Raw genomic sequence first — 57,058 nt, 5'->3', positions numbered from 1 at the left:
ACGATGCGCTGCAGTTCGACGTTCATCCGTTGCCGCGTCATGTCGTCGAGCGCCCCGAAGGGTTCGTCGAGCAGCATCACCGAGGGCTGCAGGGCCAGGCACCGCGCGATCGACACGCGCTGGCGCATACCGCCGGACAGGTGCGCGGGCTTGGCGGCCTCGAATCCACCCAACCCCACCAGATCGATCAGGCCGTCGATCAGCCCGGGCTCCGGAGTGATGCCCGCGACCTGCAGCGGCAGCCTGATGTTGCTGACCACCGACCGCCAGGGCATCAGCGCCGAATCCTGGAACGCCACCCCGAGCTGATGGCTGCCGCGCACCTCCGCCGGACTCTGACCGTTGATGATCACCGTGCCCGAGGTGGGGGCCTCGAGCCCGGCAAGGATCCGGAAGATGGTGGACTTGCCACATCCCGATGGACCGAGCAGCGACAGGAAACTGTCCTTCTTGGTGCCGAGATCGATGGGCGCGAGTGCATCGACGGCCTTGCGGCCGCCACCGAACCTCTTGGTCAGGTCGCGGAGGTGGATGCCGGTGGCGAGCTGCGGCGACGTGGTGGGGTCCAGGGTCGCCAGTGACGACGACGTGGTCTGTTGCGCTGTCATCTCAGGTCACCGGCAGTTGGACGATGAGTTCGGGCTTCTCGGCGAAGATCTCGCGAATGATGCTCATGTCGAAGACCTTCTGCGTGGTCAGCCCCGAAGTCCCCATCAATCCCAGCGAGTTGATGTTCGAGGCCATCAACGCGTCCGAGAGCCCCAGGAGTCCGTTCTTGTTGGTCTCCTCGGTGACGATCAGCGAGTTGTAGATGTGTGCCTCGTCGGTCATCACCGACAGGTCCAGCTTCTGATCCTTGCCGAAGGTGTCGACCGCATACTTCGCGGCCTGCACCGGATCACGGACCGCGTCGATCCAGCCGCGGACCTCGGCGGTGAGGAACGACTTGATCATGTCGCGCTTGGTGGCCAGGGTGTCCTTGGTGACGATGTAGGCCAGGTTGACGAACGGCAGGCCGTGATCGGCCAGACCGATGGTCACGGGCGTGAAGCCGGCGTGCCGGACGAGGACCGGCTGGTTCGGCTTGTAGCAGATGAGAGCGTCGAACTTGCCCTGCTCCAACGGCTCTGGCGAGAACTGGGTGCTCACCGTCTCGACGTCGGACTCGGCGATCCCGTTCGCCTTGAGGAATCCCTTCCACGTCGGCATGTCGCCGTTCTGCACTCCGACCCGCTTGCCCTTCAGTTCCGCGACGGTGTTGACCGGGGTCTTCTCCTTCAACGACAGCACGCAGTAGGGATTCTTCTGCAGGACCGCACCCAGGACGACCAGCGGAGCTCCCTTGGCGATCGCGGGCGCGGTGGACGCGATCGACGACAGACCGATCTGCGCCTTGCCCGACAGGAGTACTTCCTCCGGGGTGGTCGAGCCCGGGTTGGCGAGGAGGTTTGCCGCCGTCATTCCGGTCAGGCCGGCCTCCCGGTAGTAACCCTTCTCCACGGCGAAGTAGCTGCCGGCGAATTCGACGTCTTTGATCCAGGACAGCTGGAAATTCAGTGCCTTGGTGTCGCCGGCGCCGGCGCTGCTGTCGCCGCCGCTGCCGCACGCCGCGAGAAGCGATGCGCCGCCGATCGACACGGCGGCCGCGCCGCCGAGGCGAAACAGTCCACGGCGACTGATGGTCCATGGTGAGTTCGGTTCGGTCATAGGTGATCTCCAACAAACGGGGAGTGGATGGGTGGGTGGGGCCGAAATGGGTTGGGGGGCAGAAAGACGGGTTGGCCGGTCAGACCTGCCAGGGGAAATGCACGAACGGACGCTCGGCCTGTGTCTCCGGAGGATTCTCGGCGTACTCGAGCAGCTTCTGCCGTGCTTCCTCATAGCCGTACACATCCGGCTCGAGTTGCGGGCTCACCCGGGAACCGTCTTCGAGGAAGTCGATGATGTTCATGCCCGCGGCCTGACCGGACCGGGTGTGCTTGTCCTTGGCGTAGTCGGGCACGACCGGCTTGCGACCGGCGGCGAACTCCGTCATCAGGATGCTCTTGATGCAGTCACTGGAGCGCTCCTTGGTGCACCGGCACAGATACCGGATCGCCTGGACGAAGAAGATGGCCCGGTCACCGTCGCCGTAAGGGAAGTGCAGCCGGATCTGCGCATACGTGTGGACCAGTTGGGCCGCCTGCACGTCGCCGAATCCGATGTCCTCGACGCTGATCACCATCAGCCGTCGCCACAGCTTCTCCTCGAATTGCAAACTCGTGTGGTACATCTCGTACGCAGCGTCGAGCGCGTCGGATTCGATGCCGCGGCGGATCGACTTCTGGAGCATCGACACCAACTCGTCGCCGGGAATCCCGTTGCGCGACTTCACGTCGGACCATGTGTCGTAGTACTCGTCCTTCTTCACCACTTGACTCCCTATCTCGCCGCGGTGGCCCCGCGTCCGTGTCGGTAGTCATCGTGCGTGGTGTCCGCGCGGTTCGCACGTCGAGTTGCGCAAATATCGCACAACTTTTCACGCTCGTAACAAACCCGGTCGGTTCTGCCACCTCGCGGAGGCGCGCAACGGGCTACAGTGTGCCCAGTAGTCGGCCCCGCGGCGCAGGTCACCGCGCGGTGCTGAGAAAGAGTGCAGTGCAGAGAAAGGGAGTCCCGTGGATCGCCCCCGTCTACGCGATATTGCAGATCATGCCCAGGTGTCGGTGTCGACGGTGTCGCGATACCTGCGCGGACAGATCGTCCTGCGACCGGAGACCGAAGCCCGGATCAAGACCGCGGTCGCCGAACTCGGTCTCGCGCCGGCCGTGGTCGGCGCCCGTGCACCGATCGGTGTTGTCTTTCCGGCACTTTCGACGTTTCCGTGGGCCAACATCGCCGACGAGGTCACCCGGGTCTCGTTCAGCCGGGACGCCTCGACGCTGATCGCCACCGCCCTCGAGAGTCCGGAACGCCATGCGCAACTGCTGAGTTCGCTTGCCGACGGCCTGGTCAGCGGAATCATCACGACGAGCTACCACCTCTCGGCCAAGCTGTTGCGTGACATCTCGAACGCCGGAGTGCCCGTCGTCCTGGTCGATACCGACGCGGTGACGGGTCTCGATTCGGTTGTGGTGGACAACCATTCCGGCGCCTTCCAGGCAGTGTCGCTGTTGACCGCGCAAGGACATCGCAACATCGCCATGGTGGCCGGATACGGGGATCTGACGCCGACCGTCGAGCGGCGACACGGCTGGGCAGATGCGCTGTCGCTGGCCGGCATCGATCCCGACGATCAATTGACGTTCTTCGGGGACTTCACCGAGGAGTTCGGCATGGCCGTGTTGTCGCACCTGCGCATGGCGTCGACGCCGCCCACCGCGGTTTTCGCGGGCAGCGACGTGATCGCGACGGGACTGATGACCGCAGCCCGGCAGCAGGGCATGAGCCTGCCCGACGAGTTGTCGATCGCCAGCTTCGACGGTTCCCCCTTGTGCGACAAGCTCACTCCCCCACTCACCAGCATCCAGGTGCCGCATGCGGCCATCGCGGCGGCCGCCGTCCGGCTCGTCATGGCCCGCTGGGCAGAGCCGGACCGGCCCGCCGAGACCGTGGTCGTGCCGGTCGCGCTACGTCACGGCGCATCGGTGGCCCCGTGCCGTGCGCGCAGCGACGTCTCCTGAGCAATGCAACGTTTGCGTTAATTGCGCAACAGTTTCCTAGGATGTTCGCTAGGGTCGAGGGCAGTGCCGCAATTCTCGGCACCCGCGTTGTGCGCTGTCGACGTTCGTCACGGTTGTTCCCGCTGAGCCATGCCACCGTCTTCGGTTCGGGCAGTCAGCGTCTCGTGCAGTATCCGATTACCGGTCGACAGCACATCATTGCCCCGCGCAGAATTCGAGGAGTCCAACGGTGAGCGCACCAACCCAGAGCATCGACACTTTGATCACACACGCCGACGTCATCACCTTCGATGACGAGGGTTCCCTGTTCGACGACGGTGCGATCGCCATCGACAACGGTTCGATCGTCGAGATCGGGCCGACAGCCGCTCTCACAGCAAAGTTCTCGGCCATCGAGACCGTCGATGCCGCCGGGATGATCGCGATGCCCGGACTCATCGACGCCCACCTGCACACGGCACAGACCATGATGCGTGGGCTCTTCCCGGAGATCATCCATCACGGCAATCTCGAGCAGCCCATGTGGCGAAAGTACTTGATACCGTTCGAGTCCAACCTCACCGACGACGACATGGAACTGTCCGGCCGGCTCGCCTACTCTTCGCTGTTGCTCACCGGGACAACGACATTCTTCGACGCTGGGGGCCCGCACCCGGACGCCGCCGCGCGCGCCGCGGTCGACACCGGCATTCGGGGCATCATCACCCGCTCGACGGTCGACGACTCGTTCGACATCCCCGAATCGATGCGGCTGACCACCGATCAGGCGATCGAGGAGAACATCGGACTCGTCGAACGCTGGCCTGCCGGCGGACGCGTCACCGGGGCAATGGCGTTGCGCCAGATCATGAACTGCAGTCCGGAACTCATCACCGCGATCCACCGCGAGGCCACGGCGCGCGGGGTCAAGGTCCACACCCACCTGCTCGAGGGCAGCGACGAGATCGCCTTCTCCGTCGTCCGTTACGGGAAGCGCCCCGTCGAATTCCTCACCGAACTCGAGGTCTTCGACTCCACCCTGCACTGCGCGCATTCGGTGTTCGCCAGCCCGTGGGATGTGGCCGCCTATGCCCGGTCCGGCGCGAGCGTCGCCCACTGCGCCAACAACTACATGTTCGGAGTCCCTCGCGCACTGGAGTATTGGCGGTCGGGAGTGGCGATCGGCCTGGGCACAGATGGTGCGGCCACCTCGCCGGGCACCCTCGACATGTTCCGGATCACCGAGGCGGTCGGCCGCGGACAGCAACATATCTACGGTGTTCCGGTCCACGAACACTTCCTGCTCGAACCGGACGAACCGCTGCGGATGGCCACCCGTGGTGGCGCGCGAGCACTGAACATGTCGGAAAAGATCGGCCGACTCGAGGCCGGCCTGGCGGCCGATATCGTTCTGCTCCGCACCGATGGCCCGGACGGCGTCGCCGTCTCGCCGCTCGCATTCCTCGTCGACGGCGCGACCGGACGTGACGTCGACACCGTATTCGTCGACGGTCGACGGGTCGTCGAGGGCGGTGAACTCACCACCATCGATGTGGCGGAGACCCGCGCCCGCGGCGTCGCGCGTCAGAAGGATCTCGTCGCAGCGTTCCAGAACGTCTGACTTGGGCCCCCGACTTGGGGCCTTGGCGCCGACCGAGACTCGTTTAGGCCGCAGACGAAAAGGGTATGCGCGGCGAGTATCGGAGAACGTCGGTCGTCGAGTCAAGGAGGCTGCTGTGGGATTGTTCGGGCGAGAGCGTGATGAGCGGGTCGCCGGCCGGTGGGCCGATCCCGACCTGCCCAAGGTGGTGGTCGTGGGCGGCGGCTTCGGGGGTTTCTATGCGCTGCGACGACTCGAACGGTCGCTTCCGGCGGAACAGGCGAACCTGATGCTCGTCGCGCCCAACGACTATCTGCTGTACAGCCCACTGCTGCCGGAGGTGGCGACGGGCGTGCTCGATCCGCGCGACATCGCCGTCCCGCTGCGCCAGACCCTGCGCCGCACCCGGCCCGAGTTCGGCCACGTCACCGGCGTCGACTTCGACGCGCGCACCGTGACCGTCCTCGGCCGCGACGGGCAGGACACCGTCCGCGACTGGGACCGTCTCCTGCTGGCCCCCGGATCGATCACCCGCCAGTTCGGGATCCCGGGTCTCGCGGAGAACGCCCGCGGGATGAAGACTCTCGAAGAGGCGATCTTCCTGCGCAATCACCTACTGGCGCAACTCGATCTGGCCGACACCATCCCCGACACCCCCGAGGGTCACCTGGAGCGCAAGGAACGGTTGACCGTGGTGGCGGTGGGCGCCGGGTACACCGGTACCGAGTTCGTCGCGCAGATGCAGAAGTGGATCCACGACGTCGCCGACCGCTGGGACAGCTTCGGCCCCGGCGATATTCGCTGGCTGCTCCTCGACATGGCGCCGAACGTGCTGCCCGAGCTGGGACCGCGACTCGGCGCGGACGCGCTGACGGTGCTGAAGGACCGTGGTGTCGAAGTGCGCCTGAAGACCAGCGTCGCGTCGGCGACCCCGACGTCGGTGACCCTGACCGACGACGATGTCATCCCCACCCGCACGCTGGTGTGGAGCGCGGGTGTCGCCCCGAGCCCGCTGATCGCCTCGCTCGGGCTGCCGACCGCCAAGGGCCGCCTCGTCGTGAACGACGATCTGAGTGTTCCGGGACTCGAGAACGTGTGGGCGATCGGGGACGCGGCGGCCGTCCCGGACCTCACCAAACCCGCCGGCGACGACGGTGAGCGTCCTGTTGCCGCGCCGACCGCGCAGAACGCCCAACGCCAGGGCGTCGCGGCCGCACGCAACATCGCGGCGAGCTTCGGGGTGGGCCAGGCGAAACCGTACAGTCACCGGGACCTCGGTCTGGTCGCCGATCTGGGCGGTCCGGAGGCGGTGGCCAAGCCGCTCGGCGTCTCGCTGTCCGGGCGGCCCGCCAAGGCGGTGACCCGCGCCTATCACCTGTACGCCCTGCCGAGCGGGGCGGCCAAGCTCCGCGCCGCGACCGAGTGGTTCCTGGATGCGGTACTGCCCAGTCGCGTCGTCGAGCTCGACGACGTCAAGCCCGAGGATGCGCGGATGTCGGCGGCGCAGAAGACCGATATCTACAAGTCCGACAAGTGATCAGTCTGCATCACCGAGCACAGCACGGCCGAGCTGTTCGCAGGCACGGAGTGCGAGCTCGACGTTGAACCGATCGTCGTCGAGTGGGCGTCCGCGGAGTTCGGCGGCGCGATCGATCCGGTACTTGACCGTGTTCCGGTGCAGCCGGAGTCGGCGCCCGACCGCCTGATAGCTTCCCCCTTCATCGAGGAAGACCAGGAGCGTCTCGCGTAACCGCTGCGCCGGCTCGTCATCGGCGGCGAGCGGACCGAGCACCGACGACACCATCGCCCGTGCGGCCGGGATGTCCCCGGCCAGCAGTGCGGCGGTCCGGATACCGGGTTCGGCATAGGACGTGACCTGCGCGGCCCGGTCGGCGGCGACGGTGGCCACCGAGTGCGCCTTCACCGCTTCCTGATGGGAGGTGCGGAACCCGGTGATCGACGCCCCGACGGTACCGAGTGCGATGCGGACATCGCTCGACTCGGCGGCCGCGCGTCGTCGCACCGCTTCCAGGTCGACGTGGGTCTGGTTGCCGCCGAGCGGGATCCACGCCCAGCCCAGCGATCGGTCCTGGGGGATGAACAGCGGTTGACCGTTGCTGCCGACGGCGTCGCCGATCGCACCCGCCACCGATTCCAGCCGCCGTAACGTCGTCGTGGTGTCGCTCGTGGTCGCCGCCCACAGCACCACGCCGAGATGATGCCGGCGCAGTCGATACCCCAGCGCGTTCTCCGCCGTCGACACCTCCAGGTCGGTACCGGCCAGCAGCGAGGCAAGGGTGTTGGCGCGCAGGGTGTTCCGATTGGCCAGCCACCGTTCACGCTCGGACTCGTAGGCCACGACGACCAACTCCGAGACCCGGTCGACATACCGGAAACCGAGTTCGTGCATCAATCTCATTGCGGCGTAGGCGACCTCGGGATCACGCTCGGCACGCGAGATCTCGCGGAACGCATGATCGAGGATGCGGCGCTGGCCGACCCGATAGGCGCGGATCAGCGCCACCGATGACGTGCCGCGCTGCGCGAGACGCTGGGCATAGGCTGTGGCCGCCGCGGGCGCCGCGACGTCACCGATCGGCAGCGAATGCTGTGCGAGGTGGACGAAGGTCTCGATGTTGCTCTCGGCGCTGGCCCGCAGAAGCTCGAGCACCATCGGATCGCCGCGCAACTCGGGAATCGCCTCCACGAGCTCGAGGTGCAGCGCCGTCGCGGTCTCGGTGATGTGCGCCCCCAGGCTTCTCGCCACCTCGCTGACACGCCGCGCCGCGCTCTCGGCGACATCGCGCGGTATGTCGTCGAACTGCGTCATGACGAGCGCCTCCTGAGGTGATCGACGTGCCCGAGGCCGTGGGCAACCGGAGTCGATCATCGCACCGGGCCGGGCGCTCCCGCACCGACACCGCGTGATTGGCCAGCGAGGTGATGTGTCAGCGGGTGAACAACGTCCGACGTCATTTTCGTGCGCCCAGCACAGTGCCTTCGGGCACGTCGGTTCCTAGCGTGGTCAGTGACCCAGAGCACATATATCAGAAGGAACGTCATGCCGCACATTGTCAGGCCCACCGCGACCCCCGCCACTGCTCTCCGAGGATGACCACCACCATGCCGACCGGCTACCTTCCCTGGACGCGCCCCGCCGAATGGGGTCCTCGGATCTGTGTGCGCGACGACCGCGAGGAGCTCACCTACGACGGGTTCGCCGCGCGCGTCGACGCCGCGGCCGAGCAGTTCACCGACCTCGGCATCCGGCGCGGCAGCGTCGTGGCGGTGATGCTGCCCAACCGGATCGAGCTGCTCACCTCGATCGTCGCGGCATGGCGCCTCGGCGCCGTCGCGACACCGATCAACCCGGTGTTCACCGCGACCGAGGCCGCGTACCAGATCGGCGACTCCGGTGCCGACCTCGTGGTCGTCGCAGACCCGGAGGCTCCGACCGCCGGCCGCACCCGCCTGCTGGTCGAGGACCTCCGGACCGTCGCGCAGCGGCCGCTGCCCGCCCCGATCACCGACGAGGGCGCCCTCGCGCTGCTGATCTACACCAGTGGCTCGACGGGGAAACCCAAGGGTGTCATGCTCACCCACGGCAACGTCGCCGCGATGTCGTCGATGATGGACGAATCGCTGCAGCTGAGCGCGACCGACCACTGCCTGCTCGTGCTGCCGCTGTTCCACGTGAACGCCATCTGTGTCAGCTTTCTGGCGACGATGCGCAGCGGCGGTCGACTCTCGATCCTCGGCCGTTTCCACCCGCTCGAGTTCATGCGGGCGGTGGAGGAGCTGCGGCCGACGTACTTCTCCGCGGTCCCCACCATCTATACGCACCTGCTGGCGTTGCCGTCGGCGCTCGACTTCGACACGTCGTCGGTCCGCTTCGCGATCTGTGGTGCGGCACCCGCGTCCGAGGAACTGCTCCGTGGCGTCGAGGACCGGTACGGCTTCCCGCTCATCGAGGGCTACGGCCTCACCGAATGCACCTGTGCGGCAAGCGCCAACCCGATCGACGGGCCGCGCAAGCCGGGCACCGTCGGTGTCGCGCTGCCGGGACAGACCGTCGGCGTCATGGACGCCGACGGCTCTCTGCTGCCTGCCGGGGAACGCGGCGAGGTCGTGATCCGGGGTGCCAATGTGATGCGCGGCTATCTCAACCGGCCCGAGGCGACGGCCGACACGCTGACCGACGGCTGGCTGCACACCGGTGATATCGGAATCCTCGACGAGGACGGATACCTGCAGTTGGTCGACCGCATCAAGGACATGATCATCCGGGGCGGAGAGAACCTGTACCCCAAGGAGATCGAGACCGTCATCGCCCATGACCCGGCCGTCATCGAGGTCGCCGTCATCGGCCGGCCCGATCCCGTATACGGCGAGGTGCCGGTGGCGTTCGTCGCCGTTCACCCGGAGCGGACGACGACCGCGGCGGCCTTGCACGATCTGTGCACCGAGCACCTGACGAAGGTCAAGGTGCCGGTCGAGATCACGATCGTCGGTGCGCTGCCGAAGAATCCGGTCGGCAAACCCGACAAGCCGGCGCTGCGCACCCGAACCGCAACCACCACTGCCATCGGAGCCTGACATGGGTTTCTTCACCCCCGCTCCCGAGCCGATGCCCGCGGCCGAGCTGCTGGCGCTGCCGCTGCGCGACCGGCTCCGCGTCCTCACCACCACCTGGGTGACCGAGGGATTCAACACCCCGCGCATGCTGCACGTGGTCTACGTGCTCAAGATGTTCGGTCTGTATTTCGCTGTCGGCCTTGCGATCACGTCGTGGACGTCGTCGACCGTGGCGTTCACCGACCCGGCGACGTGGTTCACCCACATCATCACCTACCAGAAACTCGCCGTGTGGCTGATGCTCCTCGAGGTCATCGGTCTGGCGGGCGCGTTCGGCCCGCTCTGCGGGCATTTCGTCCCGATGCTCGGCAACATCCGCTACTGGATCCGCCCGGGAACCATCCGGATGGCGCCGTGGGCGCGGAAGGTTCCGCTCACCGGCGGCGACGAGCGCACCGTGTTCGACGTCGTGCTCTTCCTCGCGGTGCTCGCCGCCCTGGTGTTCCCGCTGGTGGTCGACGCCGCCCCGGTTCCGCATGTTCCGGTCGGCACCACCGCCCAGGAACTGATCCCGGCCTACGCGTTCATCCCGATCCTGGTCGTGATGCCGCTGATGGGGTTGCGCGACAAGGTGATCTTCCTGGCCGCCCGGTCCGAGCAATACCTGCCGATCATGCTGTGGTCGGCGATCCTGGGCGCCGTCGTCCTCCGTGGCGGTTCCACCGCGGCCGATTTCGTGGATCTGGTGATCGTCTTCAAGATCATCATCGTCGTGGTGTGGGTCGGGGCCGGGGTGTCGAAGCTCGGTGAGCACTTCATCAACGTGATCCCGCCGATGATCTCCAACAGCCCCGGACAACCGGATTTCCTCAAGAAGGCGCATTACCGGGACGCGCCGACCGATCTGCGTCCGAGTCGCCTGGCATGGTTCATGGCGCACGTCGCGGGCACGACCGTCGAGATCGTGATCCCGCTGGTGCTCCTCCTGGTCACAAACAGCACCGTGGCGATGATCGGCGCGGTGGTGATACTCGCCTTCCACATCTTCATCACCTCGACATTCCCGCTCGCGGTCCCGCTGGAATGGAATGTCTATTTCGGCTATATCGCGATCGTGCTCTGGGGCGGATTCGGGGACGGCTTCGATGCCTCGACGTACGGCATCTGGAATTTCCACCATGGGTGGATTCTGGTCCCGGTGTTCGCGCTCGCCCTGTTCGGTCCGATCCTGGGCAATCTCCGGCCCGATCTGGTCTCGTTCCTGCCGTCGATGCGCCAATACGCGGGCAACTGGGCGTCGGCGGTGTGGGCGATGCGCCCCGGCATCGAGGAGCGTCTCAACGAACTGCCCCTCGTCGAGAACCAGATCGACCAGCTGCAGCGCATGGCTCCCACGCCCTATTCGCGCGACGACGCCGAGATGATGCTGCAGAAGGCGGTCTGCTGGCGATCGATGCACAGCCAGGGCCGCGGGCTGCTCTCCGCGATGTACGAGCACCTCGACGACATCGAGAGCCGGACGATGCGCGAAGGTGAGTTCATGTGCAACACCATCCTCGGCTGGAACTTCGGCGATGGGCACATGCACGACGAACGGCTCATCGCCGCCATCCAGAACCGACTCGGTCTCGAACCGGGAGACCTCGTCGTCGCCTACTGTGAATCGCAGGCGACTCCGTGGAAGGTGAGCACTCCGCAGCGCTACCGGGTCATCGACGCGGCACTCGGCGTCGTCGAGCGCGGAACGTGGCAGGTGTCCGACTGCGTCGACGAGCAGCCGTGGCTGCCCAATGGACCTGTCCCGCTGGATGTTTCGTGGACCGCGCCCGGGTTCGTCCGCCAGCACACCCTCACCGGCCGCACGGCCGACGATCGGATGATGGAGAGATGACAACAGCTGTCGTGGTCGGGAGCGGACCCAACGGACTCGCCGCTGCCGTGCGCCTCGCGCAGTCCGGGATCGACGTCACCGTCGTCGAGGCCGGTTCTCGGCCCGGCGGCGGCACCCGGACCGGCGAACTCACCGTTCCGGGTCTGCTGCACGACGAATGTGCAGCCTTCCATCCGACAGGCGTGGCATCGCCGTATCTGGCGTCGCTGGATCTCGAGCGATACGGACTGCGCTGGCTCTGGCCCGAGATCGATCTCGCGCACCCGCTCGACGACGGGCGGGCCGGGCTCGCCGGCCGCGACCGGGCGCTCACGCCGGCATCCCTCGGTGCGGATGCGACGCGGTGGTCGCGGATGTTCGATGCGGCCGTCGATCGGTTCGACGACCTGATCGACGAGGTGTTCCGGCCGATCCTGCACGTCCCCCGACACCCGCTCACCCTCGGCAGGTTCGGTGTGCGCGCCGCGATGCCCGCGACGGTGGCGGTCCGGTACTTCCGCGACGAGCCCGCGAAGGCGCTGTTCATGGGTGTCGCGGCGCACGCCTTCCATCGGCTGGACGGTCCGCTGTCCAGTTCGGTCGGGATGATGCTTACCGCCGCGGCCCACGCGGTCGGCTGGCCGGTTGCCGAAGGCGGCAGCGAGGCGATCGCCCGCGCACTGCTGGCGAAGCTGTCCGAGTCGGGCGGCACGGTGATCACCGATGTCCGGGTGACCTCGCCGGCCATGCTCGCCGATCTGATCGGCTCGAAACCCGACCTCGTCCTGCTCGACACCGCGCCCGCCGGAGTACTGCAGATCGTCGGCGACGCACTACCAGCCCACGTACGGCGGTCGTTGACCCGCTACTCCTACGGCCCGGCGGCGTTCAAGGTCGATTTCGCGATCGACGGCGACATCCCCTGGACCAACGACGACTGCCGCCGTGCGGGCACTGTGCACCTCGGTGGCTCCGCGGAGCAGATCGCGCACACCGAACTCGGCACCGTGCGTGGCCGGATGGCCGAGCAACCGTTCGTGCTCCTCGGACAGCAGTATGTGATCGACCCGAGCCGTTCGAGCCCTACCGCCAATCCGATCTACGCGTACGCCCATGTGCCACATGGCTACTCGGGAGATGCGACGGAGGCGGTGACCCGGCAGATCGAACGGTTCGCCCCCGGATTCCGCGACCGGATCCTTGCGGTCTCGACGCGAGGGCCCGCAGCGCTCGAGGCGGACAACGCCAACTACGTCGGGGGTGACATCAGCGCCGGCGCGAACACCATGCGTCAGGTCGTCATGCGTCCCCGAATCGCCGTCGACCCGTATGCCCTGGGCGTCCCCGGTGTGTACCTGTGCTCGGCGGCAACGCCTCCCGGGGCCGGCGTGCACGGAATGGGCGGGTTCCACGCGGCGGAGTCCGCGCTGGCGGACCTGGAATCAGGGGCGCGCGACCGTCGACGCCCCGGCAACCGGTAGGCGCACCTCGAACCTGGCTCCCGATCCGGTATTGGATGCCGTGATCGTGCCTGCGTGGGCGTCGATCAGCCCGCGAGCGATCGCCAACCCCATGCCGGACCCGGCCGGAACGGTGTCCGTGCGGGCGGGAGAGCGCGCAGCGGTGCCGCGGTAGGCCATCTCGAAGATGCGGGGAAGGTCGTCGGAGTCGATCCCCGCACCCGAGTCGTCGACGCGACACCACGCCACCCGAGCCGAACCGCCCGCGATCTCATCGGCCCCGCCGCCCGCATCGATCCCCGTCGCGATCCGCACGGAACCGCCTGACGGGGTGTGTGCCACCGCGTTGACCAGCAGGTTGGTCATCACACGCGACATCGCATGCGCACTGCCGGTGATTCCGACGGCCGTATCGGGCGCATCGATGACGATGTCGATCTCGCCGCGACCGGCCGCCGAACGCACCGACCCGACCACCTCGTCGATCACCTCGCGGAGATCGATATCCTCCATGTCCAGATGCAACGCGCCCGCGTTGATCGTCGCCATCTCGAACAGGTCGGCGACCATCGCCGAGAGCCGGTCGACGTCGAGGCCGATCTGCCGGGCGAACGCGACGACCTCGTCCGGGTCGGTCACCACGGCATCCGACAACGATTCGGCGATGGCCTTGATATCGGTGAGCGGAGTACGCAGATCGTGGCTGACCCACGCGATCAGTTCGCGCCGCGACTGATCGGCGGCCCGCTCCTGCTCGCGCATCTGTCGTTCCCAGACCGTCCGACGTGCCTGGATGCGCCCGAGTACCAACGCCGCAGGCACGGTCACCACCGCCACCGCGGCCAGCACCGTCGCAGTGCGACGCAGGTCTCCGGTCACCATCAACCCACTCACCGCGAAGACCCCGACCAGGGTGGCGACCAGCGGGATCAACGTCATGATGACGAGGCTGACCAGTAGCGACAACCGCTGCTGCCACCACAGGAAGGCGGCTCCGATCGCGACGAGCGGCGCGGTCCACGCCAGTGCGACGGCAAGGATGCCGAGGGTGTCGGTCGTCATCGTGCTCACCGGATTCCCGGCGTCGAGTCGCGCGTCCAGCGATAGCCCCGGCCCCACACCGTGTCGATGTGGGCGGCCGCGCCGAGTTTGGTGCGGATCCGTTTGATGTGCACCGTCACCGTCGATTGGTCGCCGAACTTCCAGCCCCAGACCTGCTCGAGCAGTTCGTCGCGGCCGAACACCTCGTCGGGGTGGGCGATCAGGAAGGCGATCAGGTCGAACTCGCGTTTGGTGGTCGACAGCGGTCGGTCGTCCACCGTCACCACCTGGGCACGCAGGTCGACCCGCACCGCACCGTCGGTGAGTTCGCCGGACACGCCGGGTCCGGGATCGACGGAGACAGGAGGAGCGGGGTGCATGCGGCGCAGCACCGACTGGACCCTCAGCGTCAGCTCCCGCGGGCTGAACGGTTTGGTCACGTAGTCGTCGGCACCCGACTCGAGACCGAGTACCCGATCGTCGGCGGAGCCGAGCGCGGTGAGCAGGATCAGCGGCAGATCGCAGTGGTCGCCGGCACGCACCGAGCGACATACCTCGATCCCGTCGAGTTCCGGCATCATGACGTCGACGACAGCGAGATCGACTGCACCCCGGTCGATCTCGGCAAGGGCAGCGGCCCCGTCGACCACCCCGACCACCTCCATGCCCGCGTGGCGCAGGTACCGGCCGACCACGTCGACCACCACCGCGTCGTCGTCGGCGACCAGAATGCGCATCGGAGTCAGCCTTTCACCAGTAGGTGAGCACCAGATGATTGACCAGCAGCGCCACGACCACCTGCGCACCGAGCCACCAACGGGCGGCGCGGGGCGGCAGAACTGCGGTGACGGTGACCATCCACACTGTGAAGGGTAGCCAGATCCGTTCTGTCTCGGCCTTGCTGAGCGCGCTCAGATCGGCGACGACGATCGCGGCGAGCCCGGCGAATGCGGGCCACAGTTCGCGGCGACGCAGCGCCGGTAGACCTGCTGCGCGCCCGAGGGCGGCGACGGTGGCGGGGCCGACCGCGATCGCCGTTGCCGCGAGGTTCGCCCACCCCCAGTAGGCGAACGGACGCTGCGACGCGATCCCCTGGTAGTACCTCGCCACCACGAGGTGATAGCCGTCGAGCCACCAGAATCCGGCGAGCCAGAACGCGGCCACCATGGCCAGAGCGGCCGGGACGGCCCACGGCAGGGGCCGCCACGACCGTGCGGCGGCCGCCATCGTCAGTGCCATCACCCCGGCCAGGACGAGTCCGTAGTTCAGGAACACCGAGAACCCCAGGAGCAGACCCGCACCGACCCCGGCAGTCGCCGCACGTCGCCCGGCCGCGGTGGCCGAGACCGCGAGCAGGGCGAGTCCCCAGGCCACCACCCCCATGTAGTAGCCGTCGGCGGATACGCCGACCCAGATCAGACCGGGAAAGAAGGCCAGGAACGGCGCGCACCTTCGCGCGGCGTCCGGTGCGCCCAGACGATCGAGCGCCACGATCACCGCGGCCAGTCCCGACGTCCCGACGAGCACACACCACAGTCCCGCCCATGCCCCGCCGCCGAGTCCGATCCGGTCGAGCACCACGAAGGTGAGCAGCGAGCCGGGCGGGTGACCGGAGACGTGGGTGGTCCAGGAATCCGGTTGATGATCGACGATTCGCGCCGAGAAGCCGGACAGCATGGCCGGGATGCTGTGCACCCCGCCGACCTCGGATAGGTATTCGTCGGGTCTGGTGAGGCGACCGGCCACCCCCCGCTGCCAGCCGTCGACCAGTGCCAGGGACATCGTCCAGAGCAAGCCCAGCGCCCATGTGCTCCACGCCAACGCACGCACGTTCATGGTGGCCAGTCGTCCGGGAACCACCGTGACGCCGAGCAACGCCATCAGCACTGCGGGTACGGTACCCGGCCCCACATGCGGATTCCAGACACCGAACAGTGGCGCAGCCTGCGCGAAGATCTTGCCACGCAGCGCATCTCCCGAGATCAGCGGCAGTGCGACGGCGGCGGCAACCAGCAGCGCCGTCACTGCGAGCGCGAGCGCAGAGCGCCTCCCCGCCCATGACCGCTCCACTGCCCGGGCCTCTTCTGTGGTCGGGACACGTTGGCCCACAGAGATGTTCACGACACCGAAGACTAACGCGCAACAGCAGCCGACGGCAGGAACCTACGCCGACGTCACACTTCCGTAAGACATCGGTGCGGACGTCACACTTCGGTAAGCATCGCTCCCCTGTCCGCAACGCCGAGTCGTTCATACGATGAATCCGTGCAATCCGAGATCACCGTCATCATCCCCTGCCGCAACGAGGCATTTGCGTTACCCGCTGTGCTGCAGCGGATTCCGATCGGGTACTCGGCACTCGTCGTGGACAACGGCTCCACCGACGCCACCGCAGAGGTCGCGTCACGCCACGGCGCACGGGTGATCACCGAGGAGCGTCCCGGCTACGGAAGTGCGGTACACGCGGGAGTTCTCGCGGCCGACACCTCCATCGTCTGCACCCTCGACGGCGACGGCTCACTCGACCCGCGACAGCTACCACTGCTCGTCGACGCCCTCGACGCCGGCGCCGACGTTGCCCTCGGCCGCCGACGACCCGAGTCCCCGAACGCCTGGCCATGGCATGCACGCGCCGGAACCCTGGTGGCCGCGTGGCGATTACGAACGCGGTATGGGATCGCGGTGCATGACATCGGCCCCATGCGCGCCATCTCCCGGACGACGTTGCTGCAGCTGGACATCGCCGATCGGCGTTCGGGCTATCCGGTGGAGTTCGTGCTCCGCGCGGCCGCGGCCGGGTTGCGTATCACCGAGGTCGACGTCGACTATCGGGCGCGGGCGGCGGGGACCTCCAAGGTGTCGGGCACACTGTGCGGCTCGCTTCGGGCCGGGCGCGACTTCCTCGCGGTGCTCTCATGAGTTCGGACGCGGCGATCCTGATCGTGGCGAAGTCACCGGTGCCCGGTGCCGCCAAGACCCGCCTGGCCCCGGTCTACGGCGCGCAGGGAGCCGCACAACTCGCCGCGTCGGCGCTGTTGGACACCCTCCGTCAGGCGCGTGCGGTCGAGGGCGCCCGGGTGTTGGTGGCCTGGAGCGGCGAGTTGACTGCGGCGATCCGCAGAGACGAGCTGGCCGGCGAACTCGCCGCCTGCGATGTATTTGCCCAGCGCGGGAACGACTTTGCCGAACGCCTCATGAACGCGCATCTCGACGCGGCCCGCGCCGGAATCCGGCATGTGCTCCAGATCGGCATGGACACCCCGCAACTCGGTCCGACGGTCATGTCCCGGTCGCTGGAACGGGTGGCCACCTCCGGCCCGTCCACCGCCTGGCTCGGTCCCGCCGACGACGGCGGCTGGTGGGCGCTGGGCCTGACCGACGCCGCGGGCGCAGACTTACTGCGGGGGGTGCCCATGTCACGTGCCTACACCGCCGCCCACACCACCCGGGTTCTGCGTCGCGCGGGCCTGCGAGTGAATCGGTTGCCGTGGTTGCGCGATGTCGACCACCCCGAAGATGTGGCCGCGGTGGCCTCATCATGTTCGGCCGGTGCCGAATTCGCCGCCACCGCGTCGGCGATCGGCCCCGTTGCGAGTGCTTCATGACCACCGATACTGACCTCGCCATGCTCGCCGGCCCGGCGGGAAGCGTCGTGACCGGCGAGCTCGGGGTCTTCGATCACGCGCTGAGCGGGGCGCGCTGTCTGCTGAGGGCGGTCGACGGCCGTCGGACCCATCTTCCGGTGTCGCGGTGGCACGGCACGTCCGACGACGCGGCCGACGCGGCGTTCGACGCCGCGGTGGTGCGCCACTGTCACGGGCCCACCGTCGATCTCGGATGCGGCCCCGGCCGACTGGTGGATGCCCTCACCACCCGCGGCGTGACAGCGCTGGGCGTGGATGAATCGCACACCGCGGTGGCCACGGCTCGCATTCGGGGAATCCCGGTGCTACAGCGCGACATTCTCGGACGCCTTCCGTGCGAAGGACGCTGGGCGCATGCGCTGCTGATCGACGGCAACATCGGCATCGGCGGTGATCCCGACCGCCTCCTGGGCAGGGTCGGCGCGCTGCTCGGGCCGGGCGGCTCCCTGCTCGCCGAGATCGATCCACATATCTCCGGCCACACCGTCGAGGTCGTCCGCATCGAGAGCGAGACCCACACCGGCCCGTGGTTCCAGTGGGCGCAGGTCGGAATCGCGGGACTTCGAGAACTATTGCCACGACACGGATTCGACGTCGCCGTCACCACCGAGATCGGGGACAGGCTCCTCGTCGAGGTGGTGCGGCGATGAACAGCTCCGGCCTCGACGGGTCCGACCTCCTGCGGACACGACAGGAAGACGAGGATCGCGGCACGACGGTGCGGGTCGGCCTGGCCCTCGGGATCGCCTTCGGTGTGTGCTTCGTGACCGGTGTGCTCTCACACCTGATCCAGCACCCGCCCGGCTGGTTCGCCTGGCCGGCCCACCCGGTGTGGCTCTACCGGTTCACCCAGGGCCTGCATGTCCTGACCGGTATCGCCGCGATCCCGCTGCTCCTGGTGAAGCTCGGCCTGGTGTACCGAAAGCTGTTCGAACGACCCATCTTCGGTTCTGGGATACGGATTGCCGAACGTGCTGGTATCGCCGTGCTCGTGTCCTCGGCGGTGTTCGAACTCGTGACCGGACTGCTGAACATCGCGCACTGGTACCCGTGGGCGTTCTTCTTTCCAGCAGCACATCATGCGGTGGCCTACGTCGCGATCGGCGCACTGCTGATCCACATCGCGGTCAAATTCCCGATCATTCGCCGCGCGTTCGGCGAGGGCGACGCCGGGGGCGACGGCGGGGGGCACTCGCCTCCCGTGCGCCCGGACGCGGCCACCGGACCGTCGCGGCGCACCGTGTTGCGCGCGACGTCAGCGGGCGTCGGGTTGGCCGTCGTCGCCTTCGCCGGGCAGACCGTCACTCCCCTGCGCAGACTGGCCTTCCTGGCCCCCCGTTCGGGTACGGGACCCCAGGGTCTGCCGATCAATCGCACCGCGAGTGCGGCCAGGATCGGTGCGGCCGCCACGTCTGCGGACTATCGGCTCGTGATCTCCAATGGCTCGGTGAGACAGATGTTCTCGGTGGCCGCATTGGAGTCGCTCCCCCAGTACACGGTCCGGTTGCCGATCGCATGCGTGGAGGGTTGGAGCGCCTCGGCGCAGTGGACCGGGATCCGGCTGCGCGATCTCGTCGCCGCGGTCGGTGGACGACCGGAGTCGGGAGCGCGCATGGTGTCGCTGGAGCGCGGCGCGTACGCGGTGGCCGACATCCCCGGAGCCCAGGTATCCGACGACCTCACCCTGATCGCGCTGCTGCTCAACGGTGATCGGCTCACGATCGATCACGGCTATCCGGCGCGACTCATCGCGCCTGGCCTTCCCGGCGTGATGCAGACCAAATGGCTGAGCCGGATCGAGGCACGCACATGACGACGACGGTGCTGCGTGTCGCCGCCGCCGGGCTCGGCGTCATCCTGATCGGCTATGGCGTGACGCTGACCATCCGTTCTGTCGCGCAGCCGGATTGGCGTTCGATGATCGTCTGGCTCGCGGGCGGGGTTCTCGGACACGACGCGGTGCTGGCACCCCTGTGGCTCGGGATGTGGTGGATGGTCCGGCGCTCACTGCGGGGCCGGGCGTACCACGTTCCCGTCGCGGTGGGACTGGCGTTCACTGCGGTCCTGGCCCTCTTGGCGGTGCCCGTTCTCGCGCCCCGACCGAACGGCCAGCGTCCCGTCGACAATCCGACCCTGCTCGACCGCCCGTACGGTCTCGGGCTCCTGATCACCCTCGCCCTGGTGTGGGCGGCGGTGATCGCAACGATCGCCGTGGGCCGTCTGAGAGCCACCCACAGTCGTCGAAGGACGCATACCGATGCCGATGTCGGCATCGACATCCACACCACCACAACCCCTTCCGACAATGACACCGAGGAGACATCATGAACGGCACAGACCCGGACGCGGTCGGCATCATCGGCGGTACCGGCTTCTACGACTTCGTCGAGGCCGATCCGGCCGCGCACCCAGTCGAGATCGACACTCCGTTCGGTGCTCCTTCTGCACCACCGGTCGTCGGCACGCTGGATGGACGACGTGTGGTGTTCCTCCCACGGCACGGAGCCCACCACGAGTATCTGCCCCACCAGGTGCCCTATCGTGCGAATCTGTGGGCACTTCGCGCTCTCGGCGTTCGCGCCGTGATAGCGGCGGCCGCCGTCGGTTCACTCGACCCCGCAGTCGGTCCCGGTGCGCTGGTGGTGCCCGACCAGCTCATCGACCGCACCCAGGGACGCGCGACGACGTTCTTCGACCGCACCTCGACCTCGGTGCGCGAACACGATCCGGTACACATCGGCTTCGCCGATCCGTACTGCCCGCGGCTCCGGGCCACGCTGTGTGATCCCCGACCACAGGTCGGCGACTCGGGACCACAGGTCGTCGACGGCGCAACGATGATGGTCATCGACGGTCCGCGCTTTTCCACCCGCGCCGAGAGCCGAATGTACGCCGCCTGGGGTGCGAGCCTGATCAACATGACCGGCCAGCCGGAGGCATCGCTGTGCCGGGAGCTCGGAATATGTTATGCCACATTGTGTCTGGTCACCGATCTCGACGCGGGCGTGGCCCCAGGTGACGGAGTGGCCGCCGCCGACGTGTTCGCCGAGTTCGCGCGCAACCTGCCGCGCCTCAAGGAGCGGGTCGCCATGGCCGTCGCCGGCCTCTCCTCTCCGGCCGGATGCGATTGTGCACGTGTCAACCACGACGTCGACGCGATGCTGTCGACGGTTTCCGGCACCTCGACCGCGTCGGCAACGCCCACGCCTGTCGCAACCGCGGGGTCCCGGTGAGTCGCGTACTGGTCACCGGGGCAGCGGGATTCATCGGTTCGCGCGTGTGCGCGATCCTCGCCGGTCGCGGCCATGAGGTGATCGGCGTCGACGCGATGCTGCCGAGCGCCCACCTCGCGGACACACCGCCACCGGACGGCGTGTCATCGGTCGACATCAACGATCCGGCAGGCATCGACGCGGCTCTCGCCGGCGTCGACGTCGTCTCCCATCAGGCCGCCCTGGTGGGCCTCGGGGTGGGGTTCTCCGATGCCCCGGAGTTCGCCCGGCACAACGATTCGGGGACCGCGACCCTCCTTGCGGCCATGGCGCGCAAGGAGATCGCTCGCCTGGTGATCGCGTCGTCGATGGTGGTGTACGGCAACGGTAGTCATGTCACATCCGACGGCCTGGGCGTGACCGAGGTGAGCCCCCGCAATCGGGACGATCTGGCCGCCGGCGTGTTCGATCACCGCGGCCCGCACGGGCAGGACACGCGCTGGACGCTCACCCCCGAGGATGCGCCGCTACGCCCCCAAAACCACTATGCCGCAAGCAAGGCAGCGCAGGAGCACTATGCCCGGGCGTGGGCGAACTGCACCGGGGGCAGCGCGGTCGCGCTGCGGTATCACAACGTGTACGGACCGAACATGCCGCGTGACACACCGTATGCGGGTGTCGCGTCGATCTTTCGTTCCGCACTGGCCGGCGGCCGCCCGCCTCGGGTCTTCGAGGACGGTCGCCAGATGCGCGACTTCGTGCATGTCGACGACGTGGCATCGGCGAATGTCATGGCGATCGAGTCACTCCTCGAGGGTCCCGGCGCCATGTTCTGCCCGCTGAACATCGCGTCCGGACATCCGATCAGCATCGGGGAGGTGGCGACCATCCTGTCTGACGAACTGTCCGGTCCGGTCCCGGTGATCACCGGGGAATTCCGTGCCGGCGATGTCCGGCACGTCGTGGCCGATCCCGCCCGTGCAGCCGACGTCCTGGGCTTCCGCGCGCGGATCGACCCACAGTCGGGTCTGCGGGCGTTCGCCAAAGAACCACTGCGCGAGACAGCAGGCGCCCGCTGACATCGCGCAGGCCAAGGACTCCTTGGCAGCGAGACACGAACCGCGCACCTCGGGGTCCCGCGGTCACCACCTGCACGCGACGCCGAGGAATCGGTCAGAAGTACAGGTCCTTTTCGCGGACGAGCGCGGTCGCGACGACGCTGATCGCGGCGGTGAGCACCAGATAACCGGCCGCGAGCCAGGGGGAACCGTGGTTCGCGCCGATCAGCGCGGTCAGGATGAGCGGCGTCAGGCCCGATGCGTAGATACCCGAGAACTGGTAGACGACCGACAGCCCGGTGTAGCGCACGCGAGTGGGATAGAGACTCGCGAAGAACGTGCCCTGCGCACCGTAGAACAGGGCGTGGACGATCCCGAATACCAGGACGAGCCCGAGCGTGAACCACAGCAGATCGGCGGTGCCGAACAGCGCGAAGACGGGATAGATCGAGACTCCGTAGGCGACCATGCCCGCCAGGTAGATCTGTCGGGGACGGTAGCGGTCGGTGAGCATCCCCGACACCGGCAGCAGCACGGCCATCACGACCGAGGCGATACTGACGGCCACCAGCACCGCGACCTTGTTCATGTGCAGGGACGACGTGGCGTAGGCGATCGCGAAGACGCCCCAGGTGTTGAACGCCGATCCCTCGCCCCACCGCGCCAGCAGGCCGAGGATCGTATTACGGGTGTTGGGCTGCAGTACAACGTCTTTGATCGGCACCGACGACTTCTCGGCGAGCGCGTCGACCTCGGTGAAGGCGGGGGTCTCCTCGACCTTGAGCCGCACCACGAATCCGACGACCACCAGCACGATGCTCACCAGGAAGGCGATGCGCCAGCCGTAGGCGAGGAACTGACTGTCGTCGAAGGCGACCTGCAGCAGTGCGAAGACGGCGGTGCCGAGTGCGAGCCCGATCGCGAGTCCGATCTGCGGGATGCTGCCGAAGATTCCGCGCCGGCGCGCCGGGCTGTGTTCCACCGCGAGCAGCACCGCACCCGCCCATTCGCCGCCCAGCGCGAAGCCCTGCAGTATTCGCATCAGCAACAGCAGGACGGGTGCGGCGACCCCGACCTGCGCGGCGGTCGGCAGCACGCCCATGAGTGCGGTCGCGACGCCCATCAGCACCATCGTCAGCGCGAGGGTGCGTTTCCGTCCGATCCGGTCGCCGATATGCCCGAAGACGACGCCACCGATCGGGCGGACGACGAAGCCCACCGCGAAGGTCGCGAACGCCAGCAGCGTGCCGGTGAACGAACTCTGGTCGGGGAAGAAGATCTTGTTGAAGACGAGGCTCGCGGCGGTGGCGTAGAGAAAGAAGTCGTACCATTCGATCGTGGTGCCGAGCAGGCTCGCGGCCACCACCGTGCGCAGCCGTTTGCGGCGCTCATCATCGGTTTCCGACGCGGTGCCGGCACGGGCCGGCGACGACGAGACCGCCGGAGTGGTCAAGGAAGTCGACATGGGTGTCGGACGCTATCGCCCTGGTCGTCGGGTGCACAGGTTAGGAATCTCGGTGAGTCAAACCCCGGCCCGAAGTACCGGTTCGACGAGCCCGATGACTTTCGGCACGTATCCCGGTCTATCCCAGTGTTCGCTGTTGACGGTCGTCGAAGGAGTGGTTCGGGTGCGGGATCTCGTGTTGAAGATGTCGATGTCGTTGGACGGGTTCGTCGCCGGCCCCGGCGGCGAACTCGACTGGCAGTTCCGTTCGCGCAGCGAGGACTCGACGGCCTGGGTGCTCCAGACGCTCTCGCAGGCAGGTCTGCACGTCATGGGCCGGCGCACCTACGACGGCATGATCGGCTACTGGCCGACCGCGTCGGGCCCGATGGCAGCGGCGATGAACGAGATCCCGAAGGTGGTGTTCACCCGCCAGGAGACACTGCGCCATCGGGACGTAACAGGTTCGACCGCCGAGGGTTTCGGCTGGGATTCGCCGCGGATCGCGAATGGCGAACTCGCCGAGGAGGTTCGGCGACTGAAGGAAGAACCCGGCGACTACGTTCTCGCCCACGGCGGATCCCTGTTCGCCCGCAGCCTCATCCGGTTGGGTCTGGTGGACGAGTACCGGCTGCTCATTCATCCGGCCGCACTCGGCTCGGGCCTCGCACTGTTCGCCGATCTCGGCGAGCCCGCCGATCTGAGGCTGGTCGACGCGACCGCGTTCAGCGGCGGTGTGGTGGCCCATGTGTACCGGCCGGCCGGCACCTGAGAGATCCGAGCTCTGCGTCGTCGGCTTGCATGAGAATCACGACGTGCCGGCAGTACTGGCCAGTGCGTGCTTGCCGGTCGGCATCTGCTCTTCTTCGAGGGCTCGATGGGCGATCCGATTCAGTGCGGCGGTGACGTCGGCGGTGAGTTGGGCGTGGTCCCCGTCATCCGAGAGCCAGTCGTGGACCTGGCCGACGAGCCAGTCCCGCCAGGCGGCGGTGATCGCGTCGACCTGGGTGCGGCCGTCCGCTGTCGGCTGCAGGCGTTCGCCGTCACGGCTGAGGTATCCGGCGTCGACGATGCCGTCGTAGAAGGAGTCGAGGACGCCGACGGGTATGCCGATCCGTTGTTCGATGTCGGCTTGGCGGGGCTGGACGTCGAGGAACTTCGCGGGCAAGCCGACGGTGAGCAGACCCCATGCGGTGGGGACGTCGAGCGGGCTGTGCGCGGCCTGCAGTGCTTGCGCGAGAACCGATCCGCGGTCTCGGCGGTGCAGAATCCGCCCGATGATGGTTTCGAGTGTGACCTCGGAGCGGTTGTCTTCGGGCATCGCGAAGCCTTCCGACGGTCCGCGGGCGGCGTCTTTCGCGCTGTCGCGCAAGGGAACCTGAGGCAGGAAGAACGCCAGCACGAACGCCAGTAGGGCGCCGGGCACCACCCAGAAGAAGATGAATTGCGTGGCTTGGGCGTAGGCGTGCACGATCGGAGCGCGCTGGGCGGAGTCGAGTGCGTGCAGGAGCGCAGGTTGCGTGGCCGCTGCCGGATTGGTGAGCCGGGCCTGGGCGATCGCGGCGGGCAGTTCGGCGCCGAGCTTGTTGGAGTAGAGGGTGCCCATCACGGCGGTCCCGAACGACATGCCCAGGGTGCGGAAGAAGGTGACCGCCGAGGTGGAGGTGCCCAGATCGTGGTAGCTGGACGTGTTCTGCACGACCATCGTCAGCACCTGCATGATCAGGCCGATCCCGGCGCCGAGGATGAAGATGAAGATCGACGTGACCAGGATCGAGGTGTGCTCGTCCATCCGGGACAGCAGATAGAGCCCGATCGCGATGACCGCCGACCCGGCGATCGGGAACATCCGATACTTGCCGGTGCGGCCGACGACACGGCCGGAGTAGATGGCGGTGATCAGCAACCCGACCATCATCGGCAGTGTGCGCAAACCCGATTCGGTGGCCGAGGTGCCCTGGACGTACTGCAGGAAGGTGGGCAGGTAGGTCATCGCACCGAGCATCACGAATCCCACGACGAACGACAGGATCGCCGCGACGGTGAACACCCGCCGCCGGAACAGGTGCATCGGCAGGATCGGTTCGGTCGCACGGAGTTCGACGAACACGAAGATGACGAAGGCGATCACCGCACCGATGAACAGTCCGATGATGGTCGCCGAACCCCACGCGTATTGCGATCCGCCCCAGGACAATCCGAGGGTCAATCCGACCGATCCGAGAGTCACGAAGACCACACCGAGATAGTCGATCTTGCTGCGGATCTTCTCGGCGGCGCCGGGGATGAACGCGATCGACATCCCGACCACGATGATCGCCACCGGCACGTTGACGTAGAACGCCCACCGCCAGGACAGGTGGTCGGTGAACAGCCCGCCGAGCAGGGGGCCGATCACCGTCGTCACGCCGAACACCGCTCCGAGCGCGCCCTGGTAGGCGCCGCGCTGGCGCAGCGGGATGACGTCGGCGATGAGGGCGGTGGCGGTCACGGTGATGGCGCCACCGCCGATGCCCTGCACCGCGCGCGAGATGATCAGCATGGCCATGCCGCCGGAGAGTCCGCAGAAAAACGATCCGACGATGAACACCACGACCGCGCCGATCATCATGTTCTTGCGTCCGAAGAGATCGCCGAGCTTGCCTGCCAGGACCGTCGACACCGTTTCGGCGAGCATGTAGGCGGTGATGACCCAGCTCATGTGGCCGCCGCCCCCGAGGTCACTGACAATCGTCGGTAGCGCGGTGGCCACGATGGTCTGGTCGAGCGCGGCCAGCAGCATCCCGACCGCGATGGACGCGAAGATCAGGTTCCGCCGGGTGGGCGTGAGCGCTGGTCGTGATGCCTCGGTCGCCGTCGCGGACGTGGCCATCGGCTCCTCCGATCCGACCGGATACGCGATGAACCGGTCGACTGCTGATACCGCCGGGTTGTCAGTGGCCCACGCTACCGGCCGGGGTGGCCGCGGGTCGGTGGTCCGCGTGATTGTCCGGATATTCGATAGCGCGACGGCCGATCGCTGCAAATGTCCACCGTCTCAATGCTTGCGGTGCACCTGCTCGACCCCAGCCGCACGCCACGTCGTGATGTCGAGGTGTCCGTCGTCGATCTCGACGGCCGCCGCGCCGACGATATCCGTGGCGAAGAAGTGGTCGAAGGCGCGTCCGCGCAGGTCGAAACCGGTGTCGTCGTAGAGATCCGCCGCGAAGCGCTGATGCAGTGCCGTGTCCCGGACATCCTCGACGGTGCCCCGCACCTTCGCGTCGCGGTGTGCAGTGTGAATCGTGGGTCTCGGGCGAGGTCGGCGAACTTCGCGGTGTCGGGCATGCCGACGAGCCACAGCTGCCCTTCGAAGAAGCGGGGCTCCATCGGGCTGATCCGTGGAAAACCGTCCGCACGAAGTGTGCCCAGCATGCAGAGGTTGCCGACCGCGGTGTGACGGCGACGGAACACCGCTGCGATTCGTGGTGCGGTGTGCTCGAATTCGTCCCAGGTGGCCATGTGTTCACGATAGGACGGGCGGGTCCGGCGCGGGCCCGTCCGGCGAACGCCGTGCTCTCGCGGTCTAGGCGAGGTAGGTGCCGAGGGCGTCGAGGAGGCCGCGCGTGCCTTCCTCGCGGCCCGTACCGCCGTCCCAGAACCGGTCGAAGAAGACGCCGTGTTCGGTATGGGTGAACCGGGTTCCGTCATCGGTCGGATCGAACTCCAGCGACGCCACCGACGTCGACATGTGCATACCGTCGATCCACATGTCGTAGCTCGTGACGATGCGGTTGTGCTCGACGATGTCGGTGTAGGTGGCCTCGTACCGGGAGACCCAGCCGTGGTGGAAGATGCCCTCGGCGACGTCGCGTCCGCCGACGCGGAAGTCGAAGGCCCATTCGCCGGGCTCGATGTCGTCGCCCGCACCCCACCAGGCCAGCTTCTGTGGTTCGTCGGCGAAGGCGTCCCAGACACGTCCGATCGGGGCGGGGTAGTCGCGGGTCAGGGTGAATCCGGAACGGGCGAGGCGGCGTTCGACGGTCATCGGGTCTCCTATCGGGTGAACGTGACGTGGGTGGTGCCGCTTTCGGCCGTTTCCGTCGTCACCTTGTGGGTGGATTCGAGGCCGCGCAGGTCGTCCCACAGCCGGTCACCTCGCCCGAGGACGACCGGGGCGACCATGAGATGCACGTGGTCGACGAGTCCGGCACGCAGGAATTCGCGTGCGGTCCGCGCACCGCCGCCGATGCGCACATCCTTCCCGCCGGCCGTCTCGGTGGCCTCGGCGAGCACCTCTTCGATTGCGCCACTGCGGAAGTGGAATTTCGTCCCTCCCTGCATCGGGATCGCCGGACGCGGCGCGGTGTGGGTGAGCACGTAGACCGGGGTGCCGAACGGTGGTTCGTCACCCCACCAGCCCTGCCATTCCGGATTGTCGGGGAAGGCGTGCAGACCGAACATGGCCGCACCCATGATCTCGGCGCCGACGCCCTCGAAGAATGCGGCGGCGTAGGTGTCGTCGACGCCGGTGGTGCCGGCGCCACTGGTGTCACCGAAGATGCGTTGCCGGAACGTGCGGGTGGCGACGTAGGCGGCCGTGAGGCGTTCCCAGTCGTCACCCATCGGGTTGTCGGCGGCCTCATCGGCCACCGAGGTGTAGCCGTCGAGCGAGACGAACATGTCAAGACGTACGCGGGTCATGTCAGGTTCCCTTCGGGGTGGAGCGGGTCAGGTGGATGCCGAGCCGGTCGGCGTGGCGTTCGGCGGGGGTTCGTTGCTCGTCGAGCCACAGGTGCACGACGTCGAGGGCCCCGGGGCGCAGGCTCACGGTGCGGACGCGGCCCTGTTTCTCCGACGTGATCAGGCCTGCATCCTCGAGCACGCGCAAGTGCTGCATGAGCGAGGGCAATGCCATCGAGAACGGTGCCGCGAGGTCGGACACGACCGCCGGCGACTTCGCCAGGCGTTCGACAACGGCCCGCCGCGTCGGATCCGCGAGAGCCCGCAGGACCGCGTCGAGCTCGGCGTGATACTTAGGCACATGCCTAAGTATCGGCGATACGGGACGAGGCGTCAAGGGGCCCCGGCTGTTCCGCACCGACAGCGCCACATGGGCCATCAGCGACGCGGCGCCCGCGGCCCGCCGCACCACCGTTGGTCACGCTGCGGTTGGGTTCTCGGCGAAGCGATATCCTGACCCGATTCGTGGCGGTCGATCGTATGAGGCAGGTGCAGTGACCGAGTACCAGACCGATCCTGCGGCCGTGCGTCGCTGGCCCGACGACCCGGCTGCCCGCGCCGCGCTGGAGGACTTCTTCCGGCGAGCCGCCCGCCAAGAGTCGATACCGATTCTCGCTGGAAGCGACCGCGACTTCCGAGGTGCCGATCTCCGCGGCCTGAATCTCGGTGGCGCCTGGTTTTCCGACGCGGATATCCGAGGTGTCGTGCTCAGGGACAGCCGGCTCAACGGCGCCTGTCTGTCCGCGGCGGATGCACGTGGTGCCGACCTCACCAACGCTCAACTCCGTAAAGCCGATCTGTCCGATTGCAATGCCGCACAAGCGGTTCTGCGAGGTGCCTACCTGCAACGGTGTGACCTCGACACGGCGATCCTGCGCGAGGCCGACCTCACCGGCGCGGATTGCCGCAACGCGTTCATGCCCGATGTCGACCTGCGGGGCGCGACCCTGGATGCGGTTCTGTTCGATTCCGGGGAGGGTTCCACCGACCTTGGCGGCAGCCGGCTGTCCGGGGCGACGTTGCACGGTGCCACGGGCCGCATCTCCGGAGCGATCGATGTGGGTGACGAAGCACCCGACGTCCTGAGTGGACCGCAACTGCAGTCATGGCTGACCGCCCGCGGAGCCCGGATTCAGGTCGTCTGACAGGGGCGCCGCTAGCTAGCCTTGCCCTGATACCGATCGAGCGGATGAAGGAGAAGTCGGAGGTACGGATGAGCAGCCAGGCGCGGTCGACCGGGCAACCCGGCCTGTGGTCCTGCGTCGGGTGGCGGCTGCGGCCTTCACGACGAACTCTGGCGACGGTCCTCGGTCGCAGCATCGTGGCCGCGGCGGCGATCGTGATCGTTGCGGCCCTCTCGGCCCGCGCTCGTACCGGTTGCACCGACGACCCCTCGGCCCCAACTACGGGTGAACCCTGCACCTTCGGTCGCGCACGGCACCCACGGGTCGGTGTCGTCACCGGGATTCCGGCACACCCCGAGTACCTGCTCATCGGCGTCGTGCTGGCGGTGGCCGTTGTCGCCGGGACCGCGGCTTACTTGTTCTGGCCGCGACGCGCCACCCCTTCGGAATGGGCCGAGTTCGAGCGCCGCGCTGCCGCGATGCGGTCGGCGGTTCAGGAGCTCGCCCAACACGATCCGACACCGCGCGCGGCACAGCGGCTGCACGAACTCGACAAGGAATATGCGCAGATCCAGACGCGCTACGCGCCGAGTTCCAGCCCACTCTCGACCGGATGATCACGACGGCAGCGGCCACGTAGACCTCTACGGCTTGACGCTCAGCAGGCTCCGCACCTTGTCGAGATGCGCCGCGAATTGCTTCGTTCTGCGCTTGCGGCCGAAGGTTTGGAGGGTGGCCGTATCCAGGTCGGCCTCGCTGATCCCGGGATTGTTCTCCTTCAGGAAGCGCATGGCATTGGCGACCTCCACCGGACTGATCTCGGTGAACTGCCGGTCGACAGTGCTGTCGTTGGGACGGAACTCCGTCCATGCCTTCGGGTCGAGATCGGTTGGCCAGACCGTCTTGTCGTCGTCGACCACCAGTCCGGTCTGCTTGATCTGGTAGATCAATTTCTTTTCTCGTTCCGACCAAAGACGTTGAACTCCAAAGGAAGCCGCGGTGAGCGCAGCCAGCCGATTGATGTGAATCGGACCCTCGAAATCGGCGATCTCCACAGCGACCGCTCGGACTTTATCTTTTGCCACCTTCTTGGGCAGGTCGTCGAGGACAGCAACATCACCGACCGCCACGACCGCCCACGGCTCGAATTCGGAACGGCCCGAGCCGATCGTCGGCGTCTCCGTGGAATCGGATCGCGTCAACACCGATGGATCCGGCCGGACCACTTCAGCTTCCGGCTGCGCTTCACCTTCTGGCTGCGCATCTGGATCGGATTCCGAGGGCTCGACCGGCTGCGTGGGCGCTGGGACGACGTGCTCGGCGATCCCACGTTCCACGGCCAAGCTGTCGAATGCCGCATCACGGAGCTTCCGTGCGTCCACGGCTCCGGGCTCATCGCCGAAATGCTCGAGGAGTCGCACCGCGAAATCGTGAGCGCGCCAAGCATCGAGCGCCGTCAGGTCGTCGTGGTGCGCCCAGCGGTTTCGCACGATTCGGAGCTCGTTGCCGAGCGTGCTCACCACACGGGTGTGGTCATCGAACGGATATCCGAGGTTGCCGAGGCGTTCGGTGATGATCCTGAGCTGCGATTGCAGATCGGTCGCAGAGTAGGACTTGGGGGTCTTGCCCTTCATCTTGTCGAGCTCACTGAGTACGGTCGGCCACGGTAGGCCACCGAGGCTCTGCGCGAGCCGTACGCCGATGATCGGATCGAGTAGATTCGCAAGGTGATGGAGACCGTCATCGACGGAGTGGCGTGGATCGAAAGTCATTGGGCCGCCTCCTCGAGTACCCATTCGCCTTCCACGGCCGGCCTCGCGCGGCCGCCTTCGTGCTCCTGGCGCAGGGCAGTGAAAGACCCGCGATCGTCGGCTCTCGAACGCACGGCAGTTCTCCCTCCAGCTCGACTCGGCAATGGAGCGCTCATGTGCAACCCCGGTGAGGGACCCTATCGGTAACCGGTGACAAAAACTGCGAATGTCCTACAGGCGTGTGACATATCGGCCGAGTGATGAAGATCCGTCCGAGATGAAATACACCCGCCGCACAATAACGCCGCACAATCGCACAATAACGAAAGGCCAGGCCGCATCCCGCGACCTGACCTGTGTGTTCCGATTTGAGCTGAACCGCTCGTGGTGGGCGAAGGGGGACTTGAACCCCCACGTCCCGAAGGACACTGGCACCTGAAGCCAGCGCGTCTGCCATTCCGCCACTCGCCCGTGGCCGCCGACTGATCGGCGGGCATGACCGTGATCGTTGGGTTCGATCAACAGCCTGGACGACGATAGCACCGCGCGGCCCGTAGTAGAAAATCGGGCAGCCCGGCCCTGCGCTGGACGTGGTCGTCATTCGAGCGGTCGAAGACCGGCGACTGGACGTGAATCCGCTGGTCAGACACCATGGAGTCAGGTGGTGCGTCGCACCTGACGGTGCTGATACGTATGTTGCAGACGGTACGACAGTTGCTTCACGGCAGCCTTGGCCGTCAGTATCGGTATCATCTAGAAAGGCTATACGCACGGCGACACGCCATATAAGCCGCGAAGGGAGGTCGGCGGTGGGTATTCTGCAGCGGATCGAACGCAAGCTCGAGGGCGCGGTCGACGACGGTTTCGCCCGGGTATTCGGTGGCGAGGTCGCCCCGCAGGAGATCGAGAACGGCCTGCAGCGAGAAGCCGAGGGCTCGTTGGAAGACCTCGGAGACGGTACAATCCTGGCCGCGAACAGCTACACGTTGCTGTTCAGCCCGACCGACCACGAGCACGTTGCGGCCGAGTACGAGTTGAACCGCAAGCGGTTCTCCAAACACCTGGAGAACTTCATCAAGGACAACGGGTGGCAGACATACGGTCAGGTCGTCGTCGAATTCGACCAGTCTCCGTCCCTGCATACAGGTATGTTCCGTGCGCGCGGCGCGGTCAATCCGGACGTCGAGCCGCGCGCGGTGCGTAACGGAGACGCACGCCGACCACGTTCACAGCCGCATCCAGAAGGTGTGGCCAAACAAGTAGTAGGAGCCCCAGACATGACGCAGAACCCCGGATATGACCAGCGCAGGGGCCCGGATCCTGCGTACGACCAGGGCCACGGCCAGCAGGGCGGCTACGACTACCAGCAGGGCTACGGGCAGCCGGGCTATGGACAGCAGGGCTACGACCAAGGCGGCTACGGGCAGCCGGCGCCCGATCCGGGCGGCTACGGCCAGCAGCCCGGTCAAGACCAGGGCTACGGTCAACCGGGCCAAGACCAGGGCGGCTACGGCCAGCAAGGCTACGACCAGGGCTATGGACAGCAGGGCTACGCACAGCCCGCCCAGGGATACGACCAGGGCTACGGTCAGCCGGGGTACGACCAGGCGGGCTACGACCAGCAGGGGTACGCCCAGCCAGGCCAGGGATACGACCAGGGCTACGGCCAGCCCGGCCAGGGATACGACCAGGGCGGCTACGGCCAGCAGGGCTACGACCAGGGTTACGGCCAGCAGGGTGGCTACAGCCAGCCGGGTTACGACCAGGGCGGCTACGGCCAGCAGGGCGGCTACGACTACCAGCAGGGCTACGGGCGGCCGGCCGCCGGCTACGCGCCGACCGCCATCACGCTGGTCCTCGAGGACGGCAGCAACCGCACCTTCGCGTTGCGCGAGGGTTCGAATGTCATCGGCCGCGGCCAGGATGCGCAGTTCCGGCTCCCCGACACCGGCGTCTCGCGTCGTCATCTCGAGATCCGCTGGGATGGCAGCACGGCGATGCTCACCGACCTCAACTCCACCAACGGCTCGACCGTCAACGACGTCCAGGTAAACAGCTGGGAGCTCGCCGACGGTGATCGGATCCGGGTGGGGCATTCTGACATCACAGTCCGGTTCCAGTAGCGGCGAAAGTCACCGGCGCGTCTGTCCGCTGTCTGCGCGGCCCTCGTCGGACGCAATCTGTTGATGCAGAACTGACACATCTGAATGACGGGCCCGCCGGATTGAGCCCATAAGATGCAGTCGGGTCTGTCGATGCAGACCCGTCTCGGGTCGTGTCATCCGTATCCTCGGAGACCGACTCTTTCGATCGACGACCGTTGAGATGCGCTGGAGGTGGATGACGACATGCAGGGGTTGGTGCTGCAGCTGACCCGATTGGGGTTCCTGCTGCTGCTCTGGCTGTTCGTCTATGCCGTGATCCGTACCGTGCGCGCCGACATCGTCACCGCCTCGGGATCCCGGTTGCCCCGCTTCCGCGGAAGCGCCGAGAAGGGCCGGGCGAAGCCGAGTGTCAAGGGTTCGGCGCGCTATCTGGTGGTGACCGCCGGGGCGCTGGCGAATACACGCATCACATTGGGTGAGCAGCCGGTTCTGATCGGACGCGCCGATGATTCCACGTTGGTGCTCACCGACGACTACGCCTCCGAGCGTCACGCACGACTGGCTCGTCGCGGCGACGACTGGTACGTCGAGGATCTCGGTTCCACCAACGGCACCTACCTCGACCGCTCCAAGGTGACCACGGCGGTGCGGGTGCCGCTGTCGACGCCGATCCGCATCGGCAAGACCGTGATCGAGCTTCGCCCGTGACCCTCGTATTGCGCTATATCGCGCGAAGCGACCAGGGTCTCGTCCGGTCCAACAACGAGGATTCGGCCTACGCCGGGCCCCGGCTGCTCGCGCTCGCCGACGGTATGGGTGGCCACGCGGCCGGTGAGGTGGCCAGCCGCCTCGTCATCGAATCCATGCGCTCCCTCGACGACGACGACGCCACCGGCGATCTGCTCGCCGCCCTCAATCGCGCCACGCAGGCCGGCAATCATGCCATCGCCGATCAGGTGGAGGAGAAGCCCGAACTCGACGGCATGGGCACCACGCTCACCGCAATCTTGTTTGCCGGCAGCCGAATCGGCTTGTGCCACATCGGCGATTCCCGCGGATACCTGTATCGCGACGGTGAGCTCACCCAGATCACCCGGGACGACACCTTTGTGCAGAGCCTCGTCGACGAGGGCCGGATCACCCCCGAGCAGGCGCACACCCACCCGCAACGTTCCCTGATCATGCGCGCGTTGACCGGCGCCGAGGTCGATCCGACGCTGATCGTGCGTGAGGCCCGCGCCGGCGATCGGTACCTGCTGTGCAGCGACGGGCTCTCCGACGTGGTCAGCGAGGAAACCCTCGCCGAGACGCTGGGCACGGTCACCGACTACCGCGAATGCGCGGACCGGCTCATCGAGTTGGCGTTGCGTGGCGGCGGTCCCGACAACGTGACCGTGGTGCTCGCCGACGTCGTCGACACCGATTATGGCGATTCCCGTCCCATCGTCGGTGGTGCCGCCGGTACCGGTGAGGACGCCTACACTCCCGACCCCAAGACGGCGGCCGGCCGCGCGGCCGCACTGCGGCCACCGCTGGAACTGCCGCAGCAGCCGACGATCCTGCCCGACGACGACGAGCCGGTACACCGCAGCCACAAAGGCCGCTGGTTCACCGTGGCGTTCATCGTTCTGGTGATCGCCGCGCTCGTGGCCGGATTCTTCGTGCTGCGCGGCTATATGCATCGCACCTATTACATCGGCCAGCAGGACTCGAAGGTCGTGGTGTTCCAGGGTTCGCCGGATGCGGTGCTGTTCTATTCGGTCAGCAACCTCACCCAGAAGGGCTGCATCGTCGACCCGGACAAGGATTCGGCCTCCATCACCTTCGTCCCGGTCGGCGACACCAACTGTCATGAGCTGAATGTGGCTGACCTGCAGCCGTTCTCGCAGTCGGCGGTCCGCGACCACCGGATCTCGGGCAAACCGCTCTCGGAGATCCTGGGCACCACCTCCGAGCTCGAGCTGCTGCCGTTGTGCAAGCCGCCGATGCCCGACGTCCACGACCGGTCCACGCCAGCGCAACCGGCCCCGTCACCGGCACCGAGTGCGGCGCCTGCCCCCAATCCCGCACCGGCCCAACCGGTGCCCGCGACCTACCGGGCCGTCCCGGCGACGATCCACGTGGCGCCCGTGACCGAACAGCCCACACCGTCTGGGACGCCTCCTGCTCCCGGTGCCACCACCGGGCACCCGTCGACCCCGCACCCGTCGACGTCGCCGACGTCCCCCTCGGCTGATCAGCCCGGAACGAACTGCCGGGAACCGTAGATGACCCAAGCCGCTGCCACGCCGCACGCCCGGCCGACCCGGCCCCCCCACACCGGACGCAACGCCGAGATGGCGTTGCTCGGGTGTGCCATCGGGGTGGTCACCGTTGCCCTGCTGATCGTGCAGAGCGCCCAGAATCAGTCCCTGACCGTGGATCTGCTGAAGTATGTCGCCGCCTATGTGGTGCTGTTCGGTATCGGTCATCTCGTGGTGCGCCGCTTTGCGCCGCACGCCGACCCGGTGTTCCTGCCCATCGTGGCGATGCTCAACGGCCTGGGCCTGGTGCTCATCCACCGGCTCGACCTCGGGTCGGGCAACACCGGCGAGTCGATCAATCCGACGACCAAGACCAACAACGCCGACCAGCAACTGCTGTGGGCGTTTCTCGGCATGGCCGCATTCGCGGCGATCCTGATCCTCATCCGCGATCATCGGACGTTGTCGCGCTATGCATACACGCTGGGCCTGGGCGGGCTGATCTTCCTCGCGATCCCGGCGATCCTGCCCGCGTCGTTGTCGGAGATCAACGGGTCCAAGAACTGGATCCGCACGCCGCTGTTCAACATCCAGCCCGGCGAGTTCTCCAAGATCCTGCTGATCATCTTCACCGCGGCGCTGCTGGTGTCCAAACGCGACCTGTTCACCACGGCCGGCAAACACTTCCTCGGGATGGATCTGCCGCGCGCCCGCGACCTGGGGCCGTTGCTGATCGCGTGGGTGGTGGCGATCGGGATCTTCGCCCTCGAGAACGACCTCGGTGGCCCGCTGCTCATCTTCACGACGATCCTGACGATGCTCTACGTCGCCACCGAACGCGTCGGCTGGGTGATCATCGGCCTGACCCTGTTCATCGTCGGAGCGATACTGGCGTACCAGTTCTTCCCGCACCTGCAGGTTCGCGTCTCGGTGTGGCTCGACCCGTTCGGGGACTTCTACGACACCGGCTATCAGATCGGGCAGAGCCTGTTCGGGCTCGCCACGGGCGGATTGTTCGGCACCGGACTGGGCTCGGGACGGCCCAACGCGGTGCCCTTCGCCAACACCGACTTCATCATCGCGACCATCGGCGAGGAACTCGGCCTGTTCGGCCTCGCCGCGGTCCTGATGTTGTACCTGCTGTTCGTGGTGCGTGGGCTGCGGACCGCGGTCACCGTTCGCGACAGCTTCGGCAAATTGCTGGCCACCGGGCTGTCGGTGACCATGGCGGTGCAGGTCTTCGTCGTCGTCGGCGGTGTCACCAAACTGATCCCGCTGACCGGTCTGACCACACCGTTCGTCTCCTACGGCGGGTCGTCGCTGCTGGCCAACTATGTGCTGGTGGCGCTGTTGATCCGGGTGTCCAACGCTGCACGTGAACCCGATCCGACCAAGCGCCGGCCGACTCCCAAGCCGGTCGAGTCGCTGCCGACGCAGGCGGTGAAGCGCCCGTGAACACACCGATCCGGCGGGTGTCGGTCGCGCTGATCGCGCTGATCGTGATCCTGCTCCTCAACGCCACCTATGTTCAGGTGATCAAGGCCGACAAACTGCGCACCGATCCCCGCAACGACCGCGTCCTACTCGACGAGTACTCGCGCCAGCGCGGCTCGATCATCGCCGGCGGCGAGGTCATCGCCATGTCACAGGGCACCGACAGCCGGTACAAATACCTGCGCCACTATCCGCTGAATCCGCGGGCGTTCGCGCCCATCACCGGCTACTACTCGATCCAGTACGGGTCGGCGGGGCTCGAGCAGTACGAGAACTCGATCCTCAACGGCAACGACGACCGGCTGTTCGGTCAACGGTTCACCGACATGTTCTCCGGCCGCGATCCACGTGGCGGCAATGTCGTGACGACGATCGATCCGCGGCTGCAGCAGATCGCCTACGACCAGTTGAACTCCGGCGCGACCTGTGACGGTCCGTGCGTCGGTGCGGTCGTGGCGATGGACCCGAGCACCGGCAAGATCCTGGCGATGGCCTCGACCCCGAGCTACGATCCGAACCTGCTCTCCAGTCATGAACAGAGCGTCCGCGAGGCGGCGTGGGGCGCAGACACCGGGCCCGACAAGCGGCTGCAGAATCGCGCGATCGACGAGATCTACCCGCCCGGTTCGACTTTCAAGATCATCACGACCTCCGCCGCGCTGCGCGACGGGCAAACCGCGTCGACGCAGCTGACCGCGGCATCGACCTTTCAGTTGCCCGACAGCACCGCGACCCTGCCGAACTACGGCGACGAGACCTGCCCGGGCGGATCGGGCACGGTGAGTCTGGCCGACGCAGTGAAGTATTCGTGCAACACGGCCTTCGCCGACCTGGCGCTCAACAAGATGCCCGACGGCGCCACCAAGCTCAAGGAGACCGCGCGCCTCTACGGCCTCGACCAGCCGGCGCCGAACATCCCGATGCCGGTGGCCCGCTCGACGGTCGGTGCCATTCCCGACCGCGCATCTCTCGCACTCACCGCGATCGGCCAGAAGGACGTGGCGATGTCGGCGCTACAGAACGCCATGGTCTCGGCCACGGTGGCCAATGCCGGGGTGCGGATGCAGCCCTACCTCGTCGACAAACTACAGTCGGCGGATCTGCGCACCCTGTACACGACTCCCCCGACGACCATCAACTCGCCGGTCACCTCGGAGCAGGCGGCTAGCCTGACATCGATGATGGTCGGGGTGGAGAATTCGTCGAACCCGTCGGGGGGGCCGGTCCAGATCGCGTCGAAGACCGGTACCGCCGAACACGGCGACGAGAACACCGCCACCCCATACTCCTGGTACATCGCGTTCGGTCCGTCGACGGACGCGAAGATCGCCGTGGCGGTCGTGGTGGAGAATGGGAAGTTCGGTGTGAGATCGGTCGGCAATACCGTGGCCGGACCCATTGGCCGGGCAGTGATCAATGCTTATGTAGGAGGTGGACGATGACGTTGCAGAACGGCTCCATCATCGCCGACCGCTATCGGCTGATGCGTCTCATCGCCACCGGCGGTATGGGACAGGTCTGGGAAGCTCTCGACACCCGGCTCAATCGCCGGGTCGCGGTCAAGGTGCTCAAGGCGGAGTATTCCGATGATCCCGAGTTCGCGGCGCGGTTCCGCACCGAGGCGCAGACCACCGCGAAGCTGAACAATCCCGGCATCGCCAACGTCTTCGACTACGGCGAGACCGCCGACCGCGGCGGCGGCACCCTGGCGTACCTGGTGATGGAACTCGTCGACGGCGAGCCCCTGAACTCGGTGATCTCCCGGATGGGCCGGTTGTCGGTGGCCAACACCCTCGACATGCTCGAGCAGACCGGACGGGCGCTGCAGGCCGCGCACAGCCAGGGCCTGGTGCACCGGGACGTCAAGCCCGGCAACATTCTGATCACCCCGACCGGCCAGGTGAAGATCACCGATTTCGGTATCGCCAAGGCCGTCGACGCGGCACCGGTCACCCAGACCGGCATGGTGATGGGGACCGCGCAGTACATCTCCCCCGAGCAGGCCACCGGCGACGACGCCACCGCGGCCTCCGATGTGTATTCGCTCGGTGTGGTCGGCTACGAGGCGCTCGTCGGACGCCGCCCGTTTCTCGGTGACGGTGCGATCACCGTCGCGATGAAACACATCCGCGAGACGCCGCCCCCGCTGCCCGACACGGTCCCGGGCAATGTCCGCGAACTCATCGACATCACGATGTCGAAGGACCCCAAGCAGCGCTATCCGAACGGCGGGGCGTTCGCCGACGCGGTCGCCGCGGTGCGGGCCGGCCGCCGGCCGCCGCACCCCGGTGGTGCCGGAGCCGTCGCCGCCGGCGCGGTCGCCGGAGCCGGTGCGGGCGCCGTCGCGGCACACGCCGCCTCGACCCGCGCGATGACCGACTCCACCCCACCGCCCACATCGGCGCGACCGCCGACCACCGCGGCCGCCGCCGGCTCCGGCGGCGGCTGGACGACCGGCCAGAAGGTACTCGCCGGCGTCGCCACCGCCCTGCTCGTGGGGGCGATCGCGTTGATCGGCTACTACCTCGCCAGCGCCAACGACAACAACCCGCCGACACCGGCACCGAGGTCGACGACCACCCAGACCACCACGGTGACGACCACCGACGAGCCGACGACCGAGGAAACCACCACGACGCGTCCGCATCGGACGACGACGACCACGCCGCCGGTGACCACCACGCCGGAGACCACGACACCCGAGGAGACGACACCGGAGACCTCCGATCCCGGCGCGACCACCCGGTCGTGCAGCATCGGGCCGCTACAGGTGCCGTGTTGATGCCATGATGTCGACCCCGCACCACCTCTCCGACCGCTATGAACTGGGCGAGACGCTCGGTTTCGGTGGCATGTCCGAGGTGCATTACGCGCGCGATCTCCTGCTGAACCGGGATGTCGCGGTCAAGGTGCTGCGCGCCGATCTGGCGCGGGATCCCTCGTTCTATCTGCGGTTCCGCCGGGAGGCCCAGAACGCGGCCAAGCTGAATCATCCGACGATCGTTCAGGTCTTCGACACCGGCGAGACCGAGACCGAGGACGGTCCGCTGCCGTTCATCGTGATGGAGTACGTCGACGGCGAGACGCTACGAGATGTGTTGCGCCGCAACGGCCCGGTGGCGCCCAAGCAGGCGATGACGTGGATGGCCGACGTCGCCGCGGCCATGGATTTCTCGCACCGCAACGGCATCGTGCACCGCGACATGAAACCTGCGAACGTGATGATCGACTCGTCGGGTGCGGTCAAGGTGATGGACTTCGGTATCGCCCGGGCGATGAACGACACCTCGGCGACGATGACGCAGACGAGTGCGGTGATGGGGACCGCGCAGTATCTGTCTCCCGAGCAGGCCCGCGGCATCAAGGTCGATCCGCGCAGCGACATCTACTCGATGGGCTGTGTGCTGTTCGAGCTGATCACCGGCGAACCGCCGTTCACCGGTGACTCGCCCGTGGCCGTCGCGCATCAGCATGTGCACGAGGATCCGCGCTGGCCGTCGGCGGTGCGCCCGGAGATCTCACCGGAACTCGACTCCATCGTCATGAAGGCGATGAGCAAGAACAAGGAGAACCGTTACCAGTCGGCGGCCGAACTGCGGTCGGATCTGATCAAGGTGCTCGCCGGCGGCAAGCCGTCGGCGCCGCTGCTCATGTCGGAGGAGGATCGCAGCGCACTGCTCGAACCCGGCTCCGGTCCGCGCCGCGCCCTGCGTCCCGACACCGGTGGCCAGCCGGCCGCCGGGAAAGGCGACGACACCCCGGTGCGCCGCCGCTCCCCGTGGCTGGTGGCCGGGTCGGTGGCCGCCGTCCTCGTACTCGTCGTCGGCCTGCTGCTCTGGTGGTCGCCGTGGTCGTCGGGCTCGGCGCACAAGGTCGCGGTGCCCGCGGTGAGCGGGTTGTCGGCGGCCGACGCGCGGACCGCCCTCGAGCGAGCCGGCTTCGGGGTCAAACAGCTCGAGGAGTCCAGCGAAACCGTCGAGGCGGGTAAGGCGACCCGCTCGGCGCCCGGTGAGAACGTACCCACCGCGGACGGGTCCACGGTGACCCTGTTCATCTCCAATGGCCGCGAGCGGGCGCGGGTACCCGACGTGCGCAACAAGACCCAGGCCGACGCGATGGCGCAGTTGCAGAGCGCCGGATTCTCGAATATCAATGTGCAGCAAGTGGATTCGGTGTCCGTGGACGTGGGCAAGGTGGTCGACGCGAATCCGGCGATCGGCGCCGATGCGCCGGTGCGCGATCCGCTGATCCTGCGGATCAGCACCGGACCCAAGAACGTCACGATCCCCAACGTCGTCGGCGAGTTCGAGTCGGCGGCCCGCGCCCAGCTCGAAGAGCTCGGTCTCGACGTCGCCGTCGTCGCGGGCGACTCCGAACTGCCGCAAGGCCAGGTCGTCAGCGCCTCGCCGACGGTCGGCGGGACCATCAAACAGGGCAGCACGGTGCAGCTGACGGTCTCGCGGGGCAACATGTTCGTCCTGCCCGACCTGACCGGCCAGACCGCCGATCAGGCGCGCGCCACTCTGGGGCGCTCGGGCTGGAACGGATCGCTGACCGAGACGACACGTAACGTGCCGCTCGGTAGCCCCGATGACGGCAAGGTGTTGTCGCAGACGCCCGGCGGCGGATCGAAGGTGAACAAGAACGGCGGCGTCAGCATCGTCGTCGGACGCGCCAGCCTGCTACCCGGCTGATCTCCGGGCCTGCCGTCGCGGTCAGGCGTGGGCGGCCCGCGCCGACCCGACGGCCTCGGCCATCTCGTATTCGAGCACCGCGACCCGAGACTCGTCGACGGTGATGCCACATACGCTCAGCCAGTTCGCGAGCATCCGGTGCCCGCCCTGGGTGAGCACGCTCTCCGGATGGAACTGGACGCCGTGGATCGGCAGCTCCCGATGCGCCATGGCCATCACGATGCCCGAGTCGGTGCGTCCGGTCACCACCAGCTCGTCGGGGATGGACTCGGGTGCCACCGTCAGCGAGTGGTACCGGGTGGCCGTGAACGGATCGGGCAGCCCCCGCAGCACCCCGACCTGATCGTGGTGCACGAGGGAGGTCTTGCCGTGCAACAACTCCGGGGCGCGCTCGACGGTGCCGCCGAAGGCCGCGCCGATCGCCTGGTGACCCAGACACACGCCGAGCAGCGGCACACCGTCGGCGGCTGCGACCCGCACGAGCGGCATCGTCGCGCCGGCACGCTGCGGGGTGCCCGGACCGGGCGACAGCAGGACGCCGTCGAAGCCTTCACCGGCCGGTCCGCGTAGTGCGTTGCGCAGGGATTCGTCGGTGAACTCGCCGTTCTCCGACGTGAGCCTCGCGTCGTCATTGCGCCACACCGTCGCCTCGACGCCGAGCTGGCCCAGGTACTGGACCAGGTTGTAGACGAAGCTGTCGTAGTTGTCGATCACAAGGACGCGGGGCGCGCGATGCACGGCGCCGGCCTCATCGGGTGTTGCGCTGGTCATCTGTGCCAGGCTACCCGGCCGGTCGCGGGGCTCTCACCGCAGCGACCTGGTGCGTTACCGTAGAGGGGATGCGTCGGGCCCGTCGGATCAGACATCGGGCGACCACGGCCCCGGCGTCGCACGCGAAAACTGACGCGAATGGTCTCGCCCGTCGATGGCCATCGCAGCACAACAGAGGAAGTCATGCCGAAGTCAAAAGTCCGGAAGAAGACCGACTACACCATCAATCCGGCGAGCCGCACGCCGGTCAAGGTGAAGGCGGGTCCCTCGAGTTCCATCTACGTCGGTGCGATGCTCGGCCTCATGCTGCTGGGCCTGGCCTGGCTGATCGTCTACTACCTCGCCGCAGGCGAGACCACCTACGGTGGCCCCGGGCAGGCTCTGCACTGGATGAACAATCTGGGCGCGTGGAACTTCCTGATCGGCTTCGCGATGATGGTCGTCGGCCTGTTGATGACGATGAAGTGGCGCTGACATTCGCATCGCCGCTGTTCAGGACCTTGTTCACGGTCATCCACATGTGGAAATTACATGTGTGTAATTCATCCCCACTGTGAGTAACTTCTGTGGATAACTCTGCGGAACTGTCCACACAGCAATGGGCCACCCCCAAACCCGCGGTCGGTGCACTCCTCGCCGGCGGGATCGCGCTGCTGCTCTGCGCGGGGTTCGTCGCGCCCGACGCGGCCGGCTCCGTCATCATCGGGATCGCGGGCCTGCTGCTGCTCGGCTTCGGGACCTACGCGTCGCTGATCCGGCCACGGCTGGCGGTGTCGGCGGGGCCCGCGCCCACGCTGACCATCCGCCGGATCGGCGGTGCGGTCACGCTCACCCCCGCCGACGTCGAGCGGGTGCGCATCCTGACGATGCGCCGGATCGGGCGCCGTTCGGGACAGTTGGAGATCGACTATTGTCGCGGCGGCTCGGCAGTCGGTCGGGCTGCGGGCCAGGACTCGACCCCGCCAGAGGACACGACGTTGGCGGTCTTCGGTCGCTGGGACCTCGGCACCGACCTGCTCGACGTGGCCGATGCGCTGGCGGCCGCGGGTTTCCTCGTCGAGAATTCGCGGCGCTGAATCGCCGGCAAGCTCAGCGCACGTAGACCAGGATCGCGCCGCTGTGGGTCACCGCGACGCCCACACTGATGGCGACGGCCAGCACCAACAGCGCGCTCACGGCGGTCCAGCCCACGATGGCCGCATTACGGTCGGTGCGCGCGCGCTGCGGCAGCAGTCGCGGCGCCCAGATGAGTGCGGCCGTGGCTGCTGCGCCGAACAGCAGGCCCCCGACGTGGGCGGCCAGCGAGATGCCGGGGATCGAGAACGACATGACCAGATTGATGGCGATGATCGTGAGCACCGGCGCCGGCGAGACTCGCAGCCGTAGGACCACGACGAGCATGGCGCCCATCAGTCCGTAGATCGCGCCCGACGCGCCGGCCGACCGGCTGGCATCGGCCTGCGCGATCATCACCCCGGCACTCCCGCCGAGCAGTGCGGTCACGTAGACCATGACGAAACGCCCTATGCCCAAGGCGATTTCGAGATCGCGCCCAAGAATGTAGAGCGAGATCATGTTCACCGCGAGGTGCAGCAGGCTGTAGTGCAGGAAGCCCGCGGTCACCAGCCGCCAATACTCGCCGAGGAAGACGTTGCCGCGCACCAGCTCGCCGTGGAGCAGAGGTGCCGACACCTCAACGTCGAACGACCTCGCGGCGTAGACGGTGTAGGCGAAGACCACCACGTTGATCGCGATCAGCGTGTACGTGGCGATCGGGCGGCGGGCGCGTACCGGGCGCGTCACCACCGACCGGATGCCGCGGTCGCCGAACGCCGGCCGCCGGACATCCTGCCCGCTGCCGCGCTGCCCCCGGCCCCGGTGTTGGCTGCCGTCCGGGGGCCCGCCGCCGCGCAGGCAGTCGGCGCAATGCGCTCCGACCGCGGCCGGCTGCAGGCATTCCGGACACGCCGGCCGCCCGCACCGCGTACAGGAAAGCGCGGTGGGACGGTCGGGATGCCGGTAACAGACCGTCGGTTCGGCGACGGGTTCCGTGCTCAGTTGGCTTCGATCTTCTGGATGACGACCTCGTCGAGCGGTCGGTCGGAGCGGTCGGTCGACGTGGTGGCGATGGCGTCGACGACCTGCTGCGATGCCGGATCGGTCACCTCGCCGAAAATGGTGTGGCGGCGGTTCAGGTGCGGGGTCGGGCCTGCGGTGATGAAGAACTGCGACCCGTTGGTACCCGGTCCGGCGTTGGCCATGGCGAGCAGGTAGGGACGATCGAACTGCAGCTCCGGGTGGAACTCGTCCTTGAAGCGGTAGCCGGGGCCGCCGCGGCCGGTGCCGGTGGGGTCGCCGCCCTGGATCATGAATCCCTCGATCACGCGGTGGAACACCGACCCGTCGTAGAACGGTCCGGAGTCGCCGCCGGACGCGTTGGGCTCGCTGTAGTCCTTGCTGCCGGTGGCGAGGCCGACGAAGTTGGCAACGGTCTCGGGTGCCTGATTCCCGAACAGATCGACCTTGATGTCGCCGCGGTTGGTGTGGATGGTCACGGTCTGAGTTGAAGTGGTCACGTCTCTATCCAACCAAATCGTCGCGGCCAAGCCCATCGGCCACGGCACCGTGCACTTCGGGGACCGAACTCGAGTAGCACCCCACCGCACCGACCTGGCACGCTGTGGGGCATGCCGAAGAAGTATCTCCTCCTGATCGTCGGTGCCTCGGTGACGGCGTTGTCGGCCGTGGCCGCGGCCGCCGTGGTGCGTCGGACCCGGACCGAGCTACCGCCCGTGTCGCCGACCGTGCCACGCGTCGAAGAGCTCGGCCCCGTCGAGGGCGAGAGCCGCTGACCAGGTTCGCGAGGATCCGGCAAGACGGACGTCGACGAGCGCAACGGGACGCGTGCCGTGCCGCGCCGGCGACCGGAGAAGGTAATTTGAACGGGTGAGTTCCGACGAGAGCAGGCCTGGCGGCGACGCCCAGCGCGACGACGCGGGCGAGAGGGTCGGCAACATCGAAACCGATCGTCCCGATAAGGGTGACGCCGACGGGATCGGCACCGGGACGGCCTCGGCGCCGTGGGAGCGTCCACCCACCGCACCCGTCGGCGGCAGCGATCCCGATCCGCGGCCCGGGCCGAACGTGCCGCGACCGCCCGCCCCGGCCAACTCGGCATCGAGTCCGCGGGTTCCGATCGCCCCGACCGGCCAGGGGCCACGACCTCCCCGGCCTGGCAGGCCGCCGGCTCCCGGAGGTCCGGCGCCTGCAGGTGGTCCGGGGTCTCCAGGGGGTCCGGGGTCTCCAGGTGGTCCGGCGCCGCGCCCCGGCGCACCGTCGAACACCGGCCAGGGCCCACGTCCCGGTCCGAACGCCGGCCCAGGTCCGCATCCGCGGCCAAATGACCTGTCCACCAGCGGTTCCGGGCCGAGGCCCGGATGGCGGGGGGGTCCGCCGCCCGGTGCCCGCTCCGGTCCGGGGACCCGAATGCCGCCGCCCCCGGGGCGTCGGCCGCCCGGAGCGCCGATCCCGCCGGACGGCCCACCTCCGCGCGCGTACTCCGCCGTCGACGCCGGGCCCCTCGGTCCGCCGCGGGACCGCCCGCCACGCCAGCCCCCGGCCGACGCTCCTCTCGGCAACAAGCCCGTCGGCAACTCCCCCGATATCAACCGCACCGACAACAACCGCACCGACAAGAGCTCGGAGCCGGCCACGATCGCCGTGGATGCTCCCTCGGTGTCCAAGGAGGCGCCCGTGCGCGGGCAAACCGCCGCCGCAGTCCGGTCCGCGCAGTCGTCGGATCGGACCAACGTCCTCGCCATCTGGGCGATGGTGTTGTCGGTGCTCGGCATCACCTCACCGGTCGGGCTGTTCCTGGGTTACCGGGCACGCAACCAGATCCGACGCACCCGCGAATACGGTGACCCCTTTGCGACGGTCGCGATCATCGTCGGCTGGGCCTATGTCTTCGCCGTGCTGGTGGCGATCGTGGCCTACCTCCTGGTACTGGTCCTGGGATAGTCCGGTCCGCGGCGACCCCGTGCTGATGACCCCGTCCTGATGGCGCGGTTCCACAACGCAGAGCCGTCCCCGGCGTAGCATTCGACGAATGAAGCGTCCACTTCTGGCGTTGTTCGGCTTGGCCCTGCTCACGGCGGCCGTTCTGGCCGCACCGACCCCACGCGCCGCTGCCGCCGCGCAGTGCGCCGATATCGAGGTGGTGTTCGCCCGCGGCACCGTCGAGACCGCGCCGCCGGTCGGCGTCACCGGACTCTCGTTCGGCGAGGCCCTGCGCAACCAGTTGCCCGGCAAGTCGGTGGACGTCTACGGGGTCAACTACCCCGCCGGCAGCAACTTCAACAACCGTGTCGCCTTTGTCGAGGGAGTTGTGCAGGGCGTCAACGACACTCAGCGCCGCATCAAGTATCTCGCGGCCCAATGCCCGGCGAGCCACATCGTGGTCGGCGGTTACTCGCAAGGTGCGGTCGTCGCCACCTATGCCTTGAGCAACAAGATTCAGATCGATCCGCAGTACCAGCAGTACGAGGACCGCGTGCCACGCCCGCTGGCCGACGCCGCCGCATCACATGTCGCCGCGGTCATCCAGTTCGCTCCTCCGTCGACGAACTGGATCCGACAGATCGGTGCGCCGCCGATGACCGTCGGACCGCTCTATGAGCACAAGACCAAGCGCTACTGCATTCCCGGTGACGTCGTCTGCGACGGCGCGCCCGTCGGTCAGCCCAACAGCCTGCACGTGCTCTACGCGGTCAACGGCATGACAATCGATGCGGCCCAATACGTTCGGGCGCATCTGTAGGAGCAGACCGGATCAGTATCGGGCTGTCGCGAGAGGAAGAAGCCCTGACCGGACGGCTCCGGGTTCAGAGCACGGGATCTACACGGCGGCACCCTCGCTCATCAACCGGGGCATGACTGTCGAAGCCGCGCGATACGTTCGGGCAGACGTGTCGGGGCATCTGCCTTCGTCCCGGGTCCGTTGGTGCCGTTGTCGGCATCCGTCGACGGCGCCGGCCGGCGCTCGACCCGACGGAACGACCAGCCGATCGCGACGAGCATAACCGCCGTCAGCGGCATCCCGGTCGCGATCCGACCCACAGCCAACCAGCCGACACTTCCATGCTGAAAGATTGCGAACTGCACGCCGAAGCGGATCAGGAAGGCACCCGCGACCGCGACGGTCAGCGCGGTGAACAGGCGCCGGGTGTAGGGATCGGCACGCCATCGCCTGGATCGGTGTCCGATCAGTCCGAACAGCACGCCGACCGCAGGATATCGGGCAGCGCACGAAATCAAGAGCGCGACAGCGACAATCGGCGGATACCAGAGGTCGGGTTGGAAGAAGTCCCGGGCCTGACCGCTGTGTAGCGCGAATGCGGCGGAGATGCCGACACACACCAGGGTGCGCTCGGATCTCCTCGAAAGGTGGCGCGGTGAACTCCGAAGAGCGACCCTCGGACGAGGCGCCGACACGCGTCGCCACGACGCAATTGCTGGCGGTGGCCGGCGATCTGTTGGCCCGATACGGCCCGTCGGCACTGGCCGCCCGGCGAATCGCCAAGGCAGCGGGCACGTCGACCATGGTGATCTACAGCCGATTCGGCGCGACGGGAGCCCTGCACGCGGCCTTGCGATCCGACGGCTTCGCGCATCTCGGCATGCTCACCGCCTCGGCCACCGCCGGCATCGACGATCCGGTGATGGCACTGGCCGCGGCATCGGTGGCTTATCTGGATTTTGGTGTGGCGCAACCACATCGGTACCGGTTCCTCTTCGTCGAGCCGGCACGCGGGGACGAGCCCGGCCGGGCCGCGTTCACCTCTCTGCGCGCGTTGATCGACGGCTGTGTCGCCGCGGGACGATTCCACCCGGACGACCCCGACGAGCAGAAGATCGTGACCATCTGGGCGGCACAGGTGTGGGCGCTGCAGCACGGCGTCACCAGTCTGGTGCTCACCGGCACGGTGCCGGCCGAAGCGGCACACCACGTCCTCGTCGACGGGCTGACCCGGCTGTGTATCGGTTACGGTGACGACCCGGGCCGCGCGAGGCACTCCACCGCGTTGCGGGCGGCCGGAGATGAATTCTGAACTGTGGAGCCTAGGAGATTCGAACTCCTGACATCTGCCTTGCAAAGGCAGCGCTCTACCAACTGAGCTAAGGCCCCGTGCCGGTATCCGCTGCGGTGAGCGGTCCGGCGGGTGTGCGAATCGGGATGAGTATCCACTCGCAGTGGGCCTAGGAGGACTTGAACCTCCGACCTCTTCGTTATCAGCGAAGCGCTCTAACCGCCTGAGCTATAGGCCCGTGAACCGAGGACTGAGATTACCCGACGGGATGGCGAGTATCCAAAACGGTTCGCATCGATGCCCGGTGAGCTGGGAGGATGACGGGCATCGGGCCTAGTCGAGATCGGCCAGCGTGACCTCGACACCCCCGACCAGATCCGCCACCAGGTTGTAGATGTAGGAGCCGATCGTCGCGAGTGCGGTGATCAACACCGCGTTCACCACACCCAGTATTGCCGCGTAGAGGAAGACGCTGCCCGCTCCGATGATGTCGCCCTCCGACGTCGAGCCGTCGGCGGTGACAAGTGTCCCGAAGGAACTGTTCACCTGATCCCAGACGCCCATGCCGTCGAGCACGAGGTAGAGGACCGCGACCGCGATCATCCAGATCACGAAACCGATGACCGAGAGCACCCCGGCGACCTTGAATGTCGCCCACGGATCGAGTCGCCGGATCTGAACGGCGGCACGCAGGCCGCGTCCGGGAGTGCCGATCTGTGCGGGCGTCGACCGCGGTGCCGATGCACTGGCGACTGCCGGAGTCTCGGCGGCCGCCGAGCGAGCGGTCTCCGAACCGGTGTGATGGATCTCGTCGAGATCAGGCAGTTTGTCGGCTGCGGACGGATCACGTTCGATGTTGCGGGTCGGCGACTCGACGAAACGCCCCCGCGGCGCCTGGGCGGTCGCGGTGGTCGAGCCGCCGGTCGGCGCGTCGAGCTTGCGCACCGGTGCCTGCTGTCCACCCATGCTGGCGGCCGCGGTGCCACTGCCGGTGACCACCCCGCGCGGCGGTGGGCCGCCGGGACGCCTGCCGTTGGTGAACTGTTCGGTGGCGGAGTTCTCGGGGACCGGCGCCTGCGGGCTGACCGGCGACTCGGGCATCGCGGATCCGCCCGGCCCGCGTTGCCATGGCGGGACGAGGCCACCGCCGCGTGGCGGGCCGGCCTGGCTCGACGGACCGGTGGCCTCACCTCCGGATCCGGGCGCGGTCGACGGCGTGGACGGGGTCTTGTTGTCCGGGTCGTTCGGTTGGCTCACTGGTGTTTGTTCCTCACTCGGCACACTCGCCGCGGTTCCTGACTGCCAAGGGCCTCGATGTGGGTTCCGACACCACCGCGTTTCCGCCACAGCGCCCTGGCACCACAGGTCCACCCTAACGGTTATGGCCGTCACACCAGACGAGCCACGACGTCTTCTCCGTGGTTCGGATCAACAGTCGTGGCTCGTCTGGTGGTCATGGTCGTCGACCGTCTGCGACCGTCACTGCTCCTCGGTGTCGGGTTCGTCGGCATTGCGGGCGATGGCCAGCAGCGTCGTCCCCTCCCCCAGATTCATCAGGCGTACACCCTTGGTCTGGCGACCGGCCTTGCGCACCTGACGGGCGGCGGTGCGGATGACCCCGCCGCCGGAGGTGATCGCATAGAGCTCGGTGTCGTTGTCGACGATGAGCGCCCCGATCAGCGAGCCGCGCCGCTTGTCGTGCTGGATGGTCAGCACGCCCTTGCCGCCACGGCCCTGAACCGGATAGTCCTCCATGCCGGTGCGCTTGGCGTAACCGCCGGAGGTCGCGACCAGCAGATAGGTGCCCTCCCGGACGACGTTGAGCGAGAGCAGCTCGTCATCGGTGTTGAAACGCATCCCCTGCACGCCCGAGGTCTGCCGGCCCATCGGCCGCAGCGCCTCGTCGTCGGCGTGGAATCGGATCGACTGGCCCTTGCGGCTGACGAGCAGCAGATCATCATCGGCGCTGCACAGTTGTGCGCCGACGAGTTCGTCCTCCCCGCGCAGATTGATCGCCGCGATACCGCCGGACCGGTTGGAGTCGAAGTCCTCGAGCTTGGACTTCTTCACCAGACCGTTGCGGGTGGCGAGCACGAGATACGGTGCGTCCGTGTAGGTCTTGATCTGGATGACCTGCGCGATGCGCTCCTCGGGCTGGAAGGCGAGCAGATTCGCCACGTGCTGGCCACGTGCGGTGCGATTGGCCTCGGGCAACTCGTAGGCCTTGGCCCGGTAGACGCGACCCTTGGTGGTGAAGAACAGGATCCAGTCGTGGGTCGAGCACACGAAGAAGTGCGCAACGATGTCGTCTTGCTTGAGGCCGGCACCCTGCACACCCTTGCCGCCGCGTCGCTGACTGCGATACAGATCGGTCTTGGTGCGCTTGGCATAACCGGTTTCGGTGATGGTGACGACGACGTCTTCGCGGGCGATGAGGTCCTCGTCGGCGACGTCGCCGTCGGCCGCGATGATCTGTGTGCGACGCTCGTCGCCGAACTTCTCGACGACTTCGGTCAGTTCGTCGCGCACGATGGCACGCTGGCGCTCCGGTTTGGCCAAAATGTCTTTGTAGTCCGCGATTTCACGTTCGATCTCGGCCAACTCGTCGATGATCTTCTGCCGCTCCAGCGCCGACAGACGCCGCAGCTGCATCGCCAGAATGGCATCGGCCTGGATCTCGTCGATCTCGAGCAGATCCATCAACCCGGTGCGGGCCGCGTCGGTATTGGCCGACGCGCGGATCAACGCGATGACTTCGTCAAGCGCGTCAAGCGCTTTCACGAGTCCGCGCAGGATGTGGGCGCGTTCTTCCGCCTTGCGCAACAGGTATCGGGTGCGCCGCACGATGACATCGATCTGGTGCGCAATGTAGTAGCGGATCATCTGGTCGAGCCGCAACGTGCGCGGCACCCCGTCGACGATCGAGAGCATGTTGGCACCGAAGCTGGTCTGCAGCTGACTGTGCTTGTAAAGGTTGTTGAGCACAACCTTGGCGACGGCGTCGCGGCGTAGCGTGACCACGATCCGCAAACCGACACGATCCGAGGAATGATCCTCGATCTTGCTGATGCCCTTGAGTTTTCCCTCGTTGACCTGCTCGGCGATCGATTGGATCATGTTGTCCGGATTGACCTGATACGGCAACTCGGTGATGACGATCTGGGTGGCGCCGCCCTTGGCCTCCTCGATGGCGGTGACGCCGCGCATCCGGATCGAACCTCGGCCGGTGGCGTAGGCATCCTTGATGCCCTGTCCGCCGACGATCAGCCCGGCAGTCGGAAAGTCCGGTCCCTTGATGCGTTCCATACAGGCCGCGAGCGTGGTCTCGTCATCGGCCTCGTGGTTGTCGAGCGCCCAGAAGATCGCCGCGGCCACCTCGGTGAGGTTGTGCGGCGGCATGTTGGTGGCCATACCCACCGCGATGCCACCGGATCCGTTGATGAGCAGGTTCGGGATACGCGCCGGCAGCACCGTGGGCTCGTTGGTCTTGCCGTCATAGTTCGGCGTGAGATCGACTGTGTCCTTTTCGATGTCACGCAACATCTCCATGGCCAGCGGCGTGAGGCGGGCCTCGGTGTAACGCATGGCGGCCGGACCGTCGTTGCCGCGGGAACCGAAGTTGCCCTGGCCGTCGATGAGCGGGTAGCGCATCGACCACGGTTGCGCCAGCCGCACAAGTGCGTCGTAGATCGACGCGTCGCCGTGCGGGTGGTAGTTACCCATCGTCTCCGCAACGGGTTTCGCCGATTTCACATAGCTGCGGTCCGGGCGGAAACCGGCGTCGAAGGATGCGTAGAGCAGGCGCCGGTGGACCGGCTTGAGTCCGTCGCGCACCTCTGGGAGCGCGCGGCCCACGATCACGCTCATCGCGTAATCGATGTAGCTGTTCTGCATCTCCTGGCCGAGATCGACCGGTTCGATGCGGTCACCTTCTCCGCCGGCGGGCGGAAGCGTGGTGTCAGTCATGAATGTCCCTTCAGCGACAACAAGTCAGGTGCGGTAGCGGGTCAGACGTCCAAGAAGCGAACATCTTTCGCGTTGCGCGCGATGAAGCTGCGGCGTGCGACGACGTCCTCACCCATCAGCACCGAGAACAGTTCGTCGGCGGCGGCGGCGTCATCGAGAGTGACCTGGCGCAACGTGCGGGTGGCGGGATCCATCGTGGTCTCCCACAGCTCGCTCGGGTTCATCTCGCCGAGACCCTTGTAACGCTGGATGCCGTCGTCGGTGTTGATCTTCTTGCCTGCCGCCAGACCGGCCTCGATCATCGCGTCCCGCTCGCGGTCGGTGTAGGCGTATTCGGCTGCCGCGCCCTTCTGCCACTTCAACTTGTAGAGCGGTGGCTGCGCCAGGTAGACGTGCCCGTGCTCGATGAGCGGACGCATGAACCGGAACAGCAGGGTCAGCAGCAGCGTCGAGATGTGCTGGCCGTCGACGTCGGCGTCGGCCATCAGCACGATCTTGTGATAGCGCAGCTTGGCGATGTCGAACTCGTCGTGGATGCCCGTACCGAAAGCGGTGATGATCGACTGCACCTCGGTGTTCTTCAGGACGCGGTCGATGCGGGCCTTCTCGACGTTGATGATCTTGCCGCGCAGCGGCAGGATCGCCTGATACATCGAGTCGCGGCCGGTCTTGGCCGATCCACCGGCGGAGTCGCCCTCCACCAGGTAGACCTCACACTTGGACGGGTCGTTGCTACGGCAGTCGGCGAGCTTGCCGGGCAGACCACCGAGATCGGTGGCGCTCTTGCGGCGCACCAGATCTCGCGCCTTGCGGGCGGCAAGCCGGGCATGTGCGGAGTCGACGGCCTTGTTCACGATGACCTTGGCCTCGGCCGGATTCGCCTCGAACCAGTGCTCGAGGTGCTCGCCGGAGGACTTCTGCACGAAGCTCTTCACCTCGGTGTTGCCCAGTTTGGTCTTGGTCTGGCCCTCGAATTGCGGGTCGCCCACCTTCACCGAGATGACGGCGGCCAAGCCCTCGCGGATGTCGTCACCGGTGAGGTTGGAGTCCTTCTCCTTGAGTAACTTCTTGTCGCGCGCATAGGAATTCACCACGCGCGTCAGAGCCGCACGAAAGCCCTCCTCGTGGGTGCCGCCCTCGTGGGTGTTGATCGTGTTCGCGAAGGTATGTACCGACTCGGAGTAGCCGTCGTTCCACTGCATGGCGACCTCGACCTCGTGGCCGGTGCCCTTGCCGGTGAACCCGATGACCGACTTGTGGATCGGATGCTTGGTGCGGTTCAGGTGCTTGATGTAGTCGACCAGACCGTCCGGATAGTGATAGGTGCGCGTCTTGGGTTTTGCTGCGGCCACGGCCTTTTGCTGCTCGGACTGCACCACCTCGGCGGTATCGGGATCACCCTCGGCGTCGTCGTCGGGCTTGCCCGGCGCCTCGAGTGCCTTGGGCCGGCAGTCGGTCAGGGTGATGGTCAGACCCTTGTTCAGGAATGCCATCTCCTGCAGGCGCCGCGAGACCGTCTCCGCGTTGAACTCGGTGGTCTCGGTGAAGATCGTCGAATCCGGCCAGAAGCGCACCGTGGTGCCGGTCTTGCGGGTCGGGGCGCCCTGGATGAGACCGTCCGGCTTGGAATCGGTGAAGGTCTCGGTCCAATGCGATCCGTTGACGTCGACCTCGACCTCGACCTTGCTCGACAAGGCGTTGACGACGGAGATGCCCACACCGTGCAGACCGCCGGAGACCGCATACGAGTCGGAGTCGAACTTGCCGCCGGCGTGCAGCTGGGTCATCACGACCTCGATGGTCGGCACCCCGGTGGCATGCATGGCGACGGGTATCCCTCGGCCGTCGTCGACGACCTGGACGCCGCCGTCCTCGAGCAGGGTTACGTCTACCTTGGTGGCGAATCCGGCCATCGCCTCGTCGACCGAGTTGTCCACCACCTCCCAGATGAGGTGATGGAGGCCACGTTCACCGGTGGATCCGATGTACATACCCGGACGTTTGCGCACCGCCTCGAGTCCTTCGAGGATGCTGATCGACTCGGCGCCGTATTCGGACGGCTTCTTCCGAGGCTTCTTCGATCCCGAACCATCGGTCTTGTCACTGTTGTCGGCCACGAGGTGCGTCCGCTCCTGTTCTGCTCTCGACGATCCCGACGGTGGTGAGGAAATCAGCACAAAGCGCCCGCACGGTCCTCTGTGGTGGATGAACTCCACATGTCACCGGTGCCGTCGCGGGCGGCTGATCCCCCTTGCCGGGACTACTGGCTCCAGTGTACTGCCTCAGTCGCATAGAACACGACATCTGGAGCCGCTGATTTGCACACAGGCCGATTATTTCCGACATCTGCCGGTCCGGTTGTGGTCCGGGGAGGAAATCTGGCTCTGAGTCGAGCTGACGGGAAGTTGTCGTGGCCCCACCGCGCCGGACCGCAGAGCGGCTAGCGTGCTCAGCCGTAGGTGTCGCGCGGCCCCCGACCACGGACGTGACGCTCACCCTTGCGCCACGAGGGTCCTTTCGGCCCGGTGATCCGCAACGACGTCACCACCCCGTCACCGACGGCAGCCGCGATCTTCGCGATGATCTGCGACTGGACGTACCGCAGTTGGGTGGCCCATGCGGTCGACTCGGCCTGCACGTACAACACGTTGTCGCGCAACTCATTCGGCGTCGCGTGCGAGGAGATGTCGGAGCCGACGATCTGCTCCCACATCCCGAACAGCGTGCCCTCGGCGATACGCGGTTGCCACCCGCGCTCGCGGGCCACGCCACCCACGAGCCGGCCGAAAGGCTGTGGATCGCGGGCGTCCGGGCCGGACCCCGACCAGCGCCGACGGCCGCCGGAGCGAATCGGGGAGCGGCGACGCGGCGGTGAAGCGCGGCCCTGACCCACCGACTTGCCTGCGGCGCGCGCCGTCGCCCGCGCCTCCTCGAGAGCCTGGCGGGCTCGCTCATAGCCGGTCTGCCCGCCGGGCTGGGCCGGGCGGGCCGGATCTGGCGTCGGGTCCGGTTCTCCGGTCATGGTGTGATTCTGTCCGATGGGTCCGACAAGTCAGACGTGTCGGCGCTCTCGCCCGGATCGTCCGGGGTATCGGTGCGCAGCACCGAGCGCCGAACTCCGTCCTCGTCGAGCATGACGACCCCGATCCGGCAACCGCCGATGCCCTCCGGAATATCATCGGCGACGGCCGCGGTGATGAGCAGCTGCTCGGCGCCCGCCGTGAACTCGGCGAGCTTGCGCCGACGTGCGGCGTCGAGTTCGGCGAACACGTCGTCGAGCATGATGACCGGCTCGACGCCCTCCGCGCGCGCCAACTCGACGGTCCCCAGGCGCAGGGCTAGTGCCAGCGACCATGATTCGCCATGGCTGGCAAAGCCTTTCGCGATGTCATCGCCGAGCACCAGGTCGACGTCGTCGCGGTGTGGGCCCACCAGGGACAGTCCGCGTTCGATCTCCTTGGTGCGGATCTCGCCGAGCCGGGACAGCAGTGTGGTGGCGATGGCCTCGACATTCGCGGTCTCACCGGCCGGCGGGAGGATCTCGTCGCCGACACTGGCCCGATAGCGCAGGGTTGCCGGACGCGAATGCGGTGCAATCGCCGAATACGAGGCGGCGAAATGCGGCTGGAGTTCTGCCAATACGTCAATTCGCGCGGCGGTGACCTGGCCCCCGAGATCGGCGAGCTGGGAATCCCACACGTCGAGCGTGCTGATCACCGAGTCGGCGTCGGAGCCACCGCGGCGCAACGCCGCACCCGCCGTCTTCAGCAGCGCCGAGCGTTGACGCAGTACCTTGTCATAGTCTGACCGGGCGGCGGCCAACCGCGGACCACGTTGTGCGACAAGCTCATCGACGAACCGCCGACGATCGCCGGGATCCCCTCGGACGAGCAGCAGATCCTCCGGAGCGAACAACACGGTCCGCAGGACGCCGAGCAGATCACGAGGCCGGCGCTGCGGCGCGGTGTTGAGCCATGCCTTGTTGGCGCCCTCGGCATTGATCTGCAACGCAGCGGTCAATTCCCGGCCCGCATTCTCGACCGTCACGGTCACCATTGCCGAGGACCTCGACGACCGGACCAGCGGAGCATCCGAGGAGACGCGGTGCGACCGCATGGTGGACAGGTAGAACAGTGCCTCGAGCAGATTGGTCTTCCCGAAACCGTTTCTGCCGGTGATGATCACCGGCCCCGGCGCGAGTTCGAGATCCACCTGGGTCCACGAGCGGAAATCGCGCAGATGAAGTTCGCGGACGAACACGGTTACCCGGCGGTCGGCGGCGAGCCGGTCTCGCCGACCGCGCGGCCTGCGGTGTCGTGGACGGCGTGCCCGCCGAACTGATTACGCAGTGCCGAAACGGCTTTCAATGCCGGTGAGTCATCCTGACGCGACGCGAAGCGGGCGAACAGCGCGGCCGAGATCACATTGGCCGGAACCGAATGGCGGATGGCCTCCTCGACCGTCCACCGGCCTTCACCGGAGTCGGTTGTGTAATCGGAGATCTCGGCCAGACCCGGATCCTCTTGCAGTGCCCGGACTAGCAGATCGAGCAGC

General features: G+C 67.2%; 50 protein-coding genes, 3 tRNA genes and 4 pseudogenes (2 of these 57 cut by a window edge). 29 read left to right on the top strand and 28 right to left on the bottom strand.

Features of this window, described 5'->3' with window-relative positions:
• From ACPXB3_RS05535 to ACPXB3_RS05525, 3 genes are all read right to left on the bottom strand, one after another.
• Positions 1-608: the 5' portion of an ABC transporter ATP-binding protein gene (locus ACPXB3_RS05535; RefSeq protein WP_425726852.1), read on the bottom strand. It extends 232 nt beyond the left edge of the window; 608 of the gene's 840 nt are visible here — the first part of the coding sequence; the start codon lies at positions 606-608; the stop codon falls past the left edge of the window.
• Position 609: 1 nt separating this feature from the next.
• Positions 610-1,707: an ABC transporter substrate-binding protein gene (locus tag ACPXB3_RS05530; protein WP_425726850.1), complete on the bottom strand. Its 1,098-nt coding sequence runs from the start codon at positions 1,705-1,707 to the stop codon at positions 610-612.
• A gap of 79 nt (positions 1,708-1,786) precedes the next feature.
• The gene (locus tag ACPXB3_RS05525) at positions 1,787-2,410 is read right to left on the bottom strand and encodes a hypothetical protein (protein ID WP_425726848.1); all 624 of its coding nucleotides are present in this window, start codon (positions 2,408-2,410) and stop codon (positions 1,787-1,789) included.
• Positions 2,411-2,657: 247 nt separating this feature from the next.
• Here ACPXB3_RS05525 and ACPXB3_RS05520 point away from each other — a divergent pair, with 247 nt between their 5' ends.
• The 3 genes from ACPXB3_RS05520 (at position 2,658) to ACPXB3_RS05510 (ending at position 6,778) form a co-directional block, all read left to right on the top strand.
• Positions 2,658-3,662: a LacI family DNA-binding transcriptional regulator gene (locus ACPXB3_RS05520; RefSeq protein WP_425705404.1), complete on the top strand. Its 1,005-nt coding sequence runs from the start codon at positions 2,658-2,660 to the stop codon at positions 3,660-3,662.
• Between the two features lie 229 nt (positions 3,663-3,891).
• The gene (locus ACPXB3_RS05515) at positions 3,892-5,262 is read left to right on the top strand and encodes an amidohydrolase family protein (RefSeq protein WP_425726846.1); all 1,371 of its coding nucleotides are present in this window, start codon (positions 3,892-3,894) and stop codon (positions 5,260-5,262) included.
• Between the two features lie 115 nt (positions 5,263-5,377).
• Positions 5,378-6,778, top strand: coding sequence for an NAD(P)/FAD-dependent oxidoreductase (locus ACPXB3_RS05510; protein ID WP_425705402.1), 1,401 nt, complete (start codon positions 5,378-5,380; stop codon positions 6,776-6,778).
• Here ACPXB3_RS05510 and ACPXB3_RS05505 read toward each other — a convergent pair whose 3' ends face one another.
• On the bottom strand, positions 6,779-8,071 hold the full coding sequence (locus ACPXB3_RS05505) for a PucR family transcriptional regulator (protein WP_425705401.1): 1,293 nt from the start codon (positions 8,069-8,071) through the stop codon (positions 6,779-6,781). It abuts the gene before it with no gap.
• A 293-nt stretch (positions 8,072-8,364) separates the two neighbouring features.
• Between ACPXB3_RS05505 and ACPXB3_RS05500 the strand changes: the two genes are divergently transcribed.
• Genes ACPXB3_RS05500 through ACPXB3_RS05490 form a run of 3 tightly spaced genes read left to right on the top strand, consistent with a single transcriptional unit; the run spans position 8,365 to position 13,167 of the window.
• Positions 8,365-9,837, top strand: a complete 1,473-nt coding sequence (locus ACPXB3_RS05500; RefSeq protein ID WP_425726920.1) for a class I adenylate-forming enzyme family protein — start codon at positions 8,365-8,367, stop codon at positions 9,835-9,837.
• A 1-nt stretch (position 9,838) separates the two neighbouring features.
• Positions 9,839-11,707, top strand: coding sequence for a DUF3556 domain-containing protein (locus tag ACPXB3_RS05495; protein WP_425726844.1), 1,869 nt, complete (start codon positions 9,839-9,841; stop codon positions 11,705-11,707).
• A complete protein-coding gene (locus ACPXB3_RS05490; RefSeq protein WP_425726842.1) occupies positions 11,704-13,167 on the top strand; it encodes a phytoene desaturase family protein in 1,464 nt (487 codons plus the stop codon). The genes ACPXB3_RS05495 and ACPXB3_RS05490 overlap by 4 nt, the downstream gene beginning before the upstream one ends.
• Here ACPXB3_RS05490 and ACPXB3_RS05485 read toward each other — a convergent pair.
• Genes ACPXB3_RS05485 through ACPXB3_RS05475 form a run of 3 tightly spaced genes read right to left on the bottom strand, consistent with a single transcriptional unit; the run spans position 13,129 to position 16,302 of the window.
• Positions 13,129-14,208: a sensor histidine kinase gene (locus ACPXB3_RS05485; protein WP_425726840.1), complete on the bottom strand. Its 1,080-nt coding sequence runs from the start codon at positions 14,206-14,208 to the stop codon at positions 13,129-13,131. The two genes, ACPXB3_RS05490 and ACPXB3_RS05485, sit on opposite strands and share 39 nt — an antisense overlap.
• A 5-nt stretch (positions 14,209-14,213) precedes the next feature.
• Positions 14,214-14,924 (bottom strand): response regulator transcription factor, encoded by a 711-nt coding sequence (locus ACPXB3_RS05480; RefSeq protein WP_425726838.1) that lies wholly within the window; start codon positions 14,922-14,924, stop codon positions 14,214-14,216.
• A gap of 13 nt (positions 14,925-14,937) precedes the next feature.
• Positions 14,938-16,302: a hypothetical protein gene (locus ACPXB3_RS05475; RefSeq protein WP_425726918.1), complete on the bottom strand. Its 1,365-nt coding sequence runs from the start codon at positions 16,300-16,302 to the stop codon at positions 14,938-14,940.
• A 150-nt stretch (positions 16,303-16,452) separates the two neighbouring features.
• On the opposite strand from ACPXB3_RS05475, the gene ACPXB3_RS05470 reads away from it, so the two are divergent.
• From ACPXB3_RS05470 to ACPXB3_RS05440, 7 genes are read left to right on the top strand one after another with little or no spacing between them, the layout of a single operon-like run.
• Positions 16,453-17,106: a glycosyltransferase family 2 protein gene (locus ACPXB3_RS05470; protein ID WP_425726836.1), complete on the top strand. Its 654-nt coding sequence runs from the start codon at positions 16,453-16,455 to the stop codon at positions 17,104-17,106.
• Positions 17,103-17,792 carry a TIGR04282 family arsenosugar biosynthesis glycosyltransferase gene (locus tag ACPXB3_RS05465; protein WP_425726834.1) on the top strand — a complete coding sequence of 230 codons (690 nt, stop codon included), beginning with the start codon at positions 17,103-17,105 and terminating at the stop codon, positions 17,790-17,792. Before ACPXB3_RS05470 ends, ACPXB3_RS05465 begins: the two co-directional genes overlap by 4 nt.
• Positions 17,789-18,481, top strand: a complete 693-nt coding sequence (locus ACPXB3_RS05460) for a class I SAM-dependent methyltransferase (RefSeq protein ID WP_425726832.1) — start codon at positions 17,789-17,791, stop codon at positions 18,479-18,481. The genes ACPXB3_RS05465 and ACPXB3_RS05460 overlap by 4 nt, the downstream gene beginning before the upstream one ends.
• Positions 18,478-19,644, top strand: coding sequence for a molybdopterin-dependent oxidoreductase (locus tag ACPXB3_RS05455; protein WP_425726830.1), 1,167 nt, complete (start codon positions 18,478-18,480; stop codon positions 19,642-19,644). The genes ACPXB3_RS05460 and ACPXB3_RS05455 overlap by 4 nt, the downstream gene beginning before the upstream one ends.
• The gene (locus ACPXB3_RS05450) at positions 19,641-20,159 is read left to right on the top strand and encodes a hypothetical protein (protein ID WP_425726828.1); all 519 of its coding nucleotides are present in this window, start codon (positions 19,641-19,643) and stop codon (positions 20,157-20,159) included. The genes ACPXB3_RS05455 and ACPXB3_RS05450 overlap by 4 nt, the downstream gene beginning before the upstream one ends.
• Positions 20,156-21,064: an S-methyl-5'-thioadenosine phosphorylase gene (locus ACPXB3_RS05445; protein WP_425726826.1), complete on the top strand. Its 909-nt coding sequence runs from the start codon at positions 20,156-20,158 to the stop codon at positions 21,062-21,064. Before ACPXB3_RS05450 ends, ACPXB3_RS05445 begins: the two co-directional genes overlap by 4 nt.
• Positions 21,061-22,122 (top strand): NAD-dependent epimerase/dehydratase family protein, encoded by a 1,062-nt coding sequence (locus ACPXB3_RS05440; RefSeq protein ID WP_425726824.1) that lies wholly within the window; start codon positions 21,061-21,063, stop codon positions 22,120-22,122. Before ACPXB3_RS05445 ends, ACPXB3_RS05440 begins: the two co-directional genes overlap by 4 nt.
• A gap of 94 nt (positions 22,123-22,216) precedes the next feature.
• Here ACPXB3_RS05440 and ACPXB3_RS05435 read toward each other — a convergent pair whose 3' ends face one another.
• On the bottom strand, positions 22,217-23,566 hold the full coding sequence (locus ACPXB3_RS05435; protein WP_425726822.1) for an MFS transporter: 1,350 nt from the start codon (positions 23,564-23,566) through the stop codon (positions 22,217-22,219).
• 94 nt (positions 23,567-23,660) lie between these two features.
• Here ACPXB3_RS05435 and ACPXB3_RS05430 point away from each other — a divergent pair, with 94 nt between their 5' ends.
• The gene (locus ACPXB3_RS05430; protein ID WP_425726820.1) at positions 23,661-24,317 is read left to right on the top strand and encodes a dihydrofolate reductase family protein; all 657 of its coding nucleotides are present in this window, start codon (positions 23,661-23,663) and stop codon (positions 24,315-24,317) included.
• 36 nt (positions 24,318-24,353) lie between these two features.
• Here the strand turns inward: ACPXB3_RS05430 and ACPXB3_RS05425 are convergent, their stop codons facing one another.
• From ACPXB3_RS05425 to ACPXB3_RS05405, 5 genes and pseudogenes are all read right to left on the bottom strand, one after another.
• A complete protein-coding gene (locus ACPXB3_RS05425) occupies positions 24,354-26,417 on the bottom strand; it encodes an MDR family MFS transporter (protein WP_425726818.1) in 2,064 nt (687 codons plus the stop codon).
• A 165-nt stretch (positions 26,418-26,582) separates the two neighbouring features.
• Positions 26,583-27,046 (bottom strand): annotated as a pseudogene (locus ACPXB3_RS05420) (pyridoxamine 5'-phosphate oxidase family protein).
• Between the two features lie 64 nt (positions 27,047-27,110).
• Positions 27,111-27,572 carry an SRPBCC domain-containing protein gene (locus ACPXB3_RS05415; protein WP_425726816.1) on the bottom strand — a complete coding sequence of 154 codons (462 nt, stop codon included), beginning with the start codon at positions 27,570-27,572 and terminating at the stop codon, positions 27,111-27,113.
• Between the two features lie 8 nt (positions 27,573-27,580).
• The gene (locus ACPXB3_RS05410) at positions 27,581-28,228 is read right to left on the bottom strand and encodes a dihydrofolate reductase family protein (protein WP_425726814.1); all 648 of its coding nucleotides are present in this window, start codon (positions 28,226-28,228) and stop codon (positions 27,581-27,583) included.
• A 1-nt stretch (position 28,229) separates the two neighbouring features.
• Entirely contained in the window at positions 28,230-28,568 is a 339-nt protein-coding gene (locus tag ACPXB3_RS05405) for an ArsR/SmtB family transcription factor (protein WP_425705391.1), read from the bottom strand.
• Between the two features lie 193 nt (positions 28,569-28,761).
• Here ACPXB3_RS05405 and ACPXB3_RS05400 point away from each other — a divergent pair, with 193 nt between their 5' ends.
• Together ACPXB3_RS05400 and ACPXB3_RS05395 are read left to right on the top strand one after the other, a co-directional pair.
• Positions 28,762-29,412 (top strand): pentapeptide repeat-containing protein, encoded by a 651-nt coding sequence (locus ACPXB3_RS05400; protein ID WP_425726812.1) that lies wholly within the window; start codon positions 28,762-28,764, stop codon positions 29,410-29,412.
• A 44-nt stretch (positions 29,413-29,456) separates the two neighbouring features.
• Positions 29,457-30,008, top strand: coding sequence for a hypothetical protein (locus tag ACPXB3_RS05395; protein ID WP_425726809.1), 552 nt, complete (start codon positions 29,457-29,459; stop codon positions 30,006-30,008).
• Positions 30,009-30,035: 27 nt separating this feature from the next.
• Here the strand turns inward: ACPXB3_RS05395 and ACPXB3_RS05390 are convergent, their stop codons facing one another.
• Both ACPXB3_RS05390 and ACPXB3_RS05385 read right to left on the bottom strand, forming a co-directional pair.
• Positions 30,036-31,163 carry a Swt1 family HEPN domain-containing protein gene (locus tag ACPXB3_RS05390; protein ID WP_425726807.1) on the bottom strand — a complete coding sequence of 376 codons (1,128 nt, stop codon included), beginning with the start codon at positions 31,161-31,163 and terminating at the stop codon, positions 30,036-30,038.
• 364 nt (positions 31,164-31,527) lie between these two features.
• Positions 31,528-31,613 (bottom strand) — tRNA-Leu (locus ACPXB3_RS05385).
• A gap of 338 nt (positions 31,614-31,951) precedes the next feature.
• Between ACPXB3_RS05385 and ACPXB3_RS05380 the strand changes: the two genes are divergently transcribed.
• The 7 genes from ACPXB3_RS05380 to pknB all read left to right on the top strand — a co-directional run bounded on the left by ACPXB3_RS05380 (position 31,952) and on the right by pknB (position 41,678).
• A complete protein-coding gene (locus ACPXB3_RS05380; RefSeq protein ID WP_425726805.1) occupies positions 31,952-33,265 on the top strand; it encodes an FhaA domain-containing protein in 1,314 nt (437 codons plus the stop codon).
• Positions 33,266-33,490: 225 nt separating this feature from the next.
• Positions 33,491-33,955, top strand: coding sequence for an FHA domain-containing protein FhaB/FipA (locus ACPXB3_RS05375; RefSeq protein WP_425705386.1), 465 nt, complete (start codon positions 33,491-33,493; stop codon positions 33,953-33,955).
• Entirely contained in the window at positions 33,952-35,514 is a 1,563-nt protein-coding gene (locus ACPXB3_RS05370) for a PP2C family protein-serine/threonine phosphatase (RefSeq protein ID WP_425705385.1), read from the top strand. Before ACPXB3_RS05375 ends, ACPXB3_RS05370 begins: the two co-directional genes overlap by 4 nt.
• Positions 35,515-36,945 carry an FtsW/RodA/SpoVE family cell cycle protein gene (locus tag ACPXB3_RS05365; protein WP_425726803.1) on the top strand — a complete coding sequence of 477 codons (1,431 nt, stop codon included), beginning with the start codon at positions 35,515-35,517 and terminating at the stop codon, positions 36,943-36,945.
• Positions 36,942-38,426, top strand: a complete 1,485-nt coding sequence (locus ACPXB3_RS05360; RefSeq protein WP_425705383.1) for a peptidoglycan D,D-transpeptidase FtsI family protein — start codon at positions 36,942-36,944, stop codon at positions 38,424-38,426. The genes ACPXB3_RS05365 and ACPXB3_RS05360 overlap by 4 nt, the downstream gene beginning before the upstream one ends.
• Complete coding sequence (locus ACPXB3_RS05355) at positions 38,423-39,766, top strand: protein kinase domain-containing protein (RefSeq protein ID WP_425705382.1); 1,344 nt, start codon at positions 38,423-38,425, stop codon at positions 39,764-39,766. Before ACPXB3_RS05360 ends, ACPXB3_RS05355 begins: the two co-directional genes overlap by 4 nt.
• A 4-nt stretch (positions 39,767-39,770) precedes the next feature.
• Positions 39,771-41,678, top strand: a complete 1,908-nt coding sequence (pknB, locus tag ACPXB3_RS05350) for a Stk1 family PASTA domain-containing Ser/Thr kinase (RefSeq protein WP_425705381.1) — start codon at positions 39,771-39,773, stop codon at positions 41,676-41,678.
• 21 nt (positions 41,679-41,699) lie between these two features.
• Here the strand turns inward: pknB and ACPXB3_RS05345 are convergent, their stop codons facing one another.
• Positions 41,700-42,449: an aminodeoxychorismate/anthranilate synthase component II gene (locus ACPXB3_RS05345; RefSeq protein ID WP_425726801.1), complete on the bottom strand. Its 750-nt coding sequence runs from the start codon at positions 42,447-42,449 to the stop codon at positions 41,700-41,702.
• A 183-nt stretch (positions 42,450-42,632) separates the two neighbouring features.
• Here ACPXB3_RS05345 and crgA point away from each other — a divergent pair, with 183 nt between their 5' ends.
• Together crgA and ACPXB3_RS05335 are read left to right on the top strand one after the other, a co-directional pair.
• Entirely contained in the window at positions 42,633-42,923 is a 291-nt protein-coding gene (gene crgA, locus ACPXB3_RS05340) for a cell division protein CrgA (protein WP_425705379.1), read from the top strand.
• 92 nt (positions 42,924-43,015) lie between these two features.
• Complete coding sequence (locus ACPXB3_RS05335; RefSeq protein WP_425705378.1) at positions 43,016-43,525, top strand: PH domain-containing protein; 510 nt, start codon at positions 43,016-43,018, stop codon at positions 43,523-43,525.
• Between the two features lie 13 nt (positions 43,526-43,538).
• On the opposite strand, the gene ACPXB3_RS05330 is transcribed toward ACPXB3_RS05335, so the two are convergent.
• Positions 43,539-44,507 (bottom strand): rhomboid family intramembrane serine protease, encoded by a 969-nt coding sequence (locus ACPXB3_RS05330; RefSeq protein ID WP_425726916.1) that lies wholly within the window; start codon positions 44,505-44,507, stop codon positions 43,539-43,541.
• The gene (locus tag ACPXB3_RS05325) at positions 44,504-45,061 is read right to left on the bottom strand and encodes a peptidylprolyl isomerase (protein ID WP_425726799.1); all 558 of its coding nucleotides are present in this window, start codon (positions 45,059-45,061) and stop codon (positions 44,504-44,506) included. The genes ACPXB3_RS05330 and ACPXB3_RS05325 overlap by 4 nt, the downstream gene beginning before the upstream one ends.
• Positions 45,062-45,136: 75 nt before the next feature.
• Between ACPXB3_RS05325 and ACPXB3_RS05320 the strand changes: the two genes are divergently transcribed.
• Together ACPXB3_RS05320 and ACPXB3_RS05315 are read left to right on the top strand one after the other, a co-directional pair.
• A complete protein-coding gene (locus ACPXB3_RS05320; RefSeq protein ID WP_425705376.1) occupies positions 45,137-45,301 on the top strand; it encodes a hypothetical protein in 165 nt (54 codons plus the stop codon).
• 634 nt (positions 45,302-45,935) lie between these two features.
• Complete coding sequence (locus ACPXB3_RS05315; RefSeq protein ID WP_425726797.1) at positions 45,936-46,469, top strand: DUF4190 domain-containing protein; 534 nt, start codon at positions 45,936-45,938, stop codon at positions 46,467-46,469.
• Here ACPXB3_RS05315 and ACPXB3_RS05310 read toward each other — a convergent pair.
• A pseudogene (locus tag ACPXB3_RS05310) lies at positions 46,393-46,806 on the bottom strand (MarR family transcriptional regulator); the annotation flags it as partial. The gene ACPXB3_RS05315 and the pseudogene ACPXB3_RS05310 overlap by 77 nt on opposite strands.
• Here ACPXB3_RS05310 and ACPXB3_RS05305 point away from each other — a divergent pair.
• Positions 46,708-47,268: pseudogene (locus ACPXB3_RS05305) on the top strand (cutinase family protein); the annotation flags it as partial. The pseudogenes ACPXB3_RS05310 and ACPXB3_RS05305 overlap by 99 nt on opposite strands.
• Before the next feature lie 101 nt (positions 47,269-47,369).
• On the opposite strand, the gene ACPXB3_RS05300 reads toward ACPXB3_RS05305, so the two are convergent.
• A complete protein-coding gene (locus ACPXB3_RS05300; RefSeq protein WP_425705374.1) occupies positions 47,370-47,942 on the bottom strand; it encodes a DUF3159 domain-containing protein in 573 nt (190 codons plus the stop codon).
• Here ACPXB3_RS05300 and ACPXB3_RS05295 point away from each other — a divergent pair.
• The gene (locus ACPXB3_RS05295) at positions 47,903-48,559 is read left to right on the top strand and encodes a TetR/AcrR family transcriptional regulator (RefSeq protein WP_425726795.1); all 657 of its coding nucleotides are present in this window, start codon (positions 47,903-47,905) and stop codon (positions 48,557-48,559) included. The genes ACPXB3_RS05300 and ACPXB3_RS05295 overlap by 40 nt on opposite strands.
• 4 nt (positions 48,560-48,563) lie before the next feature.
• Here the strand turns inward: ACPXB3_RS05295 and ACPXB3_RS05290 are convergent.
• From ACPXB3_RS05290 to gnd, 8 genes and pseudogenes are all read right to left on the bottom strand, one after another.
• Positions 48,564-48,636: transfer RNA gene (locus ACPXB3_RS05290), tRNA-Ala, on the bottom strand.
• A gap of 66 nt (positions 48,637-48,702) precedes the next feature.
• Positions 48,703-48,776: transfer RNA gene (locus tag ACPXB3_RS05285), tRNA-Ile, on the bottom strand.
• 95 nt (positions 48,777-48,871) lie between these two features.
• The gene (locus ACPXB3_RS05280; RefSeq protein WP_425705372.1) at positions 48,872-49,795 is read right to left on the bottom strand and encodes a DUF3566 domain-containing protein; all 924 of its coding nucleotides are present in this window, start codon (positions 49,793-49,795) and stop codon (positions 48,872-48,874) included.
• Between the two features lie 222 nt (positions 49,796-50,017).
• On the bottom strand, positions 50,018-52,504 hold the full coding sequence (gene gyrA / locus ACPXB3_RS05275; RefSeq protein ID WP_425705371.1) for a DNA gyrase subunit A: 2,487 nt from the start codon (positions 52,502-52,504) through the stop codon (positions 50,018-50,020).
• Between the two features lie 41 nt (positions 52,505-52,545).
• The gene (gene gyrB, locus ACPXB3_RS05270) at positions 52,546-54,621 is read right to left on the bottom strand and encodes a DNA topoisomerase (ATP-hydrolyzing) subunit B (RefSeq protein ID WP_425705370.1); all 2,076 of its coding nucleotides are present in this window, start codon (positions 54,619-54,621) and stop codon (positions 52,546-52,548) included.
• A gap of 332 nt (positions 54,622-54,953) precedes the next feature.
• Complete coding sequence (locus tag ACPXB3_RS05265; RefSeq protein ID WP_425705369.1) at positions 54,954-55,526, bottom strand: DUF721 family protein; 573 nt, start codon at positions 55,524-55,526, stop codon at positions 54,954-54,956.
• Positions 55,523-56,764 carry a DNA replication/repair protein RecF gene (recF, locus tag ACPXB3_RS05260; protein ID WP_425726793.1) on the bottom strand — a complete coding sequence of 414 codons (1,242 nt, stop codon included), beginning with the start codon at positions 56,762-56,764 and terminating at the stop codon, positions 55,523-55,525. The genes ACPXB3_RS05265 and recF overlap by 4 nt, the downstream gene beginning before the upstream one ends.
• A 2-nt stretch (positions 56,765-56,766) precedes the next feature.
• Positions 56,767-57,058 (bottom strand): annotated as a pseudogene (gene gnd / locus ACPXB3_RS05255) (phosphogluconate dehydrogenase (NAD(+)-dependent, decarboxylating)); its annotated part runs 674 nt beyond the window's last position; the annotation flags it as partial.

The sequence above is a fragment of the Gordonia sp. DT219 genome, assembly GCF_049847065.1.
Classification (GTDB): domain Bacteria; phylum Actinomycetota; class Actinomycetes; order Mycobacteriales; family Mycobacteriaceae; genus Gordonia.
Note: the sequence above shows the minus strand (reverse complement) of the source record. Positions and strands in the feature narration are given on the sequence as shown.

Excerpts from the sequence above, each read along its gene's own strand:
- ACPXB3_RS05530 (WP_425726850.1), bottom strand. The coding sequence starts at position 1,707 with ATGACCGAACCGAACTCACCATGGACCATCAGTCGCCGTGGACTGTTT.
- ACPXB3_RS05505 (WP_425705401.1), bottom strand. The coding sequence starts at position 8,071 with ATGACGCAGTTCGACGACATACCGCGCGATGTCGCCGAGAGCGCGGCG.
- ACPXB3_RS05500 (WP_425726920.1), top strand. The coding sequence starts at position 8,365 with ATGCCGACCGGCTACCTTCCCTGGACGCGCCCCGCCGAATGGGGTCCT.
- ACPXB3_RS05495 (WP_425726844.1), top strand. The coding sequence starts at position 9,839 with ATGGGTTTCTTCACCCCCGCTCCCGAGCCGATGCCCGCGGCCGAGCTG.
- ACPXB3_RS05490 (WP_425726842.1), top strand. The coding sequence starts at position 11,704 with ATGACAACAGCTGTCGTGGTCGGGAGCGGACCCAACGGACTCGCCGCT.
- ACPXB3_RS05485 (WP_425726840.1), bottom strand. The coding sequence starts at position 14,208 with ATGACGACCGACACCCTCGGCATCCTTGCCGTCGCACTGGCGTGGACC.
- ACPXB3_RS05480 (WP_425726838.1), bottom strand. The coding sequence starts at position 14,924 with ATGCGCATTCTGGTCGCCGACGACGACGCGGTGGTGGTCGACGTGGTC.
- ACPXB3_RS05465 (WP_425726834.1), top strand. The coding sequence starts at position 17,103 with ATGAGTTCGGACGCGGCGATCCTGATCGTGGCGAAGTCACCGGTGCCC.
- ACPXB3_RS05460 (WP_425726832.1), top strand. The coding sequence starts at position 17,789 with ATGACCACCGATACTGACCTCGCCATGCTCGCCGGCCCGGCGGGAAGC.
- ACPXB3_RS05455 (WP_425726830.1), top strand. The coding sequence starts at position 18,478 with ATGAACAGCTCCGGCCTCGACGGGTCCGACCTCCTGCGGACACGACAG.
- ACPXB3_RS05450 (WP_425726828.1), top strand. The coding sequence starts at position 19,641 with ATGACGACGACGGTGCTGCGTGTCGCCGCCGCCGGGCTCGGCGTCATC.
- ACPXB3_RS05445 (WP_425726826.1), top strand. The coding sequence starts at position 20,156 with ATGAACGGCACAGACCCGGACGCGGTCGGCATCATCGGCGGTACCGGC.
- ACPXB3_RS05435 (WP_425726822.1), bottom strand. The coding sequence starts at position 23,566 with ATGTCGACTTCCTTGACCACTCCGGCGGTCTCGTCGTCGCCGGCCCGT.
- ACPXB3_RS05430 (WP_425726820.1), top strand. The coding sequence starts at position 23,661 with ATGACTTTCGGCACGTATCCCGGTCTATCCCAGTGTTCGCTGTTGACG.
- ACPXB3_RS05425 (WP_425726818.1), bottom strand. The coding sequence starts at position 26,417 with ATGGCCACGTCCGCGACGGCGACCGAGGCATCACGACCAGCGCTCACG.
- ACPXB3_RS05415 (WP_425726816.1), bottom strand. The coding sequence starts at position 27,572 with ATGACCGTCGAACGCCGCCTCGCCCGTTCCGGATTCACCCTGACCCGC.
- ACPXB3_RS05410 (WP_425726814.1), bottom strand. The coding sequence starts at position 28,228 with ATGACCCGCGTACGTCTTGACATGTTCGTCTCGCTCGACGGCTACACC.
- ACPXB3_RS05395 (WP_425726809.1), top strand. The coding sequence starts at position 29,457 with ATGAAGGAGAAGTCGGAGGTACGGATGAGCAGCCAGGCGCGGTCGACC.
- ACPXB3_RS05390 (WP_425726807.1), bottom strand. The coding sequence starts at position 31,163 with ATGACTTTCGATCCACGCCACTCCGTCGATGACGGTCTCCATCACCTT.
- ACPXB3_RS05375 (WP_425705386.1), top strand. The coding sequence starts at position 33,491 with ATGCAGGGGTTGGTGCTGCAGCTGACCCGATTGGGGTTCCTGCTGCTG.
- ACPXB3_RS05365 (WP_425726803.1), top strand. The coding sequence starts at position 35,515 with ATGACCCAAGCCGCTGCCACGCCGCACGCCCGGCCGACCCGGCCCCCC.
- ACPXB3_RS05355 (WP_425705382.1), top strand. The coding sequence starts at position 38,423 with ATGACGTTGCAGAACGGCTCCATCATCGCCGACCGCTATCGGCTGATG.
- pknB (WP_425705381.1), top strand. The coding sequence starts at position 39,771 with ATGATGTCGACCCCGCACCACCTCTCCGACCGCTATGAACTGGGCGAG.
- ACPXB3_RS05345 (WP_425726801.1), bottom strand. The coding sequence starts at position 42,449 with ATGACCAGCGCAACACCCGATGAGGCCGGCGCCGTGCATCGCGCGCCC.
- crgA (WP_425705379.1), top strand. The coding sequence starts at position 42,633 with ATGCCGAAGTCAAAAGTCCGGAAGAAGACCGACTACACCATCAATCCG.
- ACPXB3_RS05325 (WP_425726799.1), bottom strand. The coding sequence starts at position 45,061 with ATGGGCTTGGCCGCGACGATTTGGTTGGATAGAGACGTGACCACTTCA.
- ACPXB3_RS05320 (WP_425705376.1), top strand. The coding sequence starts at position 45,137 with ATGCCGAAGAAGTATCTCCTCCTGATCGTCGGTGCCTCGGTGACGGCG.
- ACPXB3_RS05315 (WP_425726797.1), top strand. The coding sequence starts at position 45,936 with ATGCCGCCGCCCCCGGGGCGTCGGCCGCCCGGAGCGCCGATCCCGCCG.
- gyrA (WP_425705371.1), bottom strand. The coding sequence starts at position 52,504 with ATGACTGACACCACGCTTCCGCCCGCCGGCGGAGAAGGTGACCGCATC.
- ACPXB3_RS05265 (WP_425705369.1), bottom strand. The coding sequence starts at position 55,526 with ATGACCGGAGAACCGGACCCGACGCCAGATCCGGCCCGCCCGGCCCAG.